52 protein-coding genes, 1 tRNA gene and 1 pseudogene (1 of these 54 running past the window's edge) are annotated in these 55670 nt (G+C 60.8%); 25 read left to right on the top strand and 29 right to left on the bottom strand.

Features of this window, described 5'->3' with window-relative positions:
* From HHJ18_RS06235 to trxB, 5 genes are all read right to left on the bottom strand, one after another.
* A protein-coding gene (locus tag HHJ18_RS06235; RefSeq protein ID WP_296912787.1) for a galactose oxidase-like domain-containing protein crosses the window boundary here: on the bottom strand, positions 1-2050 show its 5' portion. It extends 17 nt beyond the left edge of the window; only the first 2050 of its 2067 coding nucleotides appear in the window; the start codon lies at positions 2048-2050; its stop codon lies beyond the left edge, outside the window.
* Positions 2047-3195, bottom strand: a complete 1149-nt coding sequence (locus tag HHJ18_RS06230) for a hypothetical protein (protein WP_296912784.1) — start codon at positions 3193-3195, stop codon at positions 2047-2049. The genes HHJ18_RS06235 and HHJ18_RS06230 overlap by 4 nt, the downstream gene beginning before the upstream one ends.
* A gap of 519 nt (positions 3196-3714) precedes the next feature.
* A complete protein-coding gene (rpmG, locus tag HHJ18_RS06225) occupies positions 3715-3882 on the bottom strand; it encodes a 50S ribosomal protein L33 (RefSeq protein ID WP_168921250.1) in 168 nt (55 codons plus the stop codon).
* Positions 3883-3893: 11 nt separating this feature from the next.
* Positions 3894-4127, bottom strand: coding sequence for a 50S ribosomal protein L28 (gene rpmB, locus HHJ18_RS06220; RefSeq protein ID WP_296912782.1), 234 nt, complete (start codon positions 4125-4127; stop codon positions 3894-3896).
* 172 nt (positions 4128-4299) lie between these two features.
* Positions 4300-5244, bottom strand: coding sequence for a thioredoxin-disulfide reductase (gene trxB, locus HHJ18_RS06215; RefSeq protein ID WP_296912779.1), 945 nt, complete (start codon positions 5242-5244; stop codon positions 4300-4302).
* A gap of 155 nt (positions 5245-5399) precedes the next feature.
* Between trxB and HHJ18_RS06210 the strand changes: the two genes are divergently transcribed.
* From HHJ18_RS06210 to HHJ18_RS06190, 5 genes are all read left to right on the top strand, one after another.
* Positions 5400-6077, top strand: coding sequence for a Crp/Fnr family transcriptional regulator (locus HHJ18_RS06210; protein WP_296912776.1), 678 nt, complete (start codon positions 5400-5402; stop codon positions 6075-6077).
* Positions 6078-6164: 87 nt separating this feature from the next.
* Positions 6165-8501 (top strand): DNA translocase FtsK, encoded by a 2337-nt coding sequence (locus tag HHJ18_RS06205; protein ID WP_296912773.1) that lies wholly within the window; start codon positions 6165-6167, stop codon positions 8499-8501.
* Between the two features lie 3 nt (positions 8502-8504).
* Positions 8505-9170: an outer membrane lipoprotein chaperone LolA gene (gene lolA, locus HHJ18_RS06200; RefSeq protein WP_296912770.1), complete on the top strand. Its 666-nt coding sequence runs from the start codon at positions 8505-8507 to the stop codon at positions 9168-9170.
* A gap of 132 nt (positions 9171-9302) precedes the next feature.
* Complete coding sequence (locus HHJ18_RS06195) at positions 9303-9746, top strand: disulfide bond formation protein B (protein WP_296912767.1); 444 nt, start codon at positions 9303-9305, stop codon at positions 9744-9746.
* Entirely contained in the window at positions 9739-10401 is a 663-nt protein-coding gene (locus HHJ18_RS06190; RefSeq protein ID WP_296912764.1) for a thioredoxin domain-containing protein, read from the top strand. Before HHJ18_RS06195 ends, HHJ18_RS06190 begins: the two co-directional genes overlap by 8 nt.
* A gap of 43 nt (positions 10402-10444) precedes the next feature.
* On the opposite strand, the gene HHJ18_RS06185 is transcribed toward HHJ18_RS06190, so the two are convergent.
* Positions 10445-11290 (bottom strand): DMT family transporter, encoded by an 846-nt coding sequence (locus HHJ18_RS06185; protein ID WP_296912762.1) that lies wholly within the window; start codon positions 11288-11290, stop codon positions 10445-10447.
* 58 nt (positions 11291-11348) lie between these two features.
* Here HHJ18_RS06185 and HHJ18_RS06180 point away from each other — a divergent pair, with 58 nt between their 5' ends.
* The 5 genes from HHJ18_RS06180 to HHJ18_RS06160 all read left to right on the top strand — a co-directional run bounded on the left by HHJ18_RS06180 (position 11349) and on the right by HHJ18_RS06160 (position 16510).
* Positions 11349-12665, top strand: a complete 1317-nt coding sequence (locus tag HHJ18_RS06180; protein WP_296912759.1) for a replication-associated recombination protein A — start codon at positions 11349-11351, stop codon at positions 12663-12665.
* A 256-nt stretch (positions 12666-12921) separates the two neighbouring features.
* A complete protein-coding gene (locus HHJ18_RS06175; RefSeq protein WP_296912756.1) occupies positions 12922-13851 on the top strand; it encodes a branched-chain amino acid ABC transporter permease in 930 nt (309 codons plus the stop codon).
* 39 nt (positions 13852-13890) lie between these two features.
* Complete coding sequence (locus tag HHJ18_RS06170; protein ID WP_296912753.1) at positions 13891-15000, top strand: ABC transporter ATP-binding protein; 1110 nt, start codon at positions 13891-13893, stop codon at positions 14998-15000.
* 11 nt (positions 15001-15011) lie between these two features.
* The gene (locus tag HHJ18_RS06165; protein ID WP_296912751.1) at positions 15012-15779 is read left to right on the top strand and encodes an ABC transporter ATP-binding protein; all 768 of its coding nucleotides are present in this window, start codon (positions 15012-15014) and stop codon (positions 15777-15779) included.
* Positions 15780-15793: 14 nt separating this feature from the next.
* Positions 15794-16510, top strand: a complete 717-nt coding sequence (locus tag HHJ18_RS06160) for an ABC transporter ATP-binding protein (protein WP_296912748.1) — start codon at positions 15794-15796, stop codon at positions 16508-16510.
* 117 nt (positions 16511-16627) lie between these two features.
* Here the strand turns inward: HHJ18_RS06160 and HHJ18_RS06155 are convergent, their stop codons facing one another.
* The 8 genes from HHJ18_RS06155 to HHJ18_RS06120 form a co-directional block, all read right to left on the bottom strand.
* A complete protein-coding gene (locus HHJ18_RS06155) occupies positions 16628-17233 on the bottom strand; it encodes a DUF4337 domain-containing protein (protein WP_296912746.1) in 606 nt (201 codons plus the stop codon).
* Between the two features lie 210 nt (positions 17234-17443).
* A complete protein-coding gene (locus HHJ18_RS06150; RefSeq protein WP_296912744.1) occupies positions 17444-18235 on the bottom strand; it encodes a M90 family metallopeptidase in 792 nt (263 codons plus the stop codon).
* 97 nt (positions 18236-18332) lie between these two features.
* A complete protein-coding gene (locus HHJ18_RS06145) occupies positions 18333-19100 on the bottom strand; it encodes a UDP-2,3-diacylglucosamine diphosphatase (protein ID WP_296912741.1) in 768 nt (255 codons plus the stop codon).
* A 60-nt stretch (positions 19101-19160) separates the two neighbouring features.
* Positions 19161-19670 carry a peptidylprolyl isomerase gene (locus tag HHJ18_RS06140; protein WP_296912739.1) on the bottom strand — a complete coding sequence of 170 codons (510 nt, stop codon included), beginning with the start codon at positions 19668-19670 and terminating at the stop codon, positions 19161-19163.
* Between the two features lie 68 nt (positions 19671-19738).
* Positions 19739-20386, bottom strand: a complete 648-nt coding sequence (locus HHJ18_RS06135) for a peptidylprolyl isomerase (protein ID WP_296912736.1) — start codon at positions 20384-20386, stop codon at positions 19739-19741.
* A gap of 89 nt (positions 20387-20475) precedes the next feature.
* Entirely contained in the window at positions 20476-21231 is a 756-nt protein-coding gene (locus HHJ18_RS06130; protein WP_296912733.1) for a hypothetical protein, read from the bottom strand.
* The gene (locus HHJ18_RS06125) at positions 21231-22526 is read right to left on the bottom strand and encodes a L,D-transpeptidase family protein (RefSeq protein WP_296912731.1); all 1296 of its coding nucleotides are present in this window, start codon (positions 22524-22526) and stop codon (positions 21231-21233) included. The genes HHJ18_RS06130 and HHJ18_RS06125 overlap by 1 nt, the downstream gene beginning before the upstream one ends.
* 117 nt (positions 22527-22643) lie before the next feature.
* Positions 22644-23738: a tetratricopeptide repeat protein gene (locus tag HHJ18_RS06120; protein WP_296912730.1), complete on the bottom strand. Its 1095-nt coding sequence runs from the start codon at positions 23736-23738 to the stop codon at positions 22644-22646.
* A 335-nt stretch (positions 23739-24073) separates the two neighbouring features.
* Here HHJ18_RS06120 and cysS point away from each other — a divergent pair, with 335 nt between their 5' ends.
* The 7 genes from cysS to HHJ18_RS06085 all read left to right on the top strand — a co-directional run bounded on the left by cysS (position 24074) and on the right by HHJ18_RS06085 (position 33560).
* The gene (cysS, locus tag HHJ18_RS06115) at positions 24074-25465 is read left to right on the top strand and encodes a cysteine--tRNA ligase (protein WP_296912727.1); all 1392 of its coding nucleotides are present in this window, start codon (positions 24074-24076) and stop codon (positions 25463-25465) included.
* A 52-nt stretch (positions 25466-25517) separates the two neighbouring features.
* Positions 25518-26225, top strand: coding sequence for a DNA-3-methyladenine glycosylase 2 family protein (locus tag HHJ18_RS06110; RefSeq protein ID WP_296912725.1), 708 nt, complete (start codon positions 25518-25520; stop codon positions 26223-26225).
* 56 nt (positions 26226-26281) lie between these two features.
* Complete coding sequence (locus tag HHJ18_RS06105) at positions 26282-27262, top strand: acetyl-CoA carboxylase carboxyltransferase subunit alpha (protein ID WP_296912723.1); 981 nt, start codon at positions 26282-26284, stop codon at positions 27260-27262.
* A 73-nt stretch (positions 27263-27335) separates the two neighbouring features.
* A complete protein-coding gene (tilS, locus tag HHJ18_RS06100) occupies positions 27336-28292 on the top strand; it encodes a tRNA lysidine(34) synthetase TilS (RefSeq protein ID WP_296912721.1) in 957 nt (318 codons plus the stop codon).
* Positions 28293-28379: 87 nt separating this feature from the next.
* Positions 28380-29648 carry an aspartate kinase gene (locus HHJ18_RS06095; protein ID WP_296912718.1) on the top strand — a complete coding sequence of 423 codons (1269 nt, stop codon included), beginning with the start codon at positions 28380-28382 and terminating at the stop codon, positions 29646-29648.
* Positions 29649-29705: 57 nt separating this feature from the next.
* A tRNA-Ser gene (locus tag HHJ18_RS06090) sits at positions 29706-29798 on the top strand.
* Between the two features lie 252 nt (positions 29799-30050).
* Positions 30051-33560, top strand: a complete 3510-nt coding sequence (locus HHJ18_RS06085; RefSeq protein ID WP_296912715.1) for a CHASE domain-containing protein — start codon at positions 30051-30053, stop codon at positions 33558-33560.
* A 30-nt stretch (positions 33561-33590) separates the two neighbouring features.
* Here the strand turns inward: HHJ18_RS06085 and HHJ18_RS06080 are convergent, their stop codons facing one another.
* Genes HHJ18_RS06080 through HHJ18_RS06065 form a run of 4 tightly spaced genes read right to left on the bottom strand, consistent with a single transcriptional unit; the run spans position 33591 to position 37180 of the window.
* Positions 33591-34931: a glycosyltransferase gene (locus HHJ18_RS06080; protein WP_296912713.1), complete on the bottom strand. Its 1341-nt coding sequence runs from the start codon at positions 34929-34931 to the stop codon at positions 33591-33593.
* A gap of 50 nt (positions 34932-34981) precedes the next feature.
* Positions 34982-36049: a HEAT repeat domain-containing protein gene (locus HHJ18_RS06075; RefSeq protein ID WP_296912710.1), complete on the bottom strand. Its 1068-nt coding sequence runs from the start codon at positions 36047-36049 to the stop codon at positions 34982-34984.
* Positions 36030-36788 carry a YaiO family outer membrane beta-barrel protein gene (locus HHJ18_RS06070; protein WP_296912709.1) on the bottom strand — a complete coding sequence of 253 codons (759 nt, stop codon included), beginning with the start codon at positions 36786-36788 and terminating at the stop codon, positions 36030-36032. The genes HHJ18_RS06075 and HHJ18_RS06070 overlap by 20 nt, the downstream gene beginning before the upstream one ends.
* Positions 36785-37180 carry a response regulator transcription factor gene (locus tag HHJ18_RS06065; protein WP_296912707.1) on the bottom strand — a complete coding sequence of 132 codons (396 nt, stop codon included), beginning with the start codon at positions 37178-37180 and terminating at the stop codon, positions 36785-36787. The genes HHJ18_RS06070 and HHJ18_RS06065 overlap by 4 nt, the downstream gene beginning before the upstream one ends.
* A gap of 213 nt (positions 37181-37393) precedes the next feature.
* Between HHJ18_RS06065 and HHJ18_RS06060 the strand changes: the two genes are divergently transcribed.
* Positions 37394-38278 (top strand): transporter substrate-binding domain-containing protein, encoded by an 885-nt coding sequence (locus HHJ18_RS06060; RefSeq protein WP_296912705.1) that lies wholly within the window; start codon positions 37394-37396, stop codon positions 38276-38278.
* A gap of 160 nt (positions 38279-38438) precedes the next feature.
* Here HHJ18_RS06060 and HHJ18_RS06055 read toward each other — a convergent pair whose 3' ends face one another.
* From HHJ18_RS06055 to HHJ18_RS06045, 3 genes are read right to left on the bottom strand one after another with little or no spacing between them, the layout of a single operon-like run.
* Complete coding sequence (locus tag HHJ18_RS06055; RefSeq protein WP_296912702.1) at positions 38439-38858, bottom strand: S4 domain-containing protein; 420 nt, start codon at positions 38856-38858, stop codon at positions 38439-38441.
* A 6-nt stretch (positions 38859-38864) separates the two neighbouring features.
* Positions 38865-40253 (bottom strand): sensor histidine kinase, encoded by a 1389-nt coding sequence (locus HHJ18_RS06050; protein ID WP_296912700.1) that lies wholly within the window; start codon positions 40251-40253, stop codon positions 38865-38867.
* Positions 40254-40288: 35 nt separating this feature from the next.
* Positions 40289-40984 carry a response regulator transcription factor gene (locus tag HHJ18_RS06045; RefSeq protein ID WP_296912698.1) on the bottom strand — a complete coding sequence of 232 codons (696 nt, stop codon included), beginning with the start codon at positions 40982-40984 and terminating at the stop codon, positions 40289-40291.
* A gap of 97 nt (positions 40985-41081) precedes the next feature.
* Between HHJ18_RS06045 and HHJ18_RS06040 the strand changes: the two genes are divergently transcribed.
* From HHJ18_RS06040 to HHJ18_RS06025, 4 genes are all read left to right on the top strand, one after another.
* Positions 41082-42041 carry a tripartite tricarboxylate transporter substrate binding protein gene (locus HHJ18_RS06040; RefSeq protein ID WP_296912696.1) on the top strand — a complete coding sequence of 320 codons (960 nt, stop codon included), beginning with the start codon at positions 41082-41084 and terminating at the stop codon, positions 42039-42041.
* Between the two features lie 151 nt (positions 42042-42192).
* Positions 42193-42702 (top strand): tripartite tricarboxylate transporter TctB family protein, encoded by a 510-nt coding sequence (locus HHJ18_RS06035; RefSeq protein WP_296912694.1) that lies wholly within the window; start codon positions 42193-42195, stop codon positions 42700-42702.
* A gap of 3 nt (positions 42703-42705) precedes the next feature.
* Complete coding sequence (locus HHJ18_RS06030; RefSeq protein ID WP_296912691.1) at positions 42706-44208, top strand: tripartite tricarboxylate transporter permease; 1503 nt, start codon at positions 42706-42708, stop codon at positions 44206-44208.
* Between the two features lie 446 nt (positions 44209-44654).
* The gene (locus tag HHJ18_RS06025) at positions 44655-46079 is read left to right on the top strand and encodes a PHB depolymerase family esterase (RefSeq protein WP_296913491.1); all 1425 of its coding nucleotides are present in this window, start codon (positions 44655-44657) and stop codon (positions 46077-46079) included.
* A gap of 185 nt (positions 46080-46264) precedes the next feature.
* Here the strand turns inward: HHJ18_RS06025 and HHJ18_RS06020 are convergent.
* From HHJ18_RS06020 to hemH, 4 genes and pseudogenes are all read right to left on the bottom strand, one after another.
* Positions 46265-46414, bottom strand: a pseudogene (locus tag HHJ18_RS06020) (IS66 family transposase zinc-finger binding domain-containing protein); the annotation flags it as partial.
* A gap of 41 nt (positions 46415-46455) precedes the next feature.
* Entirely contained in the window at positions 46456-47148 is a 693-nt protein-coding gene (locus tag HHJ18_RS06015) for a heme-binding protein (RefSeq protein WP_296912688.1), read from the bottom strand.
* The gene (locus tag HHJ18_RS06010; RefSeq protein ID WP_296912686.1) at positions 47145-47330 is read right to left on the bottom strand and encodes a hypothetical protein; all 186 of its coding nucleotides are present in this window, start codon (positions 47328-47330) and stop codon (positions 47145-47147) included. The genes HHJ18_RS06015 and HHJ18_RS06010 overlap by 4 nt, the downstream gene beginning before the upstream one ends.
* Positions 47331-47914: 584 nt before the next feature.
* Complete coding sequence (hemH, locus tag HHJ18_RS06005; RefSeq protein WP_296912683.1) at positions 47915-49030, bottom strand: ferrochelatase; 1116 nt, start codon at positions 49028-49030, stop codon at positions 47915-47917.
* Positions 49031-49049: 19 nt separating this feature from the next.
* On the opposite strand from hemH, the gene HHJ18_RS06000 reads away from it, so the two are divergent.
* The 3 genes from HHJ18_RS06000 (at position 49050) to HHJ18_RS05990 (ending at position 51470) form a co-directional block, all read left to right on the top strand.
* Entirely contained in the window at positions 49050-49745 is a 696-nt protein-coding gene (locus tag HHJ18_RS06000) for an HAD family hydrolase (RefSeq protein WP_296912680.1), read from the top strand.
* A 67-nt stretch (positions 49746-49812) separates the two neighbouring features.
* Entirely contained in the window at positions 49813-50445 is a 633-nt protein-coding gene (locus HHJ18_RS05995; protein WP_296912678.1) for a glutathione S-transferase family protein, read from the top strand.
* A 215-nt stretch (positions 50446-50660) separates the two neighbouring features.
* Positions 50661-51470, top strand: a complete 810-nt coding sequence (locus HHJ18_RS05990; protein ID WP_296912675.1) for a hypothetical protein — start codon at positions 50661-50663, stop codon at positions 51468-51470.
* A gap of 356 nt (positions 51471-51826) precedes the next feature.
* Here HHJ18_RS05990 and hpnE read toward each other — a convergent pair whose 3' ends face one another.
* The 4 genes from hpnE to HHJ18_RS05970 all read right to left on the bottom strand — a co-directional run bounded on the left by hpnE (position 51827) and on the right by HHJ18_RS05970 (position 55122).
* Positions 51827-53149, bottom strand: a complete 1323-nt coding sequence (gene hpnE / locus HHJ18_RS05985; protein WP_296912672.1) for a hydroxysqualene dehydroxylase HpnE — start codon at positions 53147-53149, stop codon at positions 51827-51829.
* A 103-nt stretch (positions 53150-53252) separates the two neighbouring features.
* Complete coding sequence (hpnD, locus tag HHJ18_RS05980) at positions 53253-54095, bottom strand: presqualene diphosphate synthase HpnD (protein WP_296912669.1); 843 nt, start codon at positions 54093-54095, stop codon at positions 53253-53255.
* 44 nt (positions 54096-54139) lie between these two features.
* Positions 54140-54280: a hypothetical protein gene (locus HHJ18_RS05975; RefSeq protein ID WP_296912667.1), complete on the bottom strand. Its 141-nt coding sequence runs from the start codon at positions 54278-54280 to the stop codon at positions 54140-54142.
* The gene (locus tag HHJ18_RS05970; RefSeq protein ID WP_296912664.1) at positions 54277-55122 is read right to left on the bottom strand and encodes a transposase; all 846 of its coding nucleotides are present in this window, start codon (positions 55120-55122) and stop codon (positions 54277-54279) included. Before HHJ18_RS05970 ends, HHJ18_RS05975 begins: the two co-directional genes overlap by 4 nt.
* Positions 55123-55670: the final 548 nt, after the last annotated feature.

Here is a 55670-nt window from a genome sequence, read left to right as displayed (position 1 = left end):
CCCAAAAGTAGGTGCTGACCGTCGGGATGTAGCCCGGGTTGGCGAACTTGGCCCTGTAAAGATTGCCGTCGGTATAGGTCACGATGCTGCCGGCCGCATATTGCCTGCCAGCCACCCAGCTCGGATAAATGCAGGTGGGTGCCGGAGTCGGGGTCGGACTCGGGGTCGGCGTTGGAGTCGGAGTCGGAGTAGGAGTGGCCGTGCAGACGTAAACCTCCCAAAAGTAGGTGCTGACCGTCGGGATGTAGCCTGGGTTGGCGAATTTGGCGCGGTACAGCTTGCCGTCCGAGTAGGTCACGATGCTGCCGGCCGCATATTGCCTGCCAGCCACCCAGCTCGGATAAATGCAGGTGGGTGCCGGAGTCGGGGTCGGCGTTGGAGTTGGAGTTGGAGTGGGAGTGGGAGTCGGAGCCGGAGCCGGAGCCGGAGCCGGAGTGATCGTGCAGACGTAAGCCTCCCAGAAGTAGGTACTGACGGTCGGGATGTAGCCTGGGTTGGCGAATTTGGCGCGGTACAGCTTGCCGTCCGAGTAGGTCACGATGCTGCCGGCCGCATATTGCCTGCCAGCCACCCAGTTGGGAAAGCTGCATGCCTGCGCGGGTGCGGGGACGGCGACGCTGCTGCCTAGCTGAATTATCTTGGCCTCGGACGGCACGCCATTCTTTAAAAGGAAGAGCATGTAAAACCCCGGCGAAACGGTGGGGTCGTCCGGCGCGGCGGTGCTGATGCCGCCGGCAACCTGAGCGATGCTTGTGGAGCGAAAGAAACCTTGGTGCATATTGTTCGTATGCGTCACCGAAGGAAGGGCAATCCAGGTGATGCCCGTAATGCCTGTTGCGTCGGGGGTTCCGATAAAAATGCTCTGCCCTTTGCCTGCGATCGCAGGGGCTGACGTAATGGAAGGTCGGGCACCGGCAAAGAGATAAGGCGGCGAGAAAATTTCGGACTGCGTGTAACCGTTGCCTCCAGTTACCAATACGCGAGCGTCGGGCAGCAACACGGCTGCAGAGTGGTAGAGCCGGGGGACAGTACCGGCCGCCATGGTGCTCCAAGTTTCTGTGACAGGGTCCCACAACTCCGCAGCAAATACCGGCGTGCTCTCGTTGTTAAATCCTGGTCCACTGGTGCCTCCGGTAGCCAACACTTTTCCATCAGGCAGCATGGTCGCGTTCATTGATCGACGGGCCACGCTCATCGAAGTAACAGCGCGCCATGTCGGACTGCTCGCATTCAAATCGATGACTTCAGCGGTATTGGTAGGCGGATCGCCCCCGCCGGCGAACAAAATTTTGCCTGGTTCGTACATTACAGCGCCGGCGTAATCACGCACGCCATTAAATGTTCTGTCGCCAACGCCTGTCCATGCACCCGTACCAGCCGTATTGAGATACCGGGTGAAAACCTCCGGTCCAGCTTGAAAAACCAATCCATTCGGGGCAAGAAACATGTTTGGGTACATGGAAAGCGCAAGTTGAGCCGAAGTAAGGTCGCGCCACGTTCCGGTCGCTGATTGCCATACCTGCGGCAAAGGATTGGTACCGATAGGCAAGTCCACCGAGCCGGAGATGACCAAAACGTCACCGTTTGGCAGCCCTGTAACCGTGGGATACCATCTCCCAAGGTTCATCGGTGGTTGCCGCGCCCAACTGTTATCAACAGGATTAAAGATGCTGGCATCTCGCAGTCCAACCGCGGTTTCTGCGTGGCCTCCGGCGACGAACAGCCGTCCGTCCGGAAGGAACGTATGCCCGCTGCAAAATGGGTTGAAACCTAACTGGCTCAGTGGCGTCACGCTACCCGACACGGGATTCCAGACTTGGGGGTTATCGCCGCTTACCCCGTCGCCCGGCCATACCATGACAGTCGAATTTTGCAGCAGGTGAACATGTACGGGGAAGAAAGGTAAATTGGGCCCGTTTGCCCATGTTCCTATGGCCTGTGGCGTCTGGGCCGAGATCAATGTCGATGCTGCAAGCGCGCACAGCGCAAATGCAACCCGGAACAGCATCTGGTCAAAAAAAACTGCTTGATTTTTCATGATGAGGCTCATGGCAGTGGATGCAAGACAAAGATGCGCCGTGCTGCATGGTGGTCTTCATGCTTATCGGCTGTTCCATGAGCATCTGTACCCGCGTCATGGCCCATGACGAGAATGTCTCCTCGTCTATTGACGCTTAGCGCATCGGTCATCACCAACCCCGGAACGGAAACCAGTGCATTTAGGTCGCGCATGCCGCTTGATGCGGTCCAGATAAAAGCGCGACTTCCCTCTGGGCTGGTTGATATGCCCACCACCTCACCTCGGTTGTTGATATCGCGCGCGCGACTGTCAGTACCGCCAGGAAGTGCGCCAAGGTCTTGGATAGCCCGCCCGCCCGGCTGCCAAAGTACTGCCCGGGAACGGTTCGGGAATTCACCGACGCCAGTTGCCACGCCAGCGATGGTTCCGTTTTCACTGATGGTGACGGCCTCGCTGTGGGTAAAACCAGGCAGAGTGCCCAAGTGCACAATGCCGCCCTTTCTTTGCCAGAGCACAGCTGCCTTTGGTTCTTTCCCAGACACGCCCACAATATCTCCCCTGTCGTTCAGGTCGAGCGCCTGGGTGGTCAGGTTTCCAAGGCTTTGCAGCAATTGGACCTCACCACGCCGGGTCCACCATACCGGCCGGATGCCGGCCGTCCCGCTAACATATCCAGCGGCCTCGCCTATTTCATTAATCGCAAAAGCTATGCCGCCATTGCTGCCTGCGGGCAGCGAGAGTTCCTGAAACCCAACCCTGCGCACTGCGCGGAAGGGTCGCTGGGCAATGCTGGTGTTGTAAGCGCCGGCGATCTCGCCTTGATCGTTAATGCCGTAGGCAACGCTGTTGCCGCCGCCTTGCTCGCCGGCAACATCCTCAAAGCCATTATTGGCCAGTAAGATTAACGCTGATGATGCTTTGCCACGGTTGGTACGGAATCCGCCTGCCACCTCATTGGTGGAATTCATGCTTCGGATCACTGTTGTGGCGCCGGGATTGTCAAGCCTGGCGTATTCAATAGCGACGTAGCCGACTCGCGTCTGCGCCTGCAGCGGTGGGCTGTGAAGCCATGCGTTCAATCCGAGCAATATGGCAAATGCCAAGTGCACGGCACCAAGGCCAAAGAAGCGCATCGCTATACGGATTGGGCAACGAGCCTGGATCGAGTTCACCATGGTGGACCTTTCAGCGGACATTTAAGTCCCGAAATACCAAGCACTAAGCCTGCGGGTGATTGCCCGTCTTGCCTTGACTCATCCGTGAATCGCTATCCAAGCCCGCTTGACCAAGCGCAATCGATCTTGTAGTAAACAACATCACCCGGACCACACAAACTAGCTTTAAGAAAATAATTTTTCAGACCATTTATGTATTCTTATCGTACTCAACTACATCCAGTACCGGTCGTACTTGGAACAAAATCTAAATACTTTTTACATTAGATACATGCGGCAAAACACATCAGGTTTTGTTACAAAAAATGGGTGTGGTCCGTCGATATTCAGCAGCCTGCGCACTTTATCGGTCGTTCTCTTGCAGTCGCACTCCGCTTCGCTTTGCCTTGTTTAATGTGACCAGCTTGTGGAAGAAGTTACACACCAGTAAGTGGGCGATGCTGGGCGCACAATAAAAAAGCCCGCTGAAAACCAGCGGGCTTTTTTGGCAACGCCGAGCGTTGCAGACATAACGCTGAATTACTTCAGCTTGATTTCCTTGTATTCCACGTGCTTGCGAACTTTAGGATCAAATTTCATGATCAGCATTTTGTCCGGCGTGGTTTTCTTGTTCTTGGTGGTCGTGTAGAAATGACCGGTACCAGCCGTTGATTCCAGCTTGATTTTTTCGCGTGCGCCTTTAGCCATGGTAGTTCTCCTTAAACTTCACCGCGGGCACGCAGGTCCACTAGGACAGCATCGATGCCGTTTTTATCAATCAAGCGCAGTCCAGCCGTGGTAATGCGCAGGCGCACCCAGCGGTTTTCGCTCTCGACCCAAATGCGGCGGTATTGCAGATTAGGCATGAACCGACGCTTGGTTTTGTTGTTGGCATGAGAAACTTTATTCCCAACCATCGGGCCTTTGCCCGTTACCTGACAGACGCGTGCCATGAGCACTCTCCGTATAAAAAATTAGAAAAATCGGATGCTGGTCATGGCAAGGGTACATGCTGTACGGCCCTTACAAATTCTCAGCTAAGCCGCTAATTATAGCCCGAAATTAGACTTGTTGAAAGCAGGCTCGTTTGCGAACAATCAAAGGAGTGCTTGCGCTCCCCCTGAATCAGACGCTTTGTTCCAGAAATCGCTGGGCATCGAGCGCCGCCATGCAGCCGGTTCCCGCGCTCGTGACGGCCTGCCGATAGATGCTGTCCTGTACGTCGCCGGCGGCAAACACGCCGGGTACGCTGGTCATGGTGGCCAGGCCCTGCAGACCGGTCTTGGTGATGATGTAGCCGTTTTTCATCTCCAGCTGACCGGCAAAAATTTCGGTATTGGGCTTGTGGCCAATGGCGATAAAACAGCCTTTGAGCGTGAGGTCCCGCGTGCTGTTGTTTTGCGTGCTTCGCAAACGAACCCCGGTCACGCCCGATGCGTCGCCCAGAACCTCGTCGAGCGTGTGGTGCAACTGCAACTCGATCTTGCCCGCAGCAACTTTTTCATGCAATTTGTCGACCAGGATGGCTTCAGCTTTGAAGGTGTCACGGCGGTGCACCAGCGTCACTTTGCTGGCGATATTGGACAGGTACAGGGCTTCCTCCACAGCTGTGTTGCCGCCACCAACGACGCAGACTTCCTGCTGGCGGTAAAAGAAGCCGTCGCAGGTAGCGCAGCCGGAAACCCCACGGCCCATGAATGCCGTTTCCGATTCCAATCCCAGGTACTGGGCGGACGCGCCGGTGGCGATGATCAGGGTGTCGCAGGTGTAGCTCGCGTTGTCACCGGTGAGCGTGAACGGGCGTTGGCTGAAATCGACCTTGTTGATATGGTCAAAAATGATCTCGGTCTTGAAACGCTCTGCATGCGCCAGAAAGCGCTGCATCAAATCAGGCCCCTGCACGCCATCCACGTCAGCCGGCCAGTTGTCAACATCCGTGGTGGTCATGAGTTGGCCACCTTGCGCGATACCGGTGATTAATACCGGGTTGAGATTGGCACGCGCTGCATACACCGCAGCGGTGTAGCCTGCAGGACCGGAGCCGAGGATGAGAACTTTGGAGTGTTTCATGGTGAAGACTGATTGGGCAATTGTTAGAACTCATGTAGAGTCGAGGCGCTCGGGTCGCTTAGAGTAAAAACTGCAGCGACTTATGCTTTGCAAGCTGATGACATTGTAAGAACTCACGCGACTGCGGTCGATCGTGAGATTTGGAGACTGTTGATATGACGACGATGGTGTCCAACCTGGAATTGATTCGCCGGGTACCGCTTTTTTCCATGCTGACGGCCAGTCAGGCTACGTCCGTGGCCGACGCGGTGGTCAAACGGCGTTTCAAGCGCGGCGAGGCTATTGTTGAGCAGGGTAAAAAATCAAATGCCCTGTCCATCATTCTGACGGGGCGTGCCCGGGTCGTGACCACTGACTCGCGCGGGCGCGAAGTTATTTTGGCCACCATGCATCCTGGGGACTACGTCGGCGAGATGAGCCTGATTGACGATGAACCGCATTCGGCTACCGTGAGCGCGGAGATTCAGACCGACATTCTGGTACTTGGCCGGCAGGAGTTTGCCAGTTGCCTGCCCGAGGACAGTTCGATGACTTACGCGGTGCTCAAGGGGTTGGTGCAGCGGCTGCGCCATGCAGACCGAAAAATCGAGTCGTTGGCACTGATGGATGTGTATGGCCGGGTGGCGCGTGCGCTGCTGGAGTCGGCCGCCGAGGATAGCGCCGGCAACACCGTGATTCGCGACAAGGTGTCGCGCCAGGATCTGGCCAAGATGGTCGGCGCCTCTCGTGAGATGGTCAGCCGGGTGATGAAAGACCTGGAGGAGCGCGGCTTTATCGAAACCCGTGACGATGGCTCCTTGCTGGTGAAAGAGCGCCTGCATACATTGGGTTGATTCACTGGGCTGATTCCGGCCGCTGGCTGCCTGCTGAGCCGGCGCAGCTGGAGTGCTTGGCCAACTGCGGTAAGCTCTGAGAGGTCTATGACTTACTCACTCGATACCCTGAACTCCAGAAATTCCCTTGCTGGAAGCGCACCTACCGGCATCAACCGCTTTGCCCATGAAGTCAGCCTGATTCTGGGTCTGTTGGGTCTTGTTTTCTGGCTGGCCGCACTGCTGAGTTATTCGCCGCAGGACGCCGCCTGGTCCACTTCGGGTTCGGCAGAAGCGACGGGCGCTGCCTTCAAGGCGGCACACAACTGGGGCGGCCGTTTGGGCGCCTGGGTGGCTGATGCCAGTTATTTTTTGCTGGGTTTTTCCGCCTGGTGGGCGCTGGCAACGGGCTGCCATGTCTGGCTGTCATCGCTGGCGCGTGGGCTGCGCAGCGAGCCACGGGCGCATCAGGCTTCCCGGCGCGCCGGTCGCATCCGCTTCTGGCTGGGTCTGACTCTGCTGCTGCTGGCCAGTGCCGCGCTGGAATGGTCGCGGCTTTACCGTTTTGAAGTCCGATTGCCCGGCCATGCCGGCGGCGTGCTGGGTTATCTGATCGGCAGCCCGAGCATCAAGTGGCTGGGTTTTGCCGGTTCTGGCTTGGTTTTCATCGCGCTGGGCGTGATTGCCGTATCGGTCGTGTTCAGTTTTTCGTGGGCCCATGTGGCCTTGCGCATTGGCTCCTGGATCGACAACCTGGTGGATTCCCGTCGTGAAAAACGTGAAATTGCCGAGGATCTGGCGTTTGGCAAGGTGGCCGCGCGTCAGCGTGAAGAAACCTTGATCGACGAGCGCGTCGTGATTGAAGAGCATCGTCCGGTGCCGGTGCAGATCGAGGCGGCGCTGATCGATATTCCGAAAAGCGCGCGTGTCGTCAAAGAACGGCAAAAGCCGCTGTTCAGCGAGATGCCCGACTCCAAGCTGCCGCAGGTGGCCTTGCTCGACAGTGCCTTGTTGCGCCAGGAAAGCGTGGCGCCCGAAACGCTTGAAATGACCTCGCGGCTGATCGAGAAAAAGCTGCGGGACTTCGGCGTTGAGGTACGGGTGGTGGCCGCGGCACCCGGCCCCGTCATTACCCGCTACGAAATCGAACCCGCCACGGGTGTCAAAGGCTCGCAGGTGGTTAACCTGGCCAAGGATTTGGCCCGCGCCCTGAGCCTGGTGTCGATCCGCGTGATTGAAACGATTCCCGGAAAAAACTTCATGGCGCTGGAGTTGCCCAACGCCAAGCGGCAGTCGATCAAGCTCAGCGAGATTTTGGGTTCGCAGGTCTACAACGAAGCCAAGTCGATGCTCACCATCGGTCTGGGCAAGGACATTGCCGGCAATGCCGTGGTCGCCGATCTGGCCAAAATGCCGCACTGCCTGGTTGCCGGCACCACCGGTTCCGGCAAGTCGGTGGGCATCAACGCGATGATCCTGAGCCTGCTCTACAAGGCTGATGCGCGCGATGTAAGGCTGTTGCTGATCGACCCGAAGATGCTGGAGATGAGTGCCTACGAAGGCATCCCGCATTTGTTATGCCCGGTGGTGACCGACATGCGCCAAGCCGCTTACGGCCTCAACTGGTGTGTCGCCGAAATGGAAAAGCGCTACAAGCTGATGAGCAAGCTGGGCGTGCGAAATCTGGCGGGCTACAACGTCAAGATTGACGAGGCCAAGGCGCGCGGCGAATTCCTCTACAACCCTTTCAGCCTGACCCCCGAGCAGCCCGAGCCGCTGGACCGCCTGCCCTACATCGTCGTGGTGATTGACGAGCTGGCCGACCTGATGATGGTGGTCGGCAAGAAGATTGAAGAGCTGATTGCGCGGCTGGCACAAAAAGCCCGCGCTGCCGGTATTCACCTGGTGCTGGCAACGCAGCGCCCCAGCGTCGATGTGATCACCGGCCTGATCAAGGCCAATATCCCGACGCGCCTGTCGTTTCAGGTCAGCAGCAAGATCGACAGCCGCACCATTCTTGACCAGATGGGCGCCGAGGCGCTGCTGGGCATGGGCGACATGCTTTACATGCCGAGTGGTACCGGCTTTCCAATTCGGGTGCATGGTGCGTTTGTGAGCGACGACGAAGTGCACCGGGTCGTGGCCTACCTCAAGCAGCAGGGCCAGCCCAATTACATCGACGGCGTGCTCGAAGGCGGCACGGTGGATGGCGAGGAGGGCGATTTGATGAACGATGGCGCCAGCGAGAAAGATCCGATGTATGACCAGGCGGTGGAAGTGGTGCTGAAAAACCGCAAGGCCAGCATCTCGCTGGTGCAGCGCCACCTCAAGATTGGTTACAACCGGGCGGCGCGGCTGGTCGAAGATATGGAAAAAGCCGGACTTGTCAGTGCCATGAGTGGCAGCGGCCAGCGCGAAATTCTGGTGCCCACGCGGGCGGAGTGAACCATGAAGAAGATTTTTGCTATTGTTTTCATAGCTGCCTGCGCTCAAGGCGCTTGGGCAAATGGTCTGGAAAGCCTGGAAAGTTTCGTTAAATCGGTCAGCAGCGGGCGCGCCGAGTTCAGCCAGGTAGTGACCGCCCCAGCCAAGGAAGGCCAGAGCGTGCGCAGCAAAACCTCCAGCGGCACCTTCGAGTTTTCGCGGCCGAATCGCTTCAAGTTCATCTACAAGAAGCCCTTTGAGCAAAGCATCGTCGCCGATGGTCAGACGCTGTGGCTCTACGACGCGGACCTGAACCAGGTCACCGCGCGCAAACAGGTCAGCGCGCTGGGCTCCACGCCGGCCGCGCTGATCGCCGCTGCGCCCGATCTGCGTGCCCTGCAGGCCGATTTCACGCTGGCAGCCGCGCCCGACAAGGACAGTTTGCAATGGGTGGTGGCAACACCCAAGGCCAAAGACGGACAGCTGCAGAGCGTGCGCGTGGGTTTTCGTACGGCAGAAAAGTCAGCTGCCAAATTGCCTGGAGCGCCCGAACTGGCGGCGCTCGAAATCCTCGACAGCTTCGGCCAGCGCTCGCTGCTGAGCTTCAGCAAGGTCGAAGTCAACCCGACTTTGGCCAAAGACACCTTCCAGTTCAAGACGCCCAAGGGGGCAGATGTGATCCGGCAATGACCGCTGTTCTGGCGTCTTGACTGTCAACTGTAAGACCGGGCGTTTTGCCCGTTCCGGTTTGCCTCCCGCCTGCCGCGCGCTCGCACGGGTTTTCGTGAAAGCGTGCCCGGTTGACTGGGTTACCCCGAATTTATGACCACCAAAAATCAAGCTTCCCTGTCCCGCGCCTGGTACTTCATGCTGGCCGCATGGCTGGTCGCCCTGCTGTCTACTGCGTCGGCGCTCTTTCTTGGCGAGGTCATGGGCGTGCAGCCATGCGTTCTGTGCTGGTACCAGCGCATTGTTATGTTCCCGCTGGTGCTGATCCTGGGGCTTGCCCTGATGCGGTCGGATCACCATATTCCCCTTTATGGCGCGCTGCTGTCGGTGGTCGGCCAGCTGATTGCCGGCTACCACACGCTGCTGTACTGGGACTGGATTCCGCCCGATCTTCAGCCTTGCGGCCAGGGCCCCTCCTGCAAGCAGCAGGTGTTAAACCTCTTTGGCTTTCTGGACCTTCCCATGCTGTCGTTTTTGGCGTTCACGCTGATCACGATCCTTTTGATCTTTTCACTTGATTCCTCCAAACATGAATAAAAAGCAAATCACCGTTGTGGCCATCCTGATCGTGGTCGCCATCGCCTTCACGCTAGGGCTTAATGCCTATTACCAGAAAGTCAATCAGCAGCAAGCTCTGATAGCGCAAAGCAACCTCGCGGCGATGGAAAGGAGCGACGCGCCGGTTTTTGGCGCTTCCACGGCCAAGGTCACCATCGTCGAGTTTATTGACCCGGCCTGCGAAACCTGCAAGACCTTCTATCCCCTGGTCAAAACCCTCGTCAAAGAAAATCCGGGCCGCATCAAATCCGTGATCCGCTACGCGCCCCTGCACCCCGGCTCTGACCAGGTGGTCAAGGCGCTGGAGGCGGCTCGTCTGCAGAATCTCTTTTGGCCCGCCCTGGAAGCGCTCTTCAATGGCCAGGCCAGCTGGGCCTCCCATTCCGGCCCCGATATCAACAACATCTGGCCCTTGTTGCAAGGCGCAGGCGTCAACGTCGAGCAAGCGCGCAAAGACATGGGCAGCGAGAAAATTGACCAGGCGCTCAGGCGCGATATGGGCGATCTGGCGACACTGAAGATCAGCAAAACCCCAACGTTTTTTGTCAATGGAAAACCCATGCCGACCTTCAGCTTCGAAGCGCTGCAGCAGTTGGTGTCCGACGAAATGAAGGTGCAGTACGGCAAGCCTTGAGTCGACGGCTCGCTGGTTGCGCCGTCCGCCGCTTGTCAGCTTGTTATTTGGGCGCTGCCGGGCGAGCCATCACCAGTGCAATCCCGCCAAGAATGGTGGCAGAGGCCAGCAGCAGTCGCCCGGTGACGGTTTCCCCCAAAAAGACGATGCCGCCCAGCGCGGCCAGCACCGGCACACTGAGTTGCAGCGTCGCCGCGCTGGTGGCCTTTAAGCCGCGCAGGGCTGAGTACCAGATCGCATAGCCGACCCCGGACGCCAGTGCGCCAGAGGCCAGTGCATAGCCCAAGCCTGCCAAATCCACCGCGCTCCAGCGCACGGTGAGCAGGCTCAGCAGCGCCGCCATCGGCGCGGCACGCAAGAAATTTCCGCTAGTAACCCGCGTCGGATCACCGGCCGCTTTGCCGCGCAGCGAATACACGCCCCAGGCCACGCCGGCGCCCAGCATTAGCGCTGCTCCTAATGCGGGTGGCGCCGACAAACCGGGCAACAGCAGGCCCGCTAGACCGGCAAAGGCACACAGCAGACCCAGCCATTGCCGCACCAGCAGGCGTTCTCCCAGCCACAGCCCGTAACCAATCATGGTGGCCTGCACCGCGCCAAACAGCAGCAACGCACCGGTGGCGGCCGGCAAGCTGACGTAGGCATAAGAGAACGCTGCCGCGTAGACAAACAGCGCCAGCGCGGACGGCCAGTTGCCAGCGCCGCTGGCGCTTCGGCTGCGGCTGCGCGTGATCAGCCACAGCGTCAGCGCGCCCGAAAGGATGCGCACGCTGGTGAAGCTGGCCGGATCAATGCCGGTGTGTTTGAGCGCCAGGCGGCACAGCAGCGAATTGCCGGCAAACGCCAGCAGCGCCAGCACGGCCAGCAATAAGGTCGGTGTACGTGACATCCATCTCCTCGGTGTTGGCCCACATGGTATCGCGTGCCATGCTGTCTAGAATGCCGTTATGAGCGCAGCCCCCGCACCCCATGCCCACACGCCACTGGCCGAACGTCTGCGCCCCAAGAGCCTGGGCGAAGTCATAGGCCAGCAGCATTTACTTGGCGAGGGCATGCCGCTGCGCATCGCGTTTGAGTCGGGCCAGCCGCACAGCTGCATTCTTTGGGGCCCGCCCGGCGTTGGCAAGACCACCATCGCGCGGCTGATGGCGAGCAGTTTTGACGCGCATTTCATCACCATTTCTGCCGTGCTGGGCGGCGTCAAGGACATCCGCGAGGCGGTCGAGCAGGCGTCGGTCTGGCAAGGGCAGGGCGACGGGCAGGGCAAGCGCACCATCGTGTTTGTCGATGAGGTGCACCGCTTTAACAAAAGCCAGCAAGACGCTTTCTTGCCGCATGTCGAAAGCGGCCTTTTCACCTTTATTGGCGCTACCACCGAAAACCCCTCGTTTGAGGTCAATTCGGCTTTGTTGTCGCGCGCGGTGGTGTATGTGCTGCAGCCGCTGACGGAGCCAGATCTCAGGAAAATAATCGCCAGGGTCCAAGCGGAACGGGCGCTGCCAGCTATCGAAAGCATAGCAAGCGAAGCGGCTGATCGGCTCGTTGCCTACGCCGACGGCGATGCCCGGCGGCTGCTCAACACGCTGGAATCACTAAGCGTGGCGGCCAAGGCCGAAAAGGTGCGCGAGGTCAGCGACGCCTGGTTGCTCAAGGTGCTGGGCGAGCGTCTGCGCCGCTACGACAAGGGCGGCGAGCAGTTTTACGACACGATCTCGGCGCTGCACAAATCGGTGCGCGGCTCCGACCCCGACGCCGCACTGTACTGGTTCATGCGCATGCTCGATGGCGGTGCGGAACCGCGCTACATGGCGCGCCGGCTGGTGCGCATGGCCAGCGAGGACATCGGACTGGCCGACCCGCGCGCTTTGCGGCTGGCGCTCGATGCCGCCGAGGTCTATGAACGGCTCGGCTCGCCCGAGGGTGAGCTGGCGCTCGCGCAATGCGTGGTGTATCTGGCAGTGGCGCCCAAGTCAAACGCAGTCTACAAGGCCTTCAACGAAGCCAAGGCTTTCATCAAGAAAGACGGCACGCGCCCGGTGCCGCTGCATCTGCGCAATGCGCCCACCAAGCTCATGAAAGAGCTGGACTACGGCAAGAACTACCGCTACGCGCATGACGAGGAGGGCGGCTTCGCCGCCGGCGAAAACTATCTTCCGGAAGGGATGGCACCGCCCGGCTTTTACCGGCCGGTTAACCGGGGTCTAGAGATAAAAATTGCCGATAAGCTCAATGAGTTGAAATTGAAGAACAATCAGAAAAGCTAATCAGGCGCGAAAGCGGTTGCTAAAGCTGGATTCGGCCGCCCCTCCCAAAAATTTCAAGGGTAAACCCCAAAAAAACCATTGCGCTGGCCCGCTTCTCGCTAGAGAGGCTGGCTACAATTCGCGAACAAGCTCGCCGCAGTTTCCAGTCATCTGGTTTAAGGGCGGGCTTTTTGTTAACTCAACGCTGTCTCCCGGTGATCCCGGTGGCTGGCGGCGCAAGCGGAGTTGGCAATTTCAATCAAACGGGAGATGAGTTATGGAAATATTGCTACAGCAGATCATCAACGGTCTGGTGCTGGGCAGCATGTATGCCCTGATCGCCTTGGGTTACACCATGGTGTACGGCATCATCAACCTGATCAATTTTGCGCATGGCGAGGTCCTGATGGTGGGCGCGCTGACCAGTTGGACCATCATCGGACTGATGCAGGAATCCATGCCCGGCGCGCCCGGCTGGCTGGTATTGCTGATTTCTCTGCTGATCGCCTGCGTGGTGTGCGGCGCGCTGAATTTCGTGATCGAAAAAGTCGCTTACCGGCCGCTGCGCAATTCGCCCAAACTTGCCCCGCTGATCACCGCCATCGGCATGTCGCTGCTGCTGCAGACGCTGGCCATGATCATCTGGAAGCCGAATTACAAGCCCTATCCCACCCTGCTGCCGGCAGAGCCCTTCCAGGTCGGCGGCGCGGTGATCACCGTCACGCAGCTGTTCATTCTCGGCACGACGGCAGTCTCACTGTCTATCCTGATGTGGCTGGTGCATTACACCAAGCTGGGCCGTGCCATGCGCGCTACCGCCGAGAACCCGCGCGTCGCCGCCTTGATGGGCGTGCGGCCCGACACCGTTATTTCCGCCACCTTCATCATCGGTGCCATTTTGGCGGCGCTGGCCGGTGTGATGTACGCCTCCAACTACGGTACGGTGCAGCACACCATGGGCTTTTTGCCTGGACTGAAAGCCTTTACCGCAGCGGTTTTTGGCGGAATAGGCAACCTCGGTGGAGCCGTGCTGGGCGGGATTTTGCTAGGTCTCATCGAAGCAATTGGCGCAGGCTATATCGGCCCGCTGACCGGCGGTTTTCTAGGCAGCCAATACTCCGATATTTTTGCTTTCATCGTGCTGATTTTTGTGCTCACGCTGCGGCCTTCGGGCTTGCTGGGTGAACGTGTGGCGGACCGGGCCTGAGCCCGCGCTGTCCAGTCCGAACCACAAGGAGAAAATCTGATGAACCCCAAAAAACTAGTTACTTATCTGATCTACGCCGCTGCGCTGATAGTGCTGCCGCTGCTGCTGCAACAAGGCGGCAACGCCTGGGTGCGCATTGTCGACATGGCGCTGCTGTATGTGCTGCTGGCGCTTGGCCTGAACATTGTGGTGGGCTACGCCGGTCTGCTCGATCTGGGTTATGTTGCATTTTTTGCAGTCGGCTCTTATTTGTTTGCGCTGCTCGGTTCGCCCCATCTGGCCGAAGCCTTCCCTGCCATCGCCGCCGCTTTCCCCGAGGGGCTGCATCTGCCGATTTGGGCCATCATCCCGGTCGCTGCTGCAGTGGCGGGACTTTTTGGTGTTTTACTGGGCGCGCCCACGCTTAAGCTGCGTGGTGACTACCTGGCCATCGTGACGCTCGGCTTCGGTGAAATCATCCGGGTGTTCCTGAACAACCTGGACCGGCCCATCAACCTGACCAACGGCCCTAAAGGTATCAACCAGATCGACTCGATAAAGTTTTTCGGCTTCGATCTGGGTAAGTCGCATGAATTCTTCGGGTTTCAGGTCAATTCGGTCTCGATGTATTACTACTTGTTTTTGGCGCTGGTGATCGTCTCGGTCATCATCTGCCACCGGCTAGAAAATTCGCGTATCGGCCGCGCCTGGATGGCGATTCGCGAAGACGAAATTGCCGCCAAGGCCATGGGCATCAACACCCGCAACATGAAGCTGCTGGCCTTCGGCATGGGCGCCATGTTCGGCGGCGTGTCGGGTTCGATGTTCGCCGCCTTCCAGGGTTTCGTTTCGCCCGAGTCCTTCAGCCTGATGGAGTCCGTCATGATTGTGGCCATGGTGGTGCTGGGCGGCATCGGCCATTTGCCCGGCGTCATTTTGGGTGCGCTGCTGCTGGCGGCGCTGCCCGAGGTGCTGCGCCATGTGGCCGGGCCCTTGCAGGCCATGACCGACGGCCGGCTCGACTCGGCCATCTTGCGCCAGCTGCTGATTGCGCTGGCCATGATCGTCATCATGCTGATGCGTCCGCGCGGGCTCTGGCCTTCTGCCGAACACGGCAAGTCGCTGAACAAGCGCGTTGGTAAAGACCCTGTCCAGTCGATCAATCCTTAAGGAGAATGGATATGAGCGAAACCATTCTTAAAGTCGCCGGTGTTTCCAAGCGCTTTGGCGGTTTGCAGGCCCTTAGCGATGTGGGTATCCACATCGAACGCGGTCAGGTCTATGGCCTGATTGGCCCCAATGGGGCCGGCAAGACCACTTTCTTCAATGTGTTGACCGGCCTTTACACACCCGACAGCGGCACCTTCGAGCTGGCCGGCAAACCCTACAAGCCGACGGCGGTGCACGAAGTGGCCAAGGCCGGCATTGCCCGCACCTTTCAGAACATCCGGCTGTTTGCCGACATGACGGCGCTGGAGAACGTCATGGTCGGCCGCCATATCCGCACCAAGTCCGGCCTGCTGGGCGCGGTGCTTCGCACCCCGGGTTTCAAGCGTGAAGAAGCCGCGATTGCCCAACGTTCCCATGAATTGCTCGACTACGTCGGCATCGGCAAGTACGCTGACTTCAAGGCGCGCACCTTGAGCTACGGTGACCAGCGCCGGCTGGAGATCGCCCGCGCGCTCGCCACTGATCCGCAGCTGATCGCGCTGGACGAACCGGCCGCCGGCATGAACGCCACTGAAAAAGTGCAGCTGCGCGAGCTGATAGACCGCATCCGCAAGGACAACCGCACCATCTTGCTGATCGAACACGACGTGAAACTTGTCATGGGCCTTTGCGACCGCGTCACCGTGCTCGACTACGGCAAGCAGATTGCCGAAGGCCTGCCCGCCGACGTTCAGAAAAACGAAAAAGTGATCACCGCCTATCTGGGCACAGGTCATTGAAGGGAAATAGCAACATGGCAAACACACTTCTCAAAGTGACCGGCCTCAAAGTGGCCTATGGCGGCATTCAGGCGGTCAAGGGCGTTGACTTTGAAGTTCACGACGGCGAACTGGTCACGCTGATTGGCTCCAACGGCGCCGGCAAAACCACCACCATGAAAGCCATCACCGGCACGCTGCCGATGCTCGACGGTGACATCGAATACCTTGGCAAAAGCATACGCGGCCGCGGCGCCTGGGACCTGGTCAAAGAAGGCCTGGCCATGGTGCCAGAGGGCCGCGGCGTGTTTACTCGCATGAGCATCGCCGAAAACCTCAAGATGGGCGCCTACATCCGCAACGACACGGCTGAAATTGCCGCCGATATGGAGAAGATGTATGCGCTGTTCCCGCGCCTGCGCGAGCGCAAGGACCAACTTGCTGGCACCCTGTCGGGCGGCGAGCAGCAGATGCTGGCCATGGGCCGCGCGCTGATGAGCCGGCCCAAGGTGCTGCTGCTCGACGAGCCCTCCATGGGCCTGTCGCCCATCATGGTGGACAAGATTTTCGAGGTGGTGCGCGACGTTTCAGCGCGCGGCGTCACCGTGTTGCTGGTCGAACAAAACGCCAGCCGAGCGCTGGGCATTGCGAATCGGGGCTATGTGATGGAGTCGGGCAACGTCACCATGAGCGGCGAGGCCAAGGATTTGCTTAATGATCCGCGCGTGAGGGCGGCTTACCTGGGCGAGTAATTTCGGGCTGATTCTGGTCTCCAGTCCAGCGTAATCGGGCGCACAGCACTATTAATTTAATAGCTGCCTGCGCCCGAATTCATTGGGCTACAGCCATTTGTATGAGGTAATCTGGTGTCAGGACAGCAGCCGGATCAGCGCATCCGGGTGAATACCCCAGCCGAGCAGGCCCGCCAAACCCATTGCCACGCCAAAGGCCGTCGGCACCAGGGTCAGCCAGTACAACCACCACAAATGCGTCAGCGCCGTCACCGCCAGCAGGGAAATGGCAATGGCCAGCAGCGCGTCAGCCAGATCGAACTGGTCATCGCGGAAATTGGCTGCGTCGTAGTCGCGCTGGTCCTGCTCGGCTTGCAGCTTCAGTTCGTCCTTCTTTTTGGCTTGATCGGCAGCGAGTTTTTCATACTGCTCAATGGCCTTTTGGTAGTTTGCTTGTTCTGCGGCTGGCTGCGAGGGCGCGGCTAGACGGAGTTGCAGCAGCGTGCCTTTGGCAATTTCCTCACGGATGTTGCGTGCCTGGTAAAAATTCCAGTGATCAAGCTTGTTGGCCTGGGCCTGTTGCATGGACTGAACGATGTTGTCGTCCTTGACCTTGCAAATGCCCATGAAGGTGGCCAGCAGCGCGATCGTGACGGCGACACAGGCGTTTAGTTTGCGGAACTGCGCAAAGGAAGGTTCGTCGGATTCATCCGGTTTGACGGATTCAAGGGGATCAATATCCATGGCGTTTGCCGATCAGTAAAAAGTGGCTTCTGGCTTGGGGCCGTGTGGGTCTGCGATGGTAATCCCGGATAAATAATTTACTGCCAGCCGAAGCGGCGAATGTAGAAACGCTTTGCCCAAGCCTGCTCTTCGATCTGCGCAACGGGAGATAGTCCAGCCTCACCACGAGCTTCCACATGCTATCAACTCAATAGCATACTGCACACGTCGTTATTGGGCTGCGGATTTTTTTTGTACGAAAAAGTTATCAAACAGCACGGTCAGTGCGGCAAAGTCCTGGGTGAAGCGTTCGCGGTTGACGAAGTAGCCTTCACAGGCCACGGCAAAAAATTCTGCCGGGGCACTGGCGCCATAGTCGTCAAGCCAGGGTGGCGGGCCGCCGAAGCGTTGGGCCATGGCCACCTGCTCGCAAAAGCTGTCGTAGGCCGGCTGCATCACGGCATGCCAGGCCGTTCTGGCGGCGCGCGAGGGCAGGGGCGGGCAGCCGTCGGCGGCGCCATCGCGCATGTCGATCTTGTGGGCGAACTCGTGAATCACCACGTTGTGGCCTTGTTCGGCCGAGCCGCCCGCTGCCGCCACGTCTTGCCAGCTTAGGGTGATGGGGCCGCGTTCCATGGCTTCGCCCAGCAGGGCCTCGCTGTACCGGTGCACCAGGCCAATGCCGTCGGTGACCTCACGGCGCGCCAGCATGGCACCGGAGTGCACCACGATACCCTTGAAATCGTCATACCAGCCCAGGCCGCGCTCCATGTGCAGCACTGGCAGGCAGGCTTGTGCTGCGATGGCGACCGCCATCTGGTCGGTTACCGCCAAGCCGTGCGCGCCGGTGAATTCTTTCTGCGTCAGAAACTCGGCGACCAAAGCGCGCAGGCGTTGGTGGTCGGCCACCGGGCGCCTGGCCAGAAAGGGGTAGTGCTGCAGGGTGGTTTGCCACAGCGCTTCGGGGATGGTGTCAGCGCGGCTGGACGGCCGGCGCAACAGGGTTTGCAGCCAGTTCAACATGACGCGGCTGCTTTCGAGCTGGTCCAGGCGGCACGAATCGGCTGGGGCGCCTGGCGCGCTGCCCGAGCAACTTGGGATGCTGGAGCGTGCATAGGCATCACAGCAGGGCGATACGTTGCAGGCCGCTGGCCGACAGGCGCAGCACCTCGGCGCGCGGCCGTACGGCTTGCGCATCCCAGTCGCTGAGGACGACGCGGGTCAGGCCTTGACCGAGGTCGTGCTCGGCCGGTTGGTGGGTATGGCCGTGGATCAGCGTGTGGGCTTGGGCGGCTTGCAGCCACTGCCGGGCAGCGCGCGCGTCGACGTCGGCATAAACCGCCCCGGACCGCTTACGCGCCTCGCTCCGCTGGCGTAGCGCGCGTGCAATCGCCTGGCGCTCGGCCAATGGCTTGGCCAGAAAGGCCTGCTGCCAGTCGGCGCTGCGCACCTGCTGGCGAAACGCCAGGTAGTCCACATCGCCCAAACACAGCGCGTCGCCGTGCGACAGCAACCAGCGCTGGCCGGCAAATAGCAGCACGCTGGGGTCGGCCAGCAAGCGGGTGTTGCACAGCTCCATGAGCTGCTGGCCGACCAGAAAATCGCGGTTGCCGCGCATGAAAAACAGTGCGAGGCGACCAGCTGTCTGGCCGATCAGGCGGGCGCAGCGGTCCTCAAAGCTGGCCGTGGGGCCCGATAAATCGGCGCTGACGGCGTCATCGCCGACCCAGACTTCAAACAGATCGCCCAGGATGAAGACGGCGTCGGCCAGCGTGCTATCCATATAGTGCTGCCAGGCCGCAAACGTGGCCGGCTCGGCGGCTTGCAGATGCAGGTCTGAAATGAAGTCGACCGTGCGCCAGGAGGGGGGGGCTACAAGCTCGGCCATCCGGGGCTCGGTCGGGGTGGCTTTAACCAGGGACTTCGACAAGCGCCGTCCGGTTCAAGCTCAGGAAAGCACGACGGCTTTTTCAATTACCACGTCGGTTAGCGGTACATCGCTGTGGCCGCCCTTGCTGCCGGTTTTAACGGCCTTGATCTTGTCAACCACATCTTTGCCTTCGACCACTTTGCCGAATACGGCATAGCCCCAGCCAGATGGGGAGGGAGCGCTGTGGTTCAGAAAGCCGTTATCAGCCACGTTGATGAAAAACTGCGAACTGGCCGAATGCGGTGCATTGGTGCGGGCCATGGCGACGCTGTAGTTGTCGTTCTTCACGCCGTTGTTGGCCTCGTTCTCGATCTCGCCGTCCGTCGGCTTTTGCTTCATGCCGACTTCAAAGCCGCCGCCCTGCACCATGAAACCGGGAATCACGCGGTGAAAGACGGTGTTGTTGTAATGGCCCTTGTTAACGTAGCTCAGGAAATTGGCAACGGATTTGGGGGCCTTTTCGGCGTCCAGCTCCAGGGTGATGGTGCCGTAGCTGACGATATGGAGTTCTACTTTCGGGTTGCTCATGATGGTCCTATTGAAGTGGGAGTAAGGGTCAGTGGATCGGTCACTTGGTCACTCGGTCAATGCGTCACTCAGCTGACCAGCGCTGCGGACTTGATCATTACCGGAGTTTTCGGCACGTCCGTTGGGAAAGGGCCAGCGGCGCCGGTTGGCACCGACTTGATCTTGTTGACCACGTCCATACCGCTGACGACCTTGCCGAAAACCGTGTAACCGGGTGCCTGCGCCGACGGGTTCAGGAAGTCATTGTCCTTGACATTGATGAAGAACTGCGAGGACGCGGAATTGGGGTCATTGGTGCGGGCCATCGCCAGCGTGCCGGTCACATTTTTGTCGCCGCCCTTGCTCAGCGCCTCGCGGCCTTCGTGCACGACCGGCGCGCGCGTTGGCTTTTGCGCGTAACTGGAATCAAAACCGCCGCCCTGGACCATGAAGGTGCTGATCACGCGGTGAAAAATGGTGCCGTCGTAGTGCTTATCCTTGACGTATTGCAGAAAGTTCTCGACCGTTTTGGGTGCTTTGTCGGGGTAGACCTCGACGACAAAATCGCCTTCGCTGGTGGTGAACTTCACCTTGGGCGCGCCTTGCGCCAGAGCCGGGCCGGCAAGGCAGGCGATGCCGACCGTGACGGCTAGCGTGGCCGCTGCAAGCCAGGCGCGCCTGCCGCTTGCGCGTGCCGGCCAAAGTGCGGTTGATGTGATGGTTACTGAAACTGTCATGGCGTAATTCCTTTGTTAAATTGTTTTCACTGGTGACCCCGGTCGGATCGCTGAATCGCGCTGGCTGAGGCCGTCTTAGTCGCGGGGCATTAGCCGCCCGTGGTTTCCCTAACGATAACCCAGCGCTCGTCCGCCTCTTTGGTCAACTGAAGCGTTTTGCGGCTCGAAATGTTCAGCGCGCCGGCGCTGTAGTTTTGCTTGAATCTGGCGGTGGCCTGGCTACCCTGGACCGCAATGGCAAGGCCCGAGAGCTTCACGCTGATGCGCGATTTTCCGACGATGCGCGCGCGCCGCCTTTCTTCCCAGTCCTTACGAGTTTGGTTACCCGGGGGCGCAAAGCCTTGGCCATAGCTGGAGAAGTAGACGTTCAAGTCTTTTCCGGCCCAGGCATCTGCCCATGCCCGCACGGCCGCCTCCACCGCTTCTTCAGCGCCCGGCGCGGCGCTGTCAGGCAGCGCGAGGGTGGGCGTCGCAGGGGTGCCTTGCGCCCCTTGGACTGCGGACAGCGCAGGCTCCGGGCCAGGCTCAGTCGCTGGAGAAAGTGCAGATTCGGGTGTGGGCGCTGTCACCAGCGTTGCGGGCTCGATGGCAGGGAATGCCGGCAGATCGGGGGCAGCAGGTACTTGCTGATCTGCGAGACCGGTTGGGGCGGGGCGGACGTCAACCAGGAAATCGCCATTGCCGGTAAGGATTCTGATCTTGGTTGCGCCTTGCGCCAGCGCTGGCCCGGTCTGCCAGACCCAGCATGCAGCAGCAGCCGCCAGCAGGGTGCAGCGTAAAGTTCCGGTACGTTTGAGAGGGTTGAATGCGGCCAGCGGCACTGGAACCGTCGCGGCAACAGTCATCAGATCACTCCTTCAAAGAATATTTTCCACTGGCTGCCCTGGCGCGTCCAGTACTGGCGTTTGGTCAGACCGGTTTTGGCTCCTTTAACCAGCTCGCCAAAGGTTACCACCATCGTGTCCGTGCTGTCGGTCCAGCGCATGTAAGACACATCCTTCAATTGCAGCTCGCGCTTGCCCAGTCGCTGGACTTCGCCTTGCAGGGCGGGCGTCCATTCGGCCAATGTTTTGCCGAAGCTGCTGAAGTCGGGCGTGTACCAGGCCGCGAGCCGCGCCATGTCGCCGCTCGATTTGGCGCGCTGCCAGTCCTGCAGCACTGCGTCGAAGGATTGGGCGTCCGCCTTAAGGGACTGCGGCGCCACCCATTTGAGGCTTTGCGCAATCACCACGGGCGTGCTGCCGATTTGCACCGTCTTGATGATGCGTTCCAGATCCGTGTTGGCGAGCGCGACGCAGCCCTCGGTGGACAGCGGGGCGCGCGAGAATTGCGCCGAGGGCGAGCCATGCAGCCAGATGCCGCCGCCGGTTTTGCCGCGCTTGAGATCGAGCCGGTTGGGGTAGTTGATGGGCAAGGCCCCGGAACCGTAAAAATCGTCCAGCGATTTGGGGTCCAGGTTGCTGGTAATGAAGTACACGCCAAGTGGTGTGCGCAGGTCGCCCTCCACGGATTTTTCAATACCCAGTTTGCCGACCGAAATGTAGTAGTCGGCTACCAGCTTGAGGCCCGCCGTGGTGTTTTCAAACAGGTACAGGCGCGAGCGCGAGGTGTCCACTGCAATGGCGTGCTCTATAGCTGGCGCGAGCGTGAGAAACGGCGACGGCACCATGCCGGGGGCGGGGCGTTCGCGCAAGGCGCGCAGGCGTTGCTGCGACTCTTGCCGCAGCTCGGCCAGCAGGGGCCCGGCATTGCTGGCTGCGCTGTCGGGTACATCGCCCAGCGCCCGAATCGCTCGGGTGCGTCCGGCTAGCAGATCGCCATACACCAGCTGCGCCAGTTGGAAATTGGGATGGTCACGCACCAGGTCTTCGGCTCTGCGCAGGGCCTCGCGCGAGCTGCCCTGGCCTATGAATTTGTAGATTTCAATCAGCCGGGCTTCGGCCTGGCCATCGCGCCCATCACGGCGTTTGGCCTGGGAGGCTACCCGCTTGGCGACCGGGCTTGCACGGGTTGGGGTGGCCGCACGCTTTTTTTCCGTCGCCGCTTTGGCGCGTGACTGCGCGCTGCTTTCGGCGCGCGGTGGCGCCGCCAGCACAAGCCAAGGCGCTATAAAAATGAGAGCTGCCAGAGCCCTTTTCATGGTAATTTCCACGAGAAACTGTCAGGATGCGAGAATGGCGAGGGGAACGGCAAAATTATTCAGCGCGGCTTGCGTGAAGTCAATCCAATGCGTGCGGCACAGCTTGGCCACGGCGCATCAATTGCCGGTGGATTCCTTGACAATGACCCAACGCTCGCCCGCTTTCGTCAGCTCCAGCGTTTTGCGGCTTGAGACATGCAGCGCGTCGGCGCTGTAGTCCTGCTTGAATTTGGCGGTGGCTTTTTTGCCCTGCACCGAAACGGTCAGATTGGAGAGTTTCACGCTGATGCGCGATTTACCAACAATGCGCGCGCGGCGGTCTTCTTCCCAGGCTTTGCGGATCTGTTTGCCCGGCGGATCAAAAGACGGGCCGTAGCTGGCGAGGTAAGTATTCATGTTCTTGTCGGCCCAGGCGTCGGCCCACGCGTGCACCACCGCCTCCACCTCCTTTTCACCGCCAGCTGCCGCATTAACGGGAGCGGGCGTGGCTGGTTTGGCAGGCGCCGCCACCACTGCCGGGGCGGGCGCTGGCCTGGCAGTCGGTGGAGCGACTACCGGTGCGGGTGCTGGCTTGGCCGCAGGCGCGGCAGCTACCACGGGTGCGGGCGCTGGTTTGGCTGTCACTGGAGGGGCCGGAGTCACCACCGGGGCAGCGACCGGCTTTTGCGCACCTTTAGGTTCGGCGGAGAACAGCGTGCGGATCAGCGCCAGCTTGGGCTGGACGCCGGCGTTGCCACCGTCAAGCTGCAGCGCCTTGCTGTAGGCCTGGCTGGCGAGGCGGGCATAAACGTCGCCGAGGTTTTCGTGCGCTGTCGCGTAGCTCGGATTGGTGCGGATCGCCATTTCAAGAGCGGCCCTGGCCTTGTCAAACTGGCTCTGGCCAGCGTAGAGCACTGCCATGTTGTTGTAGGGTTCGGGCAGCTCGGGGTAGTCTTCGGTGATCTTTGTAAAGGTGGTAATCGCGTCGCTGGCCTTGCCTGTTTCAGTCTGGATCACGCCCTTGAGGAAGCGCATTTGCGGGTCGCGCGGCTTGGCTGCCAGGTACTGTTCGGCTTTGGCCAGTGCTTCGGGAAACTGGTTGGCTTTCATCAGGCGGCTGACGTCAGCGTATTCGTCGGCATAGACTGCGGATGTCGATATCGTGGCCGAAATTAGCAGCAAGCGCAGAGCAGCGAGCAAGGGTTTGCGTGGGGAAAATGCTGGGATTGCCATATATGAAATCTCGCTATTGTTTTGATCACTTCTTGCAGGGCGGAGACAGCCCAGAGCAAAAAATCAACATGAACAGCCGGGTTATTTAACTGGGCCGCAAACGCAGATGCACAGGGTTACAGCGGCTGGACAATCTGACCGATTGTAGCTGAGGGGGTATAGTCGAAAGCTGTTCAGACTTTGAGCTTTCCGTTTTTGTTGCATGTTCTGGCGCCTTCGCTTTTTGGCTCTTTCCTATCGGTAAATCTTCAGATAAAGTTTTCTGATCCCCGCTGACCGATGGATTAACCGACTGATTCACCAATTGCCGTCCGGCACCGCACCCCGACATTTTCATGAGCCTTCGCATTTACAACACGCTGTCGCGTGCCGTGGAAGATTTTTCTCCGCTGGTCCCAGGGCATGTGCGCATGTATGTTTGCGGCATGACGATTTACGACCTGTGCCATATCGGCCATGCGCGCATGATGATGGCCTTTGATGTCGTGCAGCGCTGGCTGAAGGTCAGCGGATTGCAAGTGAGCTATGTGCGCAACATCACCGACATTGACGACAAGATCATCAAGCGCGCGGTTGAGCGCGGCATCACCATTCGCGCGTTGACCGACGAGATGATTGTGGCCATGCACCGGGATATTGGCGCGCTGGGCATGGAGCCCCCGAGTCTTGAGCCACGCGCGACCGAGTACGTGCCGCAGATGCTGCGCATGATCGCTACGCTCGAAGAAAAAGGCCTGGCCTACCGCGCGTCCAGTGGTGACGTGAATTACGCCGTGCGTAAATTCAAGGGTTACGGCAAGCTGTCCGGCAAGTCGCTGGACGAGTTGCGGGCCGGCGAGCGGGTAGCGGTGCTGGACGGCAAGCAAGACCCGCTCGACTTCGTGCTGTGGAAGTCGGCCAAAGACAGCGAGCCCGCAGATGCCAAATGGGACAGCGCGGCGCTTGGGCACGACTACGGCAAGGGGCGCCCCGGCTGGCATATCGAGTGCTCGGCCATGAGTTGCCAGACGCTGGGCGAGACCTTTGACATTCACGGCGGCGGCGCTGACTTGCAGTTTCCGCACCACGAAAACGAGATTGCCCAGAGTGAAGGTGCCAGCGGCAAGCCGCTTGCGCGGTTCTGGGTGCACAACGGTTTTGTGCGCGTTGACAACGAGAAGATGTCCAAGTCGCTGGGCAACTTTTTCACCATCCGTGAAGTGCTGACGAAGTACGACGCCGAGACGGTGCGGTTCTTCCTGGTGCGTACGCATTACCGCAGCGCGCTCAATTACAGCGATGTGCACCTTGACGACGCCAGAGCCTCGCTCAAGCGTCTTTACACGGCGCTTGACCTTGTAACGCCGGCTGCACTGACCCTTGACTGGGCTGATCCGTTTGCGGCCCGTTTCAAGGCGGCCATGGACGAAGACTTTGGCACGCCCGAAGCCATCGCCGTGCTGTTTGAGCTGGCCGGCGAGGTCAACAAGACCCGCTCCGCCGAACGGGCAGGCTTGCTGAAAAGCCTGGGCGCTTGCCTGGGCCTGCTGCAGGGCGCGCCAGGCAGCTATCTTCAGGCCGGCGCCGAACTCGACGACGCCAGCATCGAGCGCCTGATCGCGCAGCGCGCCGACGCCAAAAAGGCCAGGGACTTTGCAGCGGCAGATCGTATCCGCACCGATTTGCTGGCCAAGGGCATTGTGCTGAAAGACTCGCCTGGGGGCACCAGTTGGGAGGTGCAATCATGATGTTTACCAGTCATTTTGGCCTCGAACCCTTACAGGACGGGCGCAAGCAGCTATGAAAAAGATAGTAAAAAGCGGTCCGGCCAGTACCGAACTGACCGAGGTTGTTGAGGGGTCTGAGGCTTGCGCCGTGCCTGCGTATTGGGCCGAGGCCTGCAAGCACCTGGTCAAGAAAGACCGCGTGATGAAGCGCCTGATTCCGCAGTTTGGCGACAGCTGCCTGCAGGGGCGCGGCGACGCCTTTGGCACGCTGGCGCGCAGCATTGTCGGGCAGCAGATCTCCGTCAAGGCGGCGCAGACGGTGTGGCACCGCTTTGCCGCCTTGCCCAAGGAAATGACACCCGCCCATGTGCTCAGGCTCAAGGTCGACGACATGCGCGCCGCCGGCCTGAGCGCGCGCAAGGTCGAGTACTTGGTCGATCTGTCGATTCACTTTGATGCCGGCACGGTCCACGTCATGGACTGGCAGGCGATGGCTGACGAAGCCATCATTGCCGAGCTGGTGGCCATTCGCGGCATTGGCCGCTGGACCGCCGAAATGTTTTTGATTTTCTACCTGACGCGTCCCAACGTTTTACCGCTGGACGATGTGGGCCTGATCAACGGCATCAGCCAGAACTATTTTTCCGGCGAATCTGTCAGTCGCAGCGATGCGCGCGAAGTGGCTGCCGCCTGGGCGCCTTATTGCAGTGTTGCAACTTGGTATATTTGGCGCTCTCTGGATCCGTTACCGGTGCTGGACACCGGGGAGCGCGCCGGCTAGGCCGATGCACAGACAACCGGACAAGATTAACTACAAGCAAGCCTGAGGAGTAGACCATGGCGAAAAAGACCTTCCTCGATTTCGAGCAGCCGATTGCGGACCTTGAGGGAAAAATTGAAGAACTGCGTTATGTGCAGACCGAGTCAGCGGTCGATATTTCAGAAGAAATCGAACAGCTGGCCAAGAAAAGCCAGCAGCTCACCAAAGACATTTACAGTGTCTTGAGCCCCTGGCAGATCACCAAGATAGCCCGCCATGCGGAGCGGCCCTACACGCTCGACTATGTGCGCGACATCTTCACCGATTTTGTGGAGTTGCACGGTGACCGACATTTTTCCGACGACCTGAGCATCGTCGGCGGGTTGGCGCGCTTTAATGGCACCGCCTGCATGGTGCTGGGCCATCAAAAAGGGCGCGACACCAAAGAGCGCGGCCTGCGCAATTTCGGCATGTGCAAGCCCGAGGGCTATCGCAAGGCGCTGCGCCTCATGAAAACCGCCGAGAAGTTCAAACTGCCGCTGTTCACCTTTGTGGACACGCCCGGCGCCTACCCCGGCATTGATGCCGAAGAGCGCGGCCAGTCCGAAGCCATTGGCCGCAACATTTTTGAAATGGCACAACTCGAAGTGCCCATCGTCACCACCATCATCGGTGAGGGTGGCTCGGGCGGCGCGCTGGCCATTTCGGTGGCCGATCAGGTGGTGATGCTGCAGTATTCAATCTATTCTGTGATCAGCCCGGAAGGCTGCGCCTCCATCCTCTGGAAAACCTCGGACAAGGCGCAGGAAGCGGCCGAGGCGCTGGGCATCACGGCGCACCGGCTCAAGGCCCTGGGCGTGATCGACAAGATCGTCAACGAGCCGGTGGGCGGCGCCCACCGCGACCACAAGCAGATGGCAGCCTTTTTGAAGCGCGCGCTCAACGATGCGTTTCGTCAGGTTAGCGATTTGAAGGTCAAGGAATTGCTCGACCGTCGTTATGAGCGGCTGCAAAGCTATGGCCGTTTTACCGACACCAAAGCCGACGCCGGCAAATAGGCTATCTCCGGCGCAGGCGGCAGGGGCTGGCGCCGGTCGCCCCGAATCTGCAAATGCGCTGGCGCCCGATTCAGTGAATCCAGCGCTGCCAGCTTTGCAGGCGCTGCCTTATCTTGCGCTACCCATTGGCGTGGCCTACAGCGGTGGTGCTGACTCCACTGCTTTGCTGCTGGCCGCCTCGCAATGCTGGCCCGGTCAGATTCAGGCGATTCATATTCACCACGGGCTTCAGGCCGCTGCCGACGATTTCGTGCGCGTTTGCCAATCGGTGTGCGCTGACCGCAAAGTGCCGCTGCACGTTGTGCAGGTGGCTGCCGGCCATGCACCTGGCGAAAGCCCTGAAGATGCGGCGCGGCGCGCCCGTTATGCTGCGCTGGCGGGTACGGCGACGCAAAGCGGCCTGGGCGGTGTGCTGCTGGGTCAGCATGCCGATGACCAAGTTGAAACGCTGTTGCTGGCGCTCAGCCGTGGCGCCGGTTTGCCGGGGCTGTCTGGCATGGCGCCGCAGTTTGAGCGCGGCGGTGTCATGTTTTATCGCCCGCTGCTGCAAATCAGCGCCAGTAGTCTGCGTGGCTGGCTGATGCAGCAGCCAATAGCCTTTGTGGACGACCCGACCAATCTGGACGAGCGCTATACCCGCAACCGCATCCGTGCGCGCCTGCTGCCCGCGCTGGCCGAGGCATTTCCACAGTTTCGCACGACTTTCGCGCGCAGTGCCCGGCACGCCGCTCAGGCGCAGGCTTTGCTGCTGGAAGTGGCTCAGCAGGATTTATTGCTGGTCGGTTTGCCGCCCGCTATCAAGGTGTTGCAGGCGCTGTCCCAGCCGCGCCAGGCCAATCTGTTGCGCCACTGGCTGCAGTTGCAGCACGCCACGCCGAGTGCGGCGCAGCTTGACCAATTGATGGTACAGATCAGCGCCTGCCGCACCCGCGGGCACCAGATTCGTCTCAAGGTGGGTGGCGGCCATGTATCGCGGGTCAGCGCTGTGCTGCACTACCGCGCCGGCGCTGGCAAGAGCGCTGAACAATGAGACGCCCCGGTATAATTTGGGGCTTTGCTGACAGCCCGGTCCTGCAGAAAAAATGAACTTACAACAACTCCTGACGGACATCCTGCAATGGCTTTGATCGTTCACAAATACGGCGGTACCTCGATGGGCTCAACCGAACGCATCCGCAATGTGGCCAAGCGCGTCGCCAAGTGGGCGCGGGCCGGGCACCAGATGGTCGTGGTTCCGAGCGCCATGAGTGGCGAAACCAACCGCCTGCTCGGCATGGCCAAGGAACTGGCGCCGGCGCGGCCCGCTGATGCCTACAGCCGTGAACTTGACGCATTGGCAGCCACCGGCGAGCAGGCATCGAGCGCCTTGCTGGCCATTGCGCTGCAGGCCGAAGGCTTGCCAGCGGTCAGCTACGCCGGCTGGCAAGTCACCATCAAGACCAACAGCGCCTACACCAAGGCCCGCATCGAGTCGATTGACGACGAGCGCGTGCGCGCCGACCTGGATGCCGGCAAGGTCGTCATCATCACCGGTTTTCAGGGCATGGACGGGGGCGGCAACGTCACCACGCTGGGCCGTGGCGGTTCAGACACCTCGGCCGTGGCGATTGCCGCTGCCCTGAAAGCCCAGGAATGCCTGATCTACACCGATGTCGACGGTGTGTACACCACCGATCCGCGCGTCGTGCCCGAAGCGCGCCGCCTGCAGACCGTGAGCTTTGAAGAGATGCTGGAGATGGCCTCCATGGGCTCCAAGGTACTGCAAATCCGCTCGGTTGAATTTGCGGGCAAATACAAGGTCCCGCTGCGCGTGCTGTCCAGCTTCACCGACTGGGACATCGACATCAACGAGGAAGCCAGATCCGGCACCCTGATCAGTTTTGAGGAAGATGAAAACATGGAACAAGCTACCGTATCGGGCATCGCATTTAACCACGATGAAGCCAAAATTTCCGTACTCGGCGTGCCAGACACCCCGGGCATCGCCTACCAGATTCTGGGTGCCGTGGCCGACGCGAATATTGAAGTGGATGTGATCATCCAGAACATCAGCAAGGATGGCAGAACAGACTTCAGCTTTACCGTGCACCGCAATGATTTCGCCAAGACCATGGATTTGCTGAAAGCCCAGGTACTCCCCAAGCTCGGCGCGCAGGAGGTCAGGGGCGACGCCAAGATCTGCAAGGTCAGCATCGTCGGTATCGGCATGCGCAGCCATGTGGGCATCGCCAGCAAGATGTTTCGCGTGCTGGCTGAAGAGGGCATCAATATCCAGATGATCTCCACCAGCGAAATCAAGACATCCGTAGTGATTGACGAGAAGTACATGGAACTCGCCGTGCGCGCCTTGCACAAGGCCTTTGAGCTGGACCAGCCCGTTTCTTGACCACTTGACCGTTGTTGTTTGAAGCGCGCCCTGAAGTCGTGAGATAATCCAAAAACTGGAAACGTGACCGAGTGGCCGAAGGTGCTCCCCTGCTAAGGGAGTATGGGGTGTAGAGCCTCATCGAGAGTTCGAATCTCTCCGTTTCCGCCAGATTAAAAAATGCCCCACTCGGGGCGTTTTTTTTGCGCGTCTGAAAATTGAAAAACCTGGCAGCTCAGGGCGATTGGTAAACACGGTTGCGGGGTGTCGCGGTTGCAAAGCAGGCCACCTCGGTCACCGCTGCGTGGGACGAAGCGCTCATCGTCCCAGGGAAGGGGGGCCTTCCTCGGTCCGTGTACGATTCGGCCAAGCTGCGTCCGTCCGCCGGCCCGACTTACCCACTTCGCTATCAATAAAACGCTTGTGAATCCCAAACTTACTCTGATTCGACTTGGTCTTGAGACGCTGGTCATCGTGGCGGCGATCGATCTGGTGGTGGTCGGTGTGCTCGCGTTGATGGGTCCTGGCACGCGGGGCGAACCAGATACTTTGCTGCGTGCCTCCTTGTTGGTGCTGTTTATAGGGCCCTTGTTCCTGTGGCGCTGCATGGCGGCAACCCGACGGGTGCCGCCTGCGCAAGGGCGGGTCGAGGGCGTGGGTGTGCGCGCAGCCCTTTTGATAACGGCCTCGGTCATGACCGTGGGTCTGGCGCTGACCCTGGCGGCCGCGCACGGGCAGCAGCGGCGTATCGAGTTGGACGCACGGGCAAAATTTGACCGGCAGGTCAAGCTGGTCGAGGGCGAGATTCAGCGTCGCTTCCTTCAGCCTGTGTACGGGCTCAAGGGAGCCCGAGGGGTTTATGCCGCCAGCCAGTCAGTTGGGCGAAGTGCTTTTCGCGGCTACGTGGAGTCGCGCAATCTTGCCGTCGAGTTCCCCGGCGTACGCGGCTTGGGCTTCGCCCAGCGCGTCAAGCGAGAGGATTTGGAGCGTTTCATCGCCGCAGAGCGGCTCGATTCAGCGCCCGATTTCGCGGTTCGTACCAGTGGTAATGCGCCTGATCTGTACGTGGTCAAGTTCATCGAGCCGCTTGCAAAGAACCGCGCGGCCTGGGGTTACGACCTGGGGTCTGAGGCCACGCGCCGGCAGGCCATCGAAGCGGCTATCAACTCGGGCGAGGCCACACTCAGTGGCCGTATTACGCTGGTTCAGGACGAAACGCGAGGGCCTGGCTTCGTGTACATGCTGCCGGTGTATCGGAACGGGGCCTATCCAGGCAACTTCAAACAGCGTGAGGCCGCACTGAACGGCTTTCTGTTCTCCTCGATCGTGGCGGACGAAATACTCGCCGGAACGGTGCAAGCGATTGGCGGACAGCTCGATTTCTCGCTGTTTGATGGCGATGCGGTGCCAGCCAATCTTGTCTTTACCAGCCGGGCGCGGCCTGAACTCGCCAGCGTTGGCTCCGCTGACCCGGCTTCTTTTAGGCATGCCATGCTGGAGTCAGCCCTCAGCCTGGAGATAGGCGGCCGGCAACTGTCACTGCGCGCCGGTTCGACCCCTGGATTCGACAAAGGCGTGGATCGGTCAACGCCAGCATGGCTTCTTGCGGGCGGCACCCTGCTGAGCATGCTGCTGGCGCTAACGGTGTGGCTGCTGGCGACAGGTCGTGCCCGCGCACAGGCGCTGGCGCAGGACATGACGGCTGATCTGGAGCGGCTGGCTCAGGTGGTGAGACACACGTCCAACGCAGTCGTGATCACCGACCGCGACCGCAAGATCACCTGGGTCAATGATGGCTTTACCCGGCTCTACGGTTACACCCTGCAGGAAGCTGTTGGGCTCACCCCCTTGAACTTGCTGGCCAGCGGCCAGTCCGATCCCGCAGTTCACCGGGCCATAAACCAAGCGGCCGTCGCTGAAAAAAGCTGCCGGGTCGAAGTCATCAACCGGGCCAAGGATGGCCAGACCCACTGGGTTGAACTGGAGGTCCAGCCCCGGCACGACGCACAGGGCCAGCTGACCGGATTCATGCACATCGGGCTGGACATCAGCGAAAAGAAGAGCGCCAGCCTGCGCCTGGCGGACGCTCTTCAGGCCCTGACGCGCGAGCGCGAGCGCATTGGCCACATCCTCGAAGGCACCAACGTCGGCACTTGGGAGTGGAATGTGCAAACCGGCGAAGTGCGATGCAACGAGCGCTGGGCCAGCATGATTGGCTACACCTTGCCGGCGCTTTCGCCCCTCACTATCCAGACCTGGCGCGCGCACAGCCACCAGCACGATTTCAAGCGCGCCACGCAACGGGTACGCCAGCACTTCCTCGGGCAACTCGACTACTACGAATGCGAAATACGCATGCGCCACCGGGACGGGCACTGGGTCTGGGTACTTGAGCGCGGTCGCGTGTCCACCTGGGCCGCTGACGGTCGACCGGCGACGATGGCCGGTACCCAGATGGACATCACCACGCGCAAGCAGGCAGAGGAACAATTGCGCGCCAGCAAAGCGTTTCTGGAGCGGGCCGAGCAGATCGCCGGCGTCGGCGGCTGGGAAGTGGATTTGCGCGCCAATACGCTGATGTGGTCGGACCAGACGCACCGGATCCACGACGTCGCGATCGGCGCGCAGCCCCCGCTGGCCGACTGGTCCAAATACTTTGCGCCGGCGGAGCGGGCGATCATTGAAATGACCGCTGGGGAATGCATCGCGCAGCGTAAACCGTGGGATCTGGAATTGCCGATGACGACAGCCACCGGATGGCCAATCTGGATCCGCTCCGTCGGTGCGGTTGAAGTCGAGGATGGGCTACCAGTGCGGCTGGTCGGCACTCTGCAGGACGTCACCGCCGGGCGTGCAATGCGGGAGGAACTGCGCCGCAGCAACACGTTACTGCAAAGTATTCTGGACAACCTGCCGTGTGGCCTCAGCGTTTTTGACGGCGAGCTGAGACTGATCGCCCACAACCAGCAGTTCCGTAGCTTGCTTGACCTGCCCGAAACGCTGTTCGCCGGCCCCGTCACGCAGTTTGAGGACATCATGCGCAACAACGCGGCGCGCGGCGAGTACGGCCCGGGTCCGGTGGAAGAGGTCGTCGCGCGGCTGGTCGAGGGGGCACGCCATCCCGTGCGGAAGTTGCATGAGCGCCAGCGCCATGACGGCAAACCCCTGGAAGTGCGCAGCGCACCCATGCCGGGCGGTGGATTCGTCACGACCTACATGGACATTTCAGAGCGCAAGAAGGTGGAACGGTTGAAGAGCGAATTCATCTCGACCGTGTCGCACGAACTGCGCACGCCGCTGACCTCCATTTACGGCTCGCTCAGTCTGCTCGCCTCCGGCATGGCCGGCGAGCTCGCGCCTGATGTGAATGAACTGGTCGACCTCTCGCTGCGCAGCAGCGAGCGCCTGGTACGCTTGATCAACGACGTGCTCGACGTCGAGAAGATCGAGTCGAAGATGATGACCTACAGCAAGGTTGTGCAGCCGCTGGCGCCGCTGATTGACCAGGCTATCGACACGACGCGGCACTATGCCAACCAGTACGGCGTGCAGGTCGAATTTGAAACGCGTCTTGATAGCGTGGTCGTTAGCGCTGATTCCGACCGCATGGTGCAGGTGCTGGTGAATCTGCTGTCCAATGCTGCCAAGTTCTCCGAGCGCGGTGGACGGGTTGCGGTCCGCATGGCTGTGCTTGGGCAGCAGGTGCGCGTTTCGGTGGTCGACCGCGGCCAGGGCATCCCCGAAGAGTTTCGGGCTCAGATCTTCGAGCGCTTTTCGCAGGCCGACAGTACAGACCGGCGGCAAAAAGGCGGCACCGGCCTGGGCCTGAGCATCTGCAAGAGCATCGTGCAGGAGCACGGTGGGTGCATTGACTACGTCAGCACACCCGGCGCCGGCACCGAGTTTTATTTCGAGCTGCCACTGGTGCCGTGACGGCGTGTCCTGACACTGCAGGCAGGCCTTCTACTTGCCCTGCCAGTTGCCTTTGCGCTTCATCGCGCCCCACTGGCTTTCGCGCTGCGCGGCCCAGCGGTACAGTCCCACCAGGCGCCAGAAGGTGTTGAGCTGGCGGTAGCCGAAGTTTTCAACGATGGCCACCAGCACCAGGGCGGCCAGATGCCAGGCTTTCGGGTAGAGATGAAAGGACATTTCCTCGAGCAGCAGGCTGGAGGCCGACAGCAGGATGCCCAGGCCTATCGCCACGAACAGAAAAATGGCGAAGGCCGACCACGAAACCAGCCCCAGGGTGACTGCGAACACCATGAACACGTAGCCCCCCAGCTCCGCCAGCGGTCCCAGCCATTCAAACAGCACCATGAACGGAAACGCGAGCCAGCCCGGCGTGCCGCCGTTGCGGCTGAACATCAGGCCCCAGTTGCTCGTGAGGCTCTCGCTGAGCCCACGCTGCCAGCGGATTCGCTGGTTTTTCAGCGTGGCTTTGTCTTCCGGGACTTCGGTCCAGCAAACCGGCTCGGGCACGAACTCGATCCGGTAAGGTACGCCGCGCTGGCGCAGCAGCCGGTGCATGCGCACCACCAGCTCCATGTCCTCGCCAATGGTATTGGTGCGGTAGCCGCCCACTTCAATGACGGTTTCCGTTCGGAACAGACCGAATGCGCCCGAGATGATCAGCATGGCATTGAGTTGTGACCAGCCAAGACGGCCAAACAGAAAGGCCCGCAGGTACTCGACCACCTGCAGCAGCGCCCAGGGGTTGCGCGGCAGGCCGACGCGGAGCAGGTAGCCGTCTTTCACCTCGCAGCCGTTGGCGACGCGTACGGTACCGCCAGAAGCCACCATCTCGGGGTGGCGCAAAAATGGCTTGACCACGCGCTGCAGGCTATCGCGTTCCAGCACCGAGTCGGCATCCACACCGCAAAACAGCGGATGGCGCGCGCTGTTGATGCCCGCATTGAGCGAGTCGGCCTTGCCGCCGTTGTCCTTGTCGATTACGCGCAGATTGGGGTGGCGGGTGGAGCGGTAAAGGGCACGAATCGGCTGGGTGGCGATTCGCCCGCGAAAGCTTTCTGGAAACGCCGTGAGCGAAAACTCCTTCACCAGCACGTCCAGCGTGTGGTCGCGCGAACCGTCGTTGATGACGATGATCTCGTACTCCGAATACGTCAGTTGAAGCATGGACCTTACGGCGGCGACGATGGTGGCTTCCTCGTTGAAAGCCGGCACCAGGATGCTGATGGCCGGCTCCAGCCCCGCGTACACCTGTGGCAAATCCTCTAGTGCCTTTTCCTGGTTGTTTCGAAAGAGGGCGGCTACAGCCAGCAGGTTGAGCGTCAGATACCCCACATTGAGCAGGATGAAGTAGCCGAGAATGATCCAGGTGACTGCGTCAACAATCAGTTGCGGTGCGATGGGAGCCCCCTTTCTGCAGAAACTTGCGCCAGGATCTGCCGGGCCGCCATGTCGGGGATGGTTGACTGCAGCGCGGCGAGTCCCTCGTGCCCCAGAAACGGCAAGCTGGCGAGGGCCTGGGCTGCGGCGTAGCGAACCCACCACTCCGCGTCACCCAGCCTGACGGTCAGCAGCGTCAGGTCCGCCGGCTCGCCGAAGCGGCTCAGGGCGTGCACGGCCTGTGCACGCACGCGCCAGTCCGCGTGCGCCAGGTGCTCGCGCACGGTAGCCAGAACAGCCGCGCCATTGGCGACTCGCAGCGCCGCCGCCAGCACGGCGGGCGGCTGATGCCGCCGCTGCAGCAGGAAGAGCAGCGTCGCCGGCGGCAGCTGCAGCCGCAGCGCTTCCACCAGTTGCAGCGCACGCAACAACTGGTGAGCCTTCAGGCTAACAATGGTGCGGCTCAGCAACAGCCCGAAGGCGGCGCGCGCATCTCCCAGCATGCGGGCCAGGCGCGCAATGTCCCAATCCTGGCGCGCCAGAACCAAAGGCATCAGGTGCTCCACGCCTGCCATCGGGTCGATCTGGATCAGCGCGCGCGCCGCGTTGAGCGAGGCGATGTTGTCCCGACTCGCGGCGCTGGCCAGCAGGTCGTCCCAGCTCTCACGGTCGCGCAGATTGCCCAGCGTCAGAATGGCCAGCAGCCGCTCGGCGCGATTGCCCCGGCGCAGCAGGCCCCTAGCCTGCTCATCACCGTGTAGGCGCTTGGCGACTTGGTTCAGGCTGTCAGTGGCCTCGCCGCGCAGCGACTCCTGTAGGTAGTTCCAGAGCTTGAGGAAGTTGAGCCAGTCGCGCGAGCGCAGCGCCGGCAGCGCACACGCTGTCGGGTCCACCAGCGCGTTCATCAGAACCGGGCGCCAGAGGGCCGTGAACTCAAGCGCGTGCTTCTCGCGCCGCTTCAAACCGATGCGCAGGGCCACGGTCAGCAGCAGCAGCAGAGCCGTCAGCGCCAGCGCCACAGTGCCGGTAACGAAGGCGACCCGCAGGAAGGGGTCAGAAAGCGTACTGAACACCGAGGCGAACCCCGTTTCGGTCGTAAAAGCTGCCTTGCCGGGTTCGGCTGATGGCGTAGGTCACCGCCCAGTCATCGCGCACCCAGTGGCGCCCGACCAGCGCCACCGAGCGCACGTCGGCCAGCGCCACGGTCTGGCTGCTGACCGTCGTCGCCTCCTGGCCGGATGCCAGGATCAGGCCGACCAGGCTCTTGTCGCCGTAGTAATAGTTGCCCCTGAGCTCGAAGCCATGCGCATGCGTGCCAAGCGCGCTGACCGGCCGCCAGGCAATCGAGCCGCTGAAAGATGCCACATAACGCTCGAGCATCAGCAGGCCCTGGTTCACGTTGGCGTTGTCGTAGCGGGTGTTTTTGAAGCCGGTGTGCAGCAGCCAGGCCGGCGCGAATTCATACTGCAGGCTGGCGCCCAATGCATGCTTGGCCAGCACCCGGTGCGTGGGGCTGGCGCTTGCCTCCAGCGAGGCCGTTAAGCGCTCGTCCAGCGGCTGCGACCCGCTCAGGTCGATGGCGGTGTCGTCCAGCCCGAAACGGCGCGTTTGCCGCAGCGCCAGGCCGGCCGCCTGGCGTGGCGCATAGCGGTGCCCGATCTGCAGCGAGGTCTCGCGCCAGTCGGTCTGCCCGTTGCTCAGCGACGCGCGCTCATGCGCGACTTCCAGCGTGGTGGGCCGGTCGGCGGTTTCGGCCTGTGCGGGCGCCAGGGTGGCCCAGCAGATCACTGCCGCGCAGCCAAGCCGCCTCATGGCGACGACCTGGCGTACCGGCGCACCCGCGCCAGCAGTTCCTTGGGGGCGAAGGGCTTGTGGATGTAGTCGTTGGCCCCGGCATCCAGGGCGCGCACCGCATCTTGCTCTTGCGTCTTGGCGGTCAGCATGATGATGGGGACGCTTTGCCACCCGGCGGTGGCGCGGATCAGGTTAACCAGCTCAAAGCCGTCGATAAAAGGCAGCATGACATCGAGCAGGATGACGCTGGGCGGCGGATTGCTCTCGATGAAGGTTTTGGCGATGCGGCCATTGAGCGCAAGGCTGACACGGTACTGCTCGCGCTCCAGCATGAACTTCAGCATGTGAGATATGTTGTCATCGTCTTCGACAACCAGAACAGAGGCTCTATCCAGAGGCGGTTGAGTCATTCGCACAGAGTATATATAAGCCGCTGGCCGCAACTTTTGGTGAAAGCGTGCCCTAACTGGGTCACTGGGTAAACCATAGGCTTGAGCGATGCTTTTGCCGTCAAAATAAATGACACGTAGTGGCCGACCAAGCGCGCCCGCTCTGGCATCGGCGACGTCAACCTCCAGAAATCTCGTTAACTTTCCAACTTTATGGACCCGAAAAGGACACGTATGAAACTCTCGACCCTCATGACCGCCGCGCTGCTGACCGCCGGCCTAACCAGCGCAGCCAGCGCGCAGACGCTGCAAAAGATTACCGACAGCAACAAAATCACCGTGTCCTACCGCGAGTCCTCGGTTCCTTTCAGCTACCTGATCGGCTCGACCAAGGCGGTGGGCTTTTCGGTGGAACTGACCGAAGCCATCATTGAAGATGTGCGCAAGAAGATCAAAAAGCCCAATCTTGAAGTGGCCTACATGCCGGTGACTTCGCAAAACCGCATTCCGCTGCTGGTGAATGGCACTTACGACCTGGAGTGCGGCTCGACCACCAACAATAGCGCGCGCGGCAAGGACGTGACCTTTGCCGTCAGCCACTTCTACACTGGCACGCGCTTGCTGACCAAGAAAAGCTCAGGCATCAAGAACTACGCCGACCTGGCTAAAAAGACGGTCTCCAGCACCACCGGCACCACCAACGCCCAGGTGATACGCAAATACAGCGCTGACAAAAACCTCGACATGCAGCTCATTTTGGGCAAAGACCACGACGATTCGCTGCTGCTGGTGGAAACCGACCGTGCGGTGGCGTTTGCCATGGACGATATCTTGCTGTTCGGCCTGATGGCCAACTCCAAAAACCCGGCTGCGCTGGAAGTGGTGGGCGACTCGCTGCAGGTAGAGCCCTACGGCTGCATGCTGCGCAAGGACGACCCGGAGTTCAAAACGCTGGTCGACGGCACCCTCACCCGCCTGATGAAGTCGGGCGAATTCAGCAAGCTGTACGACAAGTGGTTCATGTCACCGATTCCGCCCAAAGGCGTGAACTTGAACCTGCCCATGAGCGAGCAGCTCAAGGCCAACCTCAACACGCCAAGCGACAAGCCGGCGCTGTAAGCCTGGAAACGGCAGGCAGGGGCGCCAGCGCGCCGCGCCTGCCCTTGGTGATTGGCAGCTGACAGTGCCAAAACGCCAAAAAAACCATTAAATAGGCCTCTAGACCAATAGGTACGGGCGCAAGCAGCTATAAAAAACATAGCAGATGCGCGGCAGTTCGCTAGCCCTTGTCTGCCGACGCGCTCCAGCGTTTGTCCCAAGCCTTGTCCTTCGCCTTGTCCAGAACGCGGCGGTCGCGTTTGGTGGGCCGGCCGTGTTCTATGCTGCTGGCCGGCTCGTTGTTGAGCCGGCGCTGCTGGGCGGCTTCGGCCTGCGAGCGCAGGCTTTCTTCGGTTTCTTCATAAAGCTGCTGCGCGACTGGCGCCGAACCGCGCTGATTGCTGATGACGCGCACCACCAGCGTGCGCAGCACCGGGCCTTGCCGCAGCGCCACGGTGTCGCCCGCCTTAACCTCGCGCGCGGGCTTGGCTTCCTGACCATTGACCTGCACGCGGCCCTTGTCAATTTCTTCCACCGCCAGCGAGCGCGTTTTGTAAAAGCGGGCGGCCCACAGCCACTTGTCTATGCGTAATTTATCCATGAGTCACTATTTTGAACCCGAAGCGCAAGCAGCCGCAAGCGGCAAGCGGACGGTCGCGTCCAGACCCGTCACCCGACCCTGCACAAGCCGGTTTTCCAGCACGATGCTGCCGCGCAGCGCCTGGACAATCTCCCGGCAGATCGCCAGGCCCAGCCCGGAGCCCTGTTGCACATTGCCCGCTGAAAAAGGCTGGTACAGGCGTGCCGCCAGCTCGGCCGAAATGCCGGGGCCGCTGTCACTGATGGTCAGCGCAGCGTAGCGGACATCGGCCACGATACGCACGGCTAGCGCGCTGCCGGTCGGTGTGTGCTTGATGGCGTTGTGCAGCAGGTTGCGCGCCAGTTCGCCCAACATCCATTGGTGCGAGCGGATGTGCGCCGGCACAGTTTCGATGTCGAAGGCGATGTCTTTGTCGGCAATTAGCGGCGACAGGTCCAGCGCCACCTGGCGTACCACTTTGGCCAGCTCGACGGCTTGCAGCTCGGGTTGCTGGCGCAGCTGTTCCACCTTGGCCAGCGCCAGCATCTGGTTGGCCAGCAGCGTGGCGCGGTCCACCGTCTGGTTGATTTCAGCCAGCGCATCTTGCGCCTCCAGGTCGCCACGCAGCGCCGACTGCACCTGCACCTTCAGCACGGCCAGCGGCGTGCGCAACTGGTGCGCCGCGTCGCGCACAAAGCGTTTCTGGTTGTCCAGCAGATGTTGCAGGCGACCCATCACCTGGTTGGTTGCCTCCACCAGTGGCAGCAGTTCGCGCGGCGCATCGGGCGCGGCTATCGCCGTCAGCTCGCCCTCAGGTCTGGCCTGCAGCTCGGCGCTGAGCCGGCGCACCGGGCGCGTGGCGCGCTGCACCACCAGCACCACCACCAGCGCAATCACGGCCAGCAGCAGAGCCTGGCGCCACAAGGTGTCGAACAGGATCTTGCGCGCCAGCGTGGTGCGCAGCTCCAGGGTTTCGGCCACCTGGATGACGGCCATGGCGCGCCCCTGCGGGCTGGCAACCGGCTGCAGCAGCACTGCCACGCGCACCGCATCGGCATCAAACACGTCGTCGTAAAAATCAACCAGTGCCGCGTAAGGCGGCTTGGCCGGAATGCGGCCGCGCCAGAAAGGCAGTTGCGCAAAGCCTGAAACCAGCTCGCCGCTGAGGCTGGACACGCGGTAAAACAGCCGGCTCTGGTTGTCGGCCTCGAACGCTTCCAGCGCGGCGTAGGGCACGGTCACGCGCAGCTCGGACTGTTCGTCATAGCCCTTCACGTCGAGCTGTTCGCCGATGGATTTGGCCGACGCCAGCAGCGTGCGGTCGTAGGCCGTGTTGACGGCGGCTAGCGCCTGCCGGTACAGGCTCACGGTGTTAAGCACCACCAAAAAGCCAACGGGCAAGAGTATCCCCAGCAACAAATACCTCCTAAGAGAGATAGCCCCCGCTCCCCTCACTTCGTATCCACCTTCAGCAAATAGCCCAGGCCGCGCAGCGTGATCAGGCTGACGCCGGTATCCACCAGCTTTTTGCGCAGGCGGTAGACCACGACTTCCACGGCTTCGTACTGCACGTCGGTTTCGCCGGGAAACACCAGTTCGAACAGCCGTTCCTTGGACACCGCCTGGCCGGGTTTGGCGATCAAGGCCAGCAGCAGGGCCAACTCGCGCGGCGTTAGGTCCAGCACCAGGCCTTGGTGGTAAATTGCACCGCTCTCTTTTTCATAGCGAAGATGGCCCACCATGGTTGGGCTGGCGCCTGATTCTGTGCTTGAGGCGGGGCGGCGCCGGCTTAGCGCACGCAGTCGCGCTTCAAGCTCGTCCAGGTCAAACGGCTTGGGCAGGTAGTCGTCGGCTCCGGTGTTCAGGCCGACGATGCGGTCGCCCACCGTGCCGCGGGCCGTCAAAATCAGTACCGGCGTGCTCAGCCCCAGCTGGCGCGCTTGCTCCAGTACCTGCAGGCCGTCGAGCCCGGGCAGGCTGAGGTCCAGCACCACCACATCGGGCTGCGCGGCGCTCCATTGCGCCAATGCCTGCCGGCCATCGGTGCACGGCAACACCTCCATACCGCGCCGGCTCAGGGCGCGCTGCAAGGCGGTCTGCATCGATGAATCGTCCTCGATCAGCAGCAGTTTCAGGGTCGTCGTCATGGGCAGGACATTAGCACTTTCCCCAATGCTTCCGGACAGCCGTTTGACAGAAAGAAAGCGCATCATTGCGCCATTACAACCTGTCAAGGAGACCCGTATGCGTCGAGATACCTTTCTGAAATCCATGGCTGCGCTGGCCGCAGTGGCGGCTCTGCCCCTGCCAGCCTTTGCCGCCACCGGCGTGAAGATGATGATTCCGGCCAACCCCGGCGGCGGTTGGGACACCACCGGCCGCGCGCTGGGCAAGGCGCTGCAGGAGTCCGGTGCGGCATCGACCGTGACCTATGACAACAAGGGCGGCGCCGCCGGTGCGCTGGGGTTGGCGCAGTTTGTCAACGGCAGCAAGGGCGACGGAAATGCCCTGATGGTGATGGGCGCCGTGATGCTGGGCGGCCTGATCACCGGCAAGCCGCCGGTCAGCCTGAGTCAGGCCACGCCGATCGCGCGCCTGAGCAGCGAATACAACGTGTTTGTGTTGCCCGCCAACTCGCCTTTCAAAACCATGAAGGACGTGATCGAGCAGCTCAAGAAAGACCCCGGCAGCGTGAAATGGGGTGGCGGTTCGCGCGGCTCCACCGAGCACATTGCCGCGGCCATGATTGCGCGTGAAGTCGGCGTGGACCCCTCCAAAATCAACTACGTGGCCTTTCGCGGGGGCGGCGAAGCCACCGCCGCCATTCTGGGCGGCAACGTCACGGTGGGTGGCAGCGGCTACAGCGAGTTTGCTGAATACATCAGCGCCGGCAAGATGAAGGCGCTGGCCGTGACCTCCGACACGCGGCTCAAGGGTGTCGATGTCCCGACGCTCAAGGAGCAGGGCGTCAATGTCGTGATTGGCAACTGGCGCGGCGTCTATGGCGCGCCCGGCATCACGGCCGAGCAGCGCAAGGCGCTGACCGAGATGATTCTCAAGGCCGTCAAATCCAAAAGCTGGATGGAAGCGTCCGAGAAAAACAACTGGACGCCTGCGCTGCTGACCGGGCCGGCCTTCGACAAGTTTGTCGATGATGACTTTGCCAGTTTGCGCGCCACCATGGTCAAGTCCGGCATGATTTAAGCTGACCTGAACCGATCTACGCGCACCCGCCTTTTTCCTCGCGCCGCCCTGTTTCGATGTCCCGGAGCAGGGCGGCTGTTTTTTGCCAGCACGGCATCTGGCGCGGCACGAACACAGCATCTTTTCCCCCACACGGCGAGAACCCAAAAAAATGACACAACAAGCTCCCTCTTTGCTGCAGACGCTGGTGGGCGCCGGCGTGTTGCTGGTCGGCTTGGGGCTGGCGGCAGGCGCCGTCAGCATCCCTTCGGCTGCCGGCTATGGCGGCGTCGGCCCGAACTTTCTGCCCTGGCTGGTGGCCCTGGGCCTGCTGGTGTGCGGCGGCTTTATCGTCTGGGAAGCGCGCAGCGGCGGCTTTCGCTCCATGGACGAGCCCGCCGGTGCAACCCAGGCGTACTGGCCCGGTTTTGTCTGGGTGTCGGCGGGCTTGCTGGCCAATGCGGCGCTGATCACTTCCATCGGCTTTATCTTTAGCTGCACCCTGTGTTTTGTGCTGGCCGTGCAAGGCCTGCGCGGCGCCGAAGGCAAGGCCGACAGGCGAGCGCAAGCCTGGCTCAAGGATGTGCTGATCGGCATGGCGATTGCCGCGCCGGTCTACTGGATGTTCACGCAATTTCTGGCGATCAATCTCCCAGGTTTGACCACAACAGGCTGGCTGTAAATCATGGATATCTTCAACCAACTGATGCAGGGCTTCGTCACTGCAGCCACGCCCATCAACCTGCTCTGGTGTTTTGTCGGCTGTGCACTGGGTACGGCGGTCGGCGTGCTGCCGGGCATAGGCCCCGCAGTGGCCGTCGCCATGCTGCTGCCGATCACGGCCAAGGTCGAAGCCACGGCTTCCATGATCTTTTTTGCCGGTATCTACTACGGCGCCATGTATGGTGGCTCGACCACCTCGATTTTGCTGAATACACCGGGCGAAACGGCAAGCATGGTGACGGCGATGGAAGGCAACCGGATGGCCAAAAGCGGGCGCGCTGGCGCTGCACTGGCGACCGCCGCCGTCGGGTCGTTTATCGCCGGCACCATTGCCACGGTGCTGGTCACGCTGTTCGCGCCCATCGTGGCGGAGCTGGCCGTCAAGCTCGGGCCGCCCGAGTACTTCATGCTGATGCTGTTGGCCTTCACCACCGTCAGTGCGGTGCTGGGCAAAAGCACGGTGCGCGGCATGACGGCGTTGTTCATCGGGCTGGCCGCCGGCCTGGTCGGGCTGGACCAGATTTCGGCGCAAGCGCGTTACACCGGCGGCGTGCCCGAACTGCTCGATGGCATTGAAATCGTGCTGGTGGCGGTCGGCCTGTTTGCCGTGGCCGAGGCGATGTACGCGGTGCTTTATGAAGGCCGCGTGGTCGAAGAGCAGAATCGGCTGAGCAAGGTTCACATGACGGCCAGGGACTGGCGCCGTTCCTGGCCGGCCTGGCTGCGCGGCACCGCCATTGGCGTGCCGTTTGGCTGCATTCCCGCTGGCGGCACCGAAATTCCGACCTTTTTGAGCTACGCCACCGAAAAGAAGATGGCCAAAAATGAAGACCGCGCCGAATTCGGCAGCGCAGGCGCCATTGAAGGCGTGGCCGGTCCGGAGGCAGCCAACAACGCCACCGTAACGGCCGCGATGATTCCGCTCCTCACGCTGGGAATCCCGACGTCCAACACCACTGCCATCTTGCTCGGCGCGTTTCAAAATTACGGCATCCAGCCGGGCCCCCAACTTTTCACCACCTCATCGTCACTGGTGTGGGCGCTGATCGCCTCGCTGTACATCGGCAACGTGATGCTGCTGGTGCTCAACCTGCCGATGGTGGGCCTGTGGGTCAAGCTGCTGAAGATTCCCAAGCCTTACCTGTACGCCGGTATTTTGATTTTTGCCACGGTCGGCGTCTACGGCATGCGGCAAAGCTCGTTTGATCTGTTCCTGCTGTACGGCATTGGCGTGCTTGGGGTGGTGATGCGGCGCTTTGACTTTCCGACCGCGCCTGTCGTCGTCGGCATGATTTTGGGCCCGCTGGCCGAAGCGCAGCTGCGCAACGCGATGTCGATTGGCGAGGGCAGCGCGCTGGTGTTTGTCCAGCGCCCGGTCTCGCTGATCTTGATCGGCGTGGTGCTGGCGGTGATGGTATTGCCGCGCCTGGCCAAGCGGTGGACAGCGCGTCAGCAGGTGGCTTGAAATGGTCAAAAAATTGATAAAAAATGGCTGCAGCCTATATCTGACGGGCGTGAGAAGCTATTAAAAATATAGCATAGGTCGGGTTGATGGAGCGTCGCCCGACAGCTGCTTTGTGTCGGTGCGTCCAGGGATTTTCGGGTTACGCCTTTGGCTAACCCGACAGGCGCGAGGAAAGAAAAGCCAAGTAGTTATAAAAACTTCATCAAATACGGCTGCAGCGCAGGCGGGACGGGCGCAAGCAGCTATCAAAGAGAGGGCGTCCCGACTGCGACCCGTTACTGTTTGGCCGTGCGTAAAGCCTGAAGGAAAGTTTCGCGAAAACCTCGCTTCGTCGCAGAATGGGCGGCCGATAGAGTCTTTCAGAAATCATCAAGAACCATTAGGGAGACAACACCATGGTCAGCAAGCTTCACTCGGATATCACCGCCGCTGTCATTCTCTCCACGATGGCGCTGGCCTGCGGCTCGGCACCGGCAGCCGTCAATTTGCCCGCGCTCAACATTGACAAGACGCAAACCACCGTGTCCGGGCTTTCGTCTGGTGGCTACATGGCGGCGCAGCTGCATGTGGCCTATTCCGCAACCTTCAAAAAGGGCGCGGGCATTGTTGCGGGTGGTCCCTACTATTGCGCGGAGGGCTTCATCGTCAACGCCACCGGTCGTTGTATGGCCAGCCCTGCCGGCATTCCGACCAGCAGCCTGGTCAGCACCACCAACAGCTGGGCCTCGCAAGGCTTGATTGACCCGGTTGTTAATCTGCAGAATTCCAGGGTCTATCTCTTCTCGGGCGCTATCGACAGCACCGTCAAACCCGGCGTCATGGATGCGCTGAAAACCTATTACGGCAGCTTCGTTCCGGCTGCCAACGTGATATATAAAAAAGACGTTGCCGCAGAGCACGCGATGGTCACTGACGACTACGGCAGCGCCTGTTCCACCAAGGGCTCGCCCTACATCAACGACTGCGATTTTGACTTGGCCGGCGCCATGCTGGGCCATTTGTATGGCCCGCTGAACGCCCGCAACAACGCAGCCCTGCCAGCCGGCAATTTTGTCGAATTCAACCAGAGCCAGTTCATCACCGGCCACGGCATGGCGCCTACCGGCTGGGCCTACATTCCGCAGGCTTGCACATCGGGTGCGCAATGCCGCGTGCATGTGGTGCTGCACGGCTGCCAGCAGAACGTCACGTTGGTGCAGCAGCAGTACGTGCGCAACACCGGCTACAACCGCTGGGCCGACAGCAACAACGTCGTCATGCTCTACCCGCAGACCAGCACACAGGCCACCAACAGCTGCTGGGACTGGTGGGGTTATGACAGCGCCAACTACGCCAAAAAGTCCGGCCCGCAAATGGCCGCCATCAAGGCCATGGTGGACCAGGTTTCTGCGGGCACCACCACTCCACCTCCCGCTTCCATGTTGGCCGCACCGACCGGGGTGGTCACGTCCAATGCAAGCGCCAGCAGCATGACCATCAGCTGGAACGCCGTGACGGGCGCAGCCAGCTACAACGTCTACCGCAGCGCCAACAAGACCAATGCGCTGCCAGTCACGGCGACCAGCTTCAACGACACCGGCCTGGCCGTGGCCACGCAGTACAGCTGGACCGTGAAGGCGGTAGACAGTAACAGCGCGGAAGGCGCTGCGTCGGCGCTTGCCACCGGCACCACCAGCGGAACGCCCCCGCCCACAGCGACCTGCGCCACCGCGTCTAACTACGCGCACACCGTGGCGGGACGCGCCTACGTGTTCGCAGGCTTCACCTATGCCAACGGATCGAACCAGTCCATGGGCTTGTGGAACATTTTTTCCATCACGACCTTGAAGATGACGGGTGCCAATTACTACGTGATTGGTAGTTGCTCCTGAAGTTAAGGGGCGGCGTTGCCGCAGCAGGGGCTGCCAAAGCTGGAGCCCATCGGCTACATTCCACCGGCCGAAGCTGCGGCAAACTACTTTCAAAAGCATTCCCGAACCGAGGGCGTCCAATCTTCTTCGTGACGAAAGCTGTCATTGGCAGACTTACCCGCTACCAACGATCAACGAATAACGATCTCAATGATCTGCGCGGGCAGCGGCGCCTGGCTCAAGGTCTGGCACTTGGCGCAAGCCCATTTGCCGCGAATATAGTGCTCCACCGTGAACAGCCCGGGCGTGCAGTCGGACTTTTCGCTGACGTCTTTGCCGATGCGCGTCAAGGTGCAGCGTCAGCTTGTGAGGAACCATGGGGCGAACAGCCCCCTGGTTACTGAATCTCCAGCATGATTTCGTTGCGGCGAAACATTGGCAAAGTCCAGGGAGGGTTGTAGCGCGCCAGCTGTGGGCTGCCAGTAGTCTTTATTTTTTGTGCAGCCAGCCACGCCACCAACTCATCGGTGCGCTGCTGGATTCCGGCTTCAGTGTTAAAGCCTGAATAGCTTAGTACCGCCCAGGTCTTGGCGGGCACTTCACGCAACTGCACAGCCAGGTTATTGGGTTTAGGCAGCGTGTTCAGGGTGTAAGTGCTGGGCATCACAAAATGCACCCGCCAGCGCTTGGCGCCTTGCATGGCTTGCGGCATCTGGCTGGCTTGCCCGGCATTTGGCAAGGGTTCCATGGCCACAGGCGCAGTCATGGCGATTTTTTGCGAAGCTGCGTTTGCGGGCTCCATCGTCACAGGTGCGGTCATCGCAATTTTTTCAGAACCTTTGTCTAATGCTGAACCCGCAGCCACGTTGTTGCCAAATATGTAATCAGCAATGATGCGAAAACCTTTGCTTGAAGCCGCATTCATATCGCCTTCCACGAATGTTTCGGCCACGATGAAGGCCGGGTAACGGCGCAACTCGATATGGTCTTGCTTGGAAATGAGTTCAAATTTGGGCTCTTCAGTGGCCATAGCCGGAGTTCCAAGCAGCCCAAAGGCCAGCAAAATAGTGAGTTGAATGGTGTGTTTCAAAAGGGTTGGCTTTCAGCATCGCCTGCCGTCAACGCATCGTCAATAGCCGCCTTGTTTTCGGCCGAAGTGGGGTGCTGGCCAGGGCGACACATTTGCTCACCATCCCACTGCTGGCCGCACCAGCAACGTCCGTAAATATCAACCAGACAAATGCCAGTGCCGCAGCAGCGTGTGTCTTGCATGGTGTGGTCGCTCTCGTTAAATAGTAGTGATTTAAATGTTACCAGTCAAAGCTATTTTTAACGCGTTGATTGGGGTCCGACCAGATGGCGGGCTGTAGGGCTTTGCTGCGCGACTTCGCCCCAACTTAGTCATGCCTTTGTCATGCCTTTTTCACATAAGGGAGGCACATGGCGGGCACTCGCGACCGAATCCTTTCGCCGCGTTGTCGACAGCCAACTGGCAAAGCTGTTTTTGTGCTGAAGGAACGCAATGGAAATTCTGTTTCGGTGAATGCCCGTTATTGAGCAGCAACCCCGAATACCCGCTTCTGGTCGGATGCAGTTGCTGCAATCGCTTAGATTGTCGTTACATGGCCGACGTTCAAGTTGCAGAGTTTTGTGACAGGTTTGGAGCGAGCAATTAGGAGATTTCTACAGCCGCTGTCAGTCTGGCGCGGGCTTTCAATGGCGGATACTGAGCTGCTTTAGTTTGCCGGCAGCGGCAACAGCGCTCAAGGCCAGGTTTTATAAAAATTACCCTCTAGTCCATGCAATACGGGCGCAAGCAGCTATCAAAAACAGAGCAAATCACGCCTCGGCAGGACCTACTGCTTGGCCCCCAGCGCCAGCGCGGCGGCGCGTGACGCGGCCAGCTTTTGTCCGTCTTCTGCGCTGCTCTGCGTTGGCCAGCCGCCCATATGCCGGATGCTCAAGTCGCTCAGGGCAGCCATCCACTGCGCGCTGTCGTTCAGGCAGTCGATGTAGCTGAACGCCGTGCCGCCTGCCTCCAGAAAGGCGTGGCGCGCTTCCATTGAGATTTCCTCCAGCGTTTCCAGGCAGTCGCCGGTAAAGCCGGGGCAGACTAGGTCGACGCTTTTTAAGCCCGCCTGCGCAAGCTTGATCAGTGTCGGCTCGGTGTAGGGCTCCAGCCATTTGGCCTTGCCAAAGCGCGACTGGAAGGTGAGCTGGTAGCGGTCTTTGGCCAAACCCAGGTTTTCAGCCAGCAGGCGCGCTGTTTTGTGGCATTCACAGTGGTATGGATCGCCCAGCGCCAGGGTGCGTTCGGGCACGCCGTGAAAGCTCATCACCAGCTTGTCGGCCTGGCCGTTTTTTTGCCAGTGCTGGCGAATGCTGTCGGCCAGCGCGGCAATGTAGCCCGCGTCGTCATGGTAATTGTTGACAAACCGAAATTCAGGAATCCGCCGCACCCTGGCGGCCCAGGTATAGACCGCGTCGAACACGCTGGCCGTGGTGGTGCCGCTGTACTGCGGATAGGCCGGCAAAATCAGCACTCGGGTCACCCCGTCGGCCTTTAGCTGGTCCAGTTGCGAGGCGATTGACGGATTGCCGTAGCGCATTGCGTAGCGCACTTCGACCGGATGGCCGCGCTGGCCCAGGTAGCCGCGCAGCATGAGCGCCTGTTTTTGTGTCCAGACCTTCAGCGGCGAGCCTTCGGGCAACCAGACGCTGGCGTATTTTGCAGCCGACTTTTTGGGGCGGGTGCGCAAGATGATGCCGTGCAAAATCAGCCACCAGACCGGCTTGGGGATTTCGACGACACGCGAATCGCTCAAAAATTCGGCCAGGTAGCGGCGTAGCGCAGCGGCCGTGGGGGCGTCGGGCGTGCCTAAATTGCAAAGCAAGATGGCGGTGGAGGAAGTGGCCTGGGTCGCCGGTGGCGGCGCCCCGTGGGTAAAGGTGGGCTCTGGTGCAAAAGACATGCGGTATTCTCGCTTACCTATGCTTGATTTGAAGAACATCAAAGCCATCACCCTGGATCTTGACGACACCCTGTGGCCGGTCTGGCCCGCCATTGAACGGGCCGAGCAGGCTCTCGGTGACTGGCTGGGCCAGCATGCGCCTATGACTGCCGCGCTGTTCGCCAACCCGGCGGCGCGCCATGAGGTGCGTGAGCAAATAACACTTTCTCGCCCAGATCTGAAATTTCAGCTCAGCACCATTCGCCGCGAAGCCATACGGCTGGCGCTGCAGCGTTCCGGCGAAGATCCGCAACTGGCCGAAGCCGCCTTCGATGTCTTTTTTAACGAGCGCAACCGCGTCACCCTGTATGCCGATGTATTGCTGGCGCTGGAGTTTTTGGCCAGCCGCTTTCCGCTGGTGGCGCTGTCTAACGGCAATGCCGACCTCCAGCGCATCGGCATAGGCAGGTATTTCAAGGCCAGCATCAGCGCCCAGGCGTTTGGCGTGGGCAAGCCCGACCCGCGTATTTTTCATGCGGCGGCTGGCGCTGCCACGGTGCAGCCTGAGCAGGTGCTGCATGTCGGCGACGACGCCACGCTCGATGTGCTGGGCGCGCTTAATTGCGGCATGCAGACGGTATGGATCAACCGCGCCGACCACCTGTGGGTGCACGACGCCGTGCCAAATGAAACGGTGACCACGCTGACCGAGCTGTGCGACCTTTTTTCGTCGTGAACGCCGTGAACACGATGAACTTGATTAACCTGATGAACGATTGATTCACCTTTCGGAGCCGCTCCCCATGACACTGAAAATTTACGGCACGGCCGCTTCGCGGGCCGCGCGTCCGCTCTGGGTAGCGCGCGAGCTGGGCCTGGTGTATGAGCATATTCCCGTGCATTACCTGGGCGGCGGTACGCGCACGGCAGAATTCCTGGCGATCAATCCGAACGGCCACATCCCGGTGGTTGACGATGACGGCGTGCTGGTCTGGGAGTCCATGGCCTGCGCGCTGTACCTGGCCAAGCGTTTTAAGGGCGGCGGCGCGCCCTCGCTGGCGGCAGAAAACCATGCCGAGCAGGCAGAAATCTTGCGCTGGAGTTTTTGGGTGGTGACCGAGTGCGAGAAAGACGCGTTGACGATCCTGATGCACCGCGTGCTCATGCCCAAAGACCGCCGCAAACCAGAGCTGGCTGACGAAGCCGAGCACCGCCTGTTGGCCCCGCTGCTGGTGCTGGAGCAGCATTTGCAAACCCGCAGCTACCTGGCGGCCGAGCGGTTTACCGTGGCCGATGTTTGCGTGGCGTCCGTGCTGGCCTGGGCGCAGGGCGCCGCCGGCTTGATGGCGCAGTGTCCGCGGGTCGATGAGTGGCTTCGCCGCTGCCTGGCACGGCCCGCCTTCAAAGCCGTGCGCGAAATGGCAAAAAGTGAGTGAGACCGTCATGCATCGGGCTATTTAAGAGCGGACGAACATTTCCACAAAGTATTTGAACCTCTGGCCGCATTGCCACGGGCGCTGTCGACAGCAGCCCGGCGGTTCTTTTTTGGGTGGACAGAACTTGTGCAAGGCGTAGTATTCGACGTGCGCCGAAGTGCAATAGCCATGCCTCGGTGCATTTCATTGGCTTAACCAACCGTATAGGAGTCATCATGAAGGGCATTATTTTCGGTGCACTCGCGCTCGCTTGCGCGCCTGCCTTTGCACAAACCACAGTCACCGTGTCGCCCGCCGACATGAAGGGGTGGGTCTTCTTCGACGATGGGGCGGGCACGCCGTGCCTGGCTGGCAATCTGTGCGAGATGGTCAGCGGCCCTGCGACGCCGCCCGCCGGTAGCGGAAGCGCCCATCTGAAACTGACCGCATCCGGCGACCGGCCATCGCTCGGCGCCTTGCTGGGCCAGCTTGCCGGCAAGAAATTCGCCGATATCACCTCGCTGAGCTACTCGACCTACAAGACGACACCGACCGCGGCATCCGACGTTCTGGCGATTGCGTTGCAGTTCAATGTCGACAACGATGTAACCGACGGCGACTTCACATTCAGGGGCCGGCTGGTATTTGAGCCCTACCATGAGCCCAGCCTTGGACCAGTGCTGCCCGGCGTCTGGCAGACCTGGAATACGCAAAACGGGAAGTGGTGGCTCAGCCGTGCTGCTGGTAACTTTCCTTCTCCCTGCTCCCAGAGCACGCCATGCACAGTCTCCCAGTTGCTCAGCAATCACCCGAACATCGGAATCCGCGATGTTCCCGGCCAGCCCAATACGATCTTGAAAGCCGGAGGTGGCTGGACCAATTTCGACGGCAACATCGACGCTTTGAAGGTCGGCATCGACGGAGTCACGACCACCTACAACTTCGAGCTCGGGCCGACCAACAAGGACGAATGCAAGAACGGCGGCTGGGAAGGCATCTTCAAGAACCAGGGGCAATGCGTTAGTTCGTTTTCGAACAACAAGTGATCGCTCGACGCATCGAAAATTACAAGGGCCTTCGGGCCCTTTTTTTATGCCGTTCATGGTCGCATGCAACGGATGCGGCCGGTGCTCTGCGACCTGCCTGGTTTGCCAATCGAAGCCGGACAGAAGCGCCAACCTGCGACCAGTTCTGCGACCGGATCGATGACGTGGGAGTTTCTTTGATGGCGCACCGCGCTGAGTGATCGGCCTAAAAATGAGTCTGACAGTTGTCTGCGGTGCGACGCGCCTGCAGTGCGGGACCGGTTCAGGTCCCTGCCCGAAATCAGGTTCTACAGTGCTATAGTTTTAATAGCTGTTAGCGCCCGTATTCAGGGGGCTACAGGCAAAAAATGACGAAATTAACGCAAGCACCTTGCCGCTTCCAGCCCCGACCGTACAGCGCCTTCCAGCGTGGCCGGGTAGGGCCCATCCACATAGTCGCCGCACGCCAGCAAGCCAGCGGCCACCCGCAGGGCGGGGCGTTGCAGGCCCGGCGTGCAGGAAAACGTCGCGCGCTTTTCCACCACCGTCTGCACCACTTGCAGCCCGCTCAGTCCGAGCTGGCTGGCGGCCTGCGCCAACACCTGCCGCGTCAGCGTGGCGCTGTCGCCGCTGCTGGCGCTGATGACGAAGGCCAGCAAACCTGGCGGTCCCCCAAGCTGGCCGCGGTCAAATACAAACTGCGCCGGCGCCGCTGCAGCGGCAGGCAGGGCCAGCATCGGCTGGCGCAGGCGCGCACCCGGGCTGTGGGCATAGACGGTGGTCAGCGCTTCGTACTGCAGGGAGCGCGTTGTCGCCAGCCAGTCGTCGGCCGCCACGCCGCTGCCGTCGACCAGGCGGGCCGCTTCCTGCGCCGGGCAGGCCAGCACCACGGCGTCAAAGGCAAAAGAGCGGGAGGTGGTGCTGGCGTCCAGCGTGACCACCCAGCCCGAGGCGGTCGGCTCGATCGCGCGCACGCGGGCACCCAAACGCGGCGCGCTGATCTTCTCGCTGCCCTGCTCGCTGGCCTGTTCGGTCAGCCAGGCCAGTGCGGCTTCGGGCAGCAGGGCGCTCAGGTCAACGCGCGGCAACAGCAGGTTGGAACCGCCGCTGGCCGAAAACAGCGCGTCGTGCAGCACGCGCAAAAACACCTGGCCGCTGGCGCGCTCGGCCGGGGTGTTCAGCGCCGAGACACACAAGGGCGTTATCAGCAAGGCCATGGCGCCCGGCGTCAGGCCGTGGCACAGCGCGCTGACCGAGAGCTCGGGCGCGCACTGAAATTGGTTGCGTTGCCAGCCCAGCGCCACCTTGAGCAGCGACAGCTTGTCGGCCCAGGCCCAGCCACGCGCAGTCAAAATGCCCGCGAAGGCGTCCAGCGGGGCGGGCAGCGGCATGGCCAGTGGCGGCAGCTTGAGGCCGCTGCCATCGGGGAACTGCAGCGTCAGCGGCAGGCGCAGTAGCGCAGCCTTCACGTCGACGCCCAGGTCGGTCATCAGCTGCAGGCTTTCAGCGTAGGCGCCAATCAGGATGTGCTGGCCGTTGTCGAGCGCCACCGGCTGGCCCGCCAGCGCGGCGCTGACGCGCCGGGCGCGACCGCCGGGCGTGCGCGCGCTTTCAAACAGCGTGACCTGGCAGCCGCGGCGTGTCGCCTCCACGGCGGCGGCACAACCGGCCCAGCCGGCGCCAATAACGGCGACCCTCATAGTCCGAGCGACAGAAATTTTTCCGACGGACCGCCCCAAGGAAAAACGGCCCCTTTTCCTTGTGCATGGGGCAGCGCATTACACGGAGTGAAAAGCGTGGGGGTCATACCACCTTCCCGAAGGCCTGTGTTTTCCAGGCCAGCCAGAACTTGCGCAGCGGCGTCAGGCTCACGCGCTGGTGCAGCACCTGGTAGCCGTCGGCGGCAATTTCGCGCAGCAGCGTACGGTAAATGCTGGCCATCATGAGGCCAGGCTTTTGCGCGCGCCGATCGGTGTCGGGCAGCAGGGTCAGCGCCTCGTCATACAGCGCCAGCGCCCGCTCGGTCTGAAACTGCATCAGCGCGCTGAAGCGGTCCGAATACTGGCGCTTCAAAATCTCGTGCGTCTTTACTTCAAACTGCTGCAACTCATTGACCGGCAGATAGATACGGCCGCGCAGCGCGTCCTCGCCGACATCGCGAATGATGTTGGTGAGCTGAAACGCAAGACCCAGCTTGTGCGCGTAGGCGGTGGTGGCTTCATCGCGCTGACCAAAAATGCGGGCGGCCACCTCGCCAACAATGCCGGCCACCAGGTGGCAGTAGCGGCTCAAGCCGGGAAAGTCGAGGTAACGGTTTTGCGCCAGGTCCATCTGGCAGCCCTCAATCACCGCCTGCAGATGACGCGCCTCGATGGCGTAAGCGGCGGTCAGCGGCATCAAGGCCCTCATGACCGGGTGGGTCGCGTTGCCGGTGTAAGACTTGGCTACCTCGGACTGCCACCAGGCCAGTTTGGTGTGCGCCACGCCGGGGTCAGTCACCTCATCGACCACATCGTCTATTTCGCGGCAAAAGGCGTAAAAAGCGGTGATGGCGGCGCGCCGCTCCTTGGGTAAAAACAGGAAGGCGTAATAAAAACTGCTGCCGGAAGCGGCGGCTTTTTGCTGGACATATTGCTCGGGTGTCATGCGGGGATTGTTGCATGCGGCCTGGAGAAATTCGGGGGCAACAGTCACATCCACAGGGCCCGCCAGCCCATAACTAAGACATCCCAACGGCCGAGCTTGGGGCGTTGCTGCAGGGTGTTGAAGTTCATCGCCGCTATCTTTTCCAGGGAAAAATTGGAAAAATTGGGGTCAAGTCTTGCATTCATACTTTTTCCGGCTCATTTTTCAACACCCGGCTCACGGTTGCATAGTGAATATTGAAGGCGCGAGCAATCTCCTTCATGCTGTAGCAGCCGGTGGCATAGGCCTGCACGATGGCTGGGTTGCGCGCCGGCATGGCTGCAAATCGGGCCAGCGGCGGCGCAGAAGCGCGGCGTTGCAGGCGCGGTATTTCTGCATCAGATGAAAGCCTGGTAGCGATTTTTTCACCCATGACTTCAACAAATTCTGCATCACCCAAATACAGCTGGCCTTGCAGTTGCTCCCACAAGCTAGGCAAATTGACGCCAGCCCGGACGTGATCAACGTAAGCGGCAACGGCCGCCTGCGGGTTATTGCCAAACTGCGACATCAGCCACTGCACCTGCAACCAGCGCGGCGGCACAACGCGGCCCAGCATGGCGTGGTAGCTGCTCCACGGCCAGTCCTCGGGCAAGACGCAGATGCCTGCACGCACGGGGTTGAGAACAACGTAGCGAGCCAGTTCCAGCAGGTATGCTTCGCGCTGGACGATGATGGCTTTAAATCGGCCCTGAAAGACGTGACCAACCCGGTTGTGGCTGCGGTTGTGCCACTGGGTATAAACGCCGTTGAGTTGGCGCATCCCGGCGCTCAGGTTGCCGTCGATGGTCTCTACAACCATATGAAAGTGGTTGTCCATCAGGCAGTAGGCGTGGCACAGCCAGTTATGGCGGGCACACACCTGGCCCAATAAATCAAGCCAGTAATTTCTGTCAGCATCGCAAAGAAAGATGGCTTCGCGCCTGTCGCCACGCGAGGTGACGTGGTACAGCCCGCCGGGGAATTCGATTCGCAAGGGTCTTGCCATGGTCGAATCTTAATTAGAATTTGTTTGATTGCAAGACCTGACCCCAGTGCTTGCAATTGCAAGACCTGACCCCAGTGCTTGCCGGTGCTTGACCCGCCCAGGCTGTAGCCGGTGACGCTGAAGGTCTTGCTGCCCAGCTTGGCAGGATCGCTTTTGAGCTCGTCATACCACGCTTCCATGTCCCGCAGCTGGCCCCAGGCAAAGCCGGTTTCCTTAAGCTCCATGGCGTTGGTCGCCTGGTTATCCCGCGCTGAGTCGTCTATGAATTCTGTCAAGCGGAATGACATGACGAGCTCGCCAGTGACACGATTTTGGAAAAGTGTTCCGCTGAAGCCAGTGGACGTGTTGGCGCGCTGGTCCAGCACTATCCAGTTTTTTTCAAATTCGATGGCTTGGGGTTCGGTGAATTTGCTGGAGTGGTCGTTACTGGTTGACGACAATTACCCTGGCCGGTTGACGACAACTATGTTGGCCGGTTAGAGGCCTACACCGGGCGGGTCCGGGAGGCGGGGCTACCGTTGGTCCTTCGAACACAAATCGAAGGTAGG

This window comes from Polaromonas sp. (genome assembly GCF_012927455.1).
GTDB lineage: Bacteria > Pseudomonadota > Gammaproteobacteria > Burkholderiales > Burkholderiaceae_C > Polaromonas.
This window is presented reverse-complemented; position numbering and strand designations above follow the sequence as displayed.

What these genes read in the sequence shown, in the direction of transcription:
- HHJ18_RS06230 (WP_296912784.1), bottom strand. Translation starts at nt 3,195, where the DNA reads ATGGTGAACTCGATCCAGGCTCGTTGCCCAATCCGTATAGCGATGCGC.
- rpmG (WP_168921250.1), bottom strand. Translation starts at nt 3,882, where the DNA reads ATGGCTAAAGGCGCACGCGAAAAAATCAAGCTGGAATCAACGGCTGGT.
- rpmB (WP_296912782.1), bottom strand. Translation starts at nt 4,127, where the DNA reads ATGGCACGCGTCTGTCAGGTAACGGGCAAAGGCCCGATGGTTGGGAAT.
- trxB (WP_296912779.1), bottom strand. Translation starts at nt 5,244, where the DNA reads ATGAAACACTCCAAAGTTCTCATCCTCGGCTCCGGTCCTGCAGGCTAC.
- HHJ18_RS06210 (WP_296912776.1), top strand. Translation starts at nt 5,400, where the DNA reads ATGACGACGATGGTGTCCAACCTGGAATTGATTCGCCGGGTACCGCTT.
- HHJ18_RS06205 (WP_296912773.1), top strand. Translation starts at nt 6,165, where the DNA reads ATGACTTACTCACTCGATACCCTGAACTCCAGAAATTCCCTTGCTGGA.
- lolA (WP_296912770.1), top strand. Translation starts at nt 8,505, where the DNA reads ATGAAGAAGATTTTTGCTATTGTTTTCATAGCTGCCTGCGCTCAAGGC.
- HHJ18_RS06195 (WP_296912767.1), top strand. Translation starts at nt 9,303, where the DNA reads ATGACCACCAAAAATCAAGCTTCCCTGTCCCGCGCCTGGTACTTCATG.
- HHJ18_RS06190 (WP_296912764.1), top strand. Translation starts at nt 9,739, where the DNA reads ATGAATAAAAAGCAAATCACCGTTGTGGCCATCCTGATCGTGGTCGCC.
- HHJ18_RS06185 (WP_296912762.1), bottom strand. Translation starts at nt 11,290, where the DNA reads ATGTCACGTACACCGACCTTATTGCTGGCCGTGCTGGCGCTGCTGGCG.
- HHJ18_RS06180 (WP_296912759.1), top strand. Translation starts at nt 11,349, where the DNA reads ATGAGCGCAGCCCCCGCACCCCATGCCCACACGCCACTGGCCGAACGT.
- HHJ18_RS06175 (WP_296912756.1), top strand. Translation starts at nt 12,922, where the DNA reads ATGGAAATATTGCTACAGCAGATCATCAACGGTCTGGTGCTGGGCAGC.
- HHJ18_RS06170 (WP_296912753.1), top strand. Translation starts at nt 13,891, where the DNA reads ATGAACCCCAAAAAACTAGTTACTTATCTGATCTACGCCGCTGCGCTG.
- HHJ18_RS06165 (WP_296912751.1), top strand. Translation starts at nt 15,012, where the DNA reads ATGAGCGAAACCATTCTTAAAGTCGCCGGTGTTTCCAAGCGCTTTGGC.
- HHJ18_RS06160 (WP_296912748.1), top strand. Translation starts at nt 15,794, where the DNA reads ATGGCAAACACACTTCTCAAAGTGACCGGCCTCAAAGTGGCCTATGGC.
- HHJ18_RS06155 (WP_296912746.1), bottom strand. Translation starts at nt 17,233, where the DNA reads ATGGATATTGATCCCCTTGAATCCGTCAAACCGGATGAATCCGACGAA.
- HHJ18_RS06150 (WP_296912744.1), bottom strand. Translation starts at nt 18,235, where the DNA reads ATGTTGAACTGGCTGCAAACCCTGTTGCGCCGGCCGTCCAGCCGCGCT.
- HHJ18_RS06145 (WP_296912741.1), bottom strand. Translation starts at nt 19,100, where the DNA reads ATGGCCGAGCTTGTAGCCCCCCCCTCCTGGCGCACGGTCGACTTCATT.
- HHJ18_RS06140 (WP_296912739.1), bottom strand. Translation starts at nt 19,670, where the DNA reads ATGAGCAACCCGAAAGTAGAACTCCATATCGTCAGCTACGGCACCATC.
- HHJ18_RS06135 (WP_296912736.1), bottom strand. Translation starts at nt 20,386, where the DNA reads ATGACAGTTTCAGTAACCATCACATCAACCGCACTTTGGCCGGCACGC.
- HHJ18_RS06130 (WP_296912733.1), bottom strand. Translation starts at nt 21,231, where the DNA reads ATGACTGTTGCCGCGACGGTTCCAGTGCCGCTGGCCGCATTCAACCCT.
- HHJ18_RS06125 (WP_296912731.1), bottom strand. Translation starts at nt 22,526, where the DNA reads ATGAAAAGGGCTCTGGCAGCTCTCATTTTTATAGCGCCTTGGCTTGTG.
- HHJ18_RS06120 (WP_296912730.1), bottom strand. Translation starts at nt 23,738, where the DNA reads ATGGCAATCCCAGCATTTTCCCCACGCAAACCCTTGCTCGCTGCTCTG.
- cysS (WP_296912727.1), top strand. Translation starts at nt 24,074, where the DNA reads ATGAGCCTTCGCATTTACAACACGCTGTCGCGTGCCGTGGAAGATTTT.
- HHJ18_RS06110 (WP_296912725.1), top strand. Translation starts at nt 25,518, where the DNA reads ATGAAAAAGATAGTAAAAAGCGGTCCGGCCAGTACCGAACTGACCGAG.
- HHJ18_RS06105 (WP_296912723.1), top strand. Translation starts at nt 26,282, where the DNA reads ATGGCGAAAAAGACCTTCCTCGATTTCGAGCAGCCGATTGCGGACCTT.
- HHJ18_RS06095 (WP_296912718.1), top strand. Translation starts at nt 28,380, where the DNA reads ATGGCTTTGATCGTTCACAAATACGGCGGTACCTCGATGGGCTCAACC.
- HHJ18_RS06070 (WP_296912709.1), bottom strand. Translation starts at nt 36,788, where the DNA reads ATGAGGCGGCTTGGCTGCGCGGCAGTGATCTGCTGGGCCACCCTGGCG.
- HHJ18_RS06065 (WP_296912707.1), bottom strand. Translation starts at nt 37,180, where the DNA reads ATGACTCAACCGCCTCTGGATAGAGCCTCTGTTCTGGTTGTCGAAGAC.
- HHJ18_RS06060 (WP_296912705.1), top strand. Translation starts at nt 37,394, where the DNA reads ATGAAACTCTCGACCCTCATGACCGCCGCGCTGCTGACCGCCGGCCTA.
- HHJ18_RS06055 (WP_296912702.1), bottom strand. Translation starts at nt 38,858, where the DNA reads ATGGATAAATTACGCATAGACAAGTGGCTGTGGGCCGCCCGCTTTTAC.
- HHJ18_RS06045 (WP_296912698.1), bottom strand. Translation starts at nt 40,984, where the DNA reads ATGACGACGACCCTGAAACTGCTGCTGATCGAGGACGATTCATCGATG.
- HHJ18_RS06040 (WP_296912696.1), top strand. Translation starts at nt 41,082, where the DNA reads ATGCGTCGAGATACCTTTCTGAAATCCATGGCTGCGCTGGCCGCAGTG.
- HHJ18_RS06035 (WP_296912694.1), top strand. Translation starts at nt 42,193, where the DNA reads ATGACACAACAAGCTCCCTCTTTGCTGCAGACGCTGGTGGGCGCCGGC.
- HHJ18_RS06030 (WP_296912691.1), top strand. Translation starts at nt 42,706, where the DNA reads ATGGATATCTTCAACCAACTGATGCAGGGCTTCGTCACTGCAGCCACG.
- HHJ18_RS06025 (WP_296913491.1), top strand. Translation starts at nt 44,655, where the DNA reads ATGGCGCTGGCCTGCGGCTCGGCACCGGCAGCCGTCAATTTGCCCGCG.
- HHJ18_RS06010 (WP_296912686.1), bottom strand. Translation starts at nt 47,330, where the DNA reads ATGCAAGACACACGCTGCTGCGGCACTGGCATTTGTCTGGTTGATATT.
- hemH (WP_296912683.1), bottom strand. Translation starts at nt 49,030, where the DNA reads ATGTCTTTTGCACCAGAGCCCACCTTTACCCACGGGGCGCCGCCACCG.
- HHJ18_RS06000 (WP_296912680.1), top strand. Translation starts at nt 49,050, where the DNA reads ATGCTTGATTTGAAGAACATCAAAGCCATCACCCTGGATCTTGACGAC.
- HHJ18_RS05995 (WP_296912678.1), top strand. Translation starts at nt 49,813, where the DNA reads ATGACACTGAAAATTTACGGCACGGCCGCTTCGCGGGCCGCGCGTCCG.
- HHJ18_RS05990 (WP_296912675.1), top strand. Translation starts at nt 50,661, where the DNA reads ATGAAGGGCATTATTTTCGGTGCACTCGCGCTCGCTTGCGCGCCTGCC.
- hpnE (WP_296912672.1), bottom strand. Translation starts at nt 53,149, where the DNA reads ATGAGGGTCGCCGTTATTGGCGCCGGCTGGGCCGGTTGTGCCGCCGCC.
- hpnD (WP_296912669.1), bottom strand. Translation starts at nt 54,095, where the DNA reads ATGACACCCGAGCAATATGTCCAGCAAAAAGCCGCCGCTTCCGGCAGC.
- HHJ18_RS05975 (WP_296912667.1), bottom strand. Translation starts at nt 54,280, where the DNA reads ATGAATGCAAGACTTGACCCCAATTTTTCCAATTTTTCCCTGGAAAAG.
- HHJ18_RS05970 (WP_296912664.1), bottom strand. Translation starts at nt 55,122, where the DNA reads ATGGCAAGACCCTTGCGAATCGAATTCCCCGGCGGGCTGTACCACGTC.